This window comes from Nocardia sp. NPDC058705, from assembly GCF_042749305.1.
Lineage (GTDB): Bacteria > Actinomycetota > Actinomycetes > Mycobacteriales > Mycobacteriaceae > Nocardia.
The window spans coordinates 55,815-108,730 of sequence record NZ_JBHYRN010000024.1; the positions used below are offsets into that span (position 1 = coordinate 55,815).

A 52,916-nucleotide genomic window follows, 5' to 3' on the forward strand; every position below is an offset into this window, starting at 1 on the left:
GACGGCAAGCTCGCGCCCGATTTCGAAGATCAGGTGCTCGCTGATTCCTGCGTCACCCGTGAGGTGGAAGCCTGATGTACACCGAACTTCTCGCCAATATCGCGATCCTCGTGCTCTCCGGCTTCGTCGGCTTCGCGGTGATCTCCAAGGTCCCCAACACCCTGCACACCCCGCTCATGTCGGGCACCAACGCCATTCACGGCATCGTCGTGCTCGGCGCGCTGGTGACCCTGGGCAATGTGAAGGACCCCTCGCTGCTGGTGCAGGTGATCCTGTTCGTCGCCGTGGTGTTCGGAACACTGAACGTCATCGGTGGCTTCGTGGTCACCGACCGCATGCTCGGCATGTTCAAGGGTAAGAAGAAGGCGGCCGAGTGATGCACGCAGTCGACAATATGACCTACCTGGTCAACGGCCTCTACATCGTGGCCTTCTCCATGTTCATCTACGGCCTGATGGGTCTCACCGGCCCGAAGACCGCGGTGCGCGGTAACCAGATCGCCGCTGTCGGTATGGCTTTGGCCGTTGCCGCCACCTTGATCTCAGTGCGCCACGCCGCCCTGCTCAACTGGATTCTCATCGCCGCTGGCCTCATTGTCGGTGTGGCACTGGGTGTTCCGCCCGCCATCCGCACCAAGATGACCGAGATGCCGCAGCTGGTCGCGGCCTTCAACGGTGTCGGCGGTGGCACCGTCGCGTTGATCGCGTGGGCCGAATTCGTCGACAGCGCAGGGTTTTCCGACCTGCACGAAGAGCCGACCATCCACATCATCATCGGTTCGCTGTTCGCCGCGGTGATCGGCTCGATCTCCTTCTGGGGCTCGATCATCGCCTTCGCCAAGCTGCAGGAGATCCTGTCCGGCAAGCCGATCAGTGTCGGTCGGCTACAGCAGCCGCTGAACCTGCTGCTGCTCGTCGGCGCGATCGTGTGCGCCGTGGTGATCGGCCTCGGCGCCGACAACGGTGGCGTCTCGCAGCTGTGGATGATCGCGCTGCTCGTGCTCGCCGGTGTGCTCGGCCTGATGGTCGTGCTGCCCATCGGTGGCGCGGACATGCCGGTCGTCATCTCGCTGCTCAACGCGCTCACCGGTCTGTCGGCCGCGGCCGCGGGTCTGGCGCTGAACAACACCGCGATGATCGTCGCTGGCATGATCGTCGGCGCGTCCGGCACGATCCTGACCAACCTGATGGCCAAGGCCATGAACCGCTCCATTCCCGCGATCGTGGCCGGTGGCTTCGGTGGCGGCGGCGCGGCGGCTGCCTCGGGTGACGGTGAAGCCAAGACCGCGAAGGCCACGTCGGCCGCCGACGCCGCGATCCAGATGGCCTACGCCAACCAGGTGATCGTGGTCCCCGGCTACGGCATGGCCGTGGCCCAGGCCCAGCACGCGGTCAAGGAGATGGCGCTGCTGCTCGAGGCCAAGGGCGTCGAGGTCAAGTACGCGATCCACCCGGTCGCCGGTCGCATGCCCGGTCACATGAACGTGCTGCTCGCCGAGGCCGAGGTCTCCTACGACGCGATGAAGGAAATGGACGACATCAACGGTGAATTCAACCGCACCGATGTGGTCCTGGTCATCGGCGCCAACGACGTCACCAACCCGGCCGCCCGCGACGACAAGTCCAGCCCGATCTACGGCATGCCGGTGCTCAACGTCGACCAGGCCAAGAGCGTCATCGTGCTCAAGCGCTCGATGAACTCCGGCTTCGCCGGCATCGACAACCCGCTGTTCTACGCCGACCACACCTCGATGCTGTTCGGTGATGCGAAGAAGTCCGTCGGTGCTGTCACCGAGGAACTGAAAGCGCTGTAAGACAAGCGAATACCACCGCGAAAGCCCCGCCGTTCTCCGCGAACGGCGGGGCTTTTTCGCCATCAGACGGTCATGTCTGGGTGAGGAGTGGGTGGGTATGCCTGAACCTGGAGAGCCGACAACGAGAGGAGTTCGATCTCGTGGAGGAGATATTGCGGCCGGTCATCGTGGTGCTCGTGACGGTGGCGATCACGGTCTCGGTGGGGCTGCTGGTCGAGCGAGGGTTGCGCTACGGTGCGCGGCACAAGCCCGGCGTTCATCTGCCATCGTTGCGCAGACTGCAACTGCCGCTACAGGTCCTGCTCGGCACGGTTACTTTGCACGCGGTCTATCCGCTCGCGGAGCTCGAGCTTCGCCAGGACGCGGTGATCCGGAACTTCCTGGCGACCGCGGCCGTCATCGCGGCGGTGTGGTTGGTCATCCGAGCCACCGATGTGGTCGCCGAAAGCCTGCTGCGGCGTTACGCCCAACGCGCCAGCGAGATTTCGCGAGTACGGCAGTTGCGCACGCAGCTGGGCCTGGTGCGTCGCATCATCACCTCGGTCCTGGTGGTCACCACCACCGCCGTGGCCATCCTGTTGCTGTTCCCGAGCCTGCGGACCCTCGGCACCTCGATGCTGGCCTCGGCGGGCGTGATCGGCATCATCGTCGGTGTCGCCGCCCAGTCGACGCTGAGCAACCTCATCGCGGGCTTGCAGATCGCCTTCGGTGATTCGGTCAAGATCGGCGATACCGTTGTGGTGGAAGGGGAATGGGGCGTCGTCGAGGAGATCACCCTGTCGTTTCTGACCGTACGGATCTGGGACGACCGCAGGCTCACCATGCCGGTGTCCTACTTCAACAACAAGCCCTACGAGAACTGGTCGCGGGGCGGCTCGCAGGTCACCGGCACGGTCTTGCTGCACCTCGACCACAGCACCCCGGTGCCGCAGCTGCGCGAGCATCTGCACACCTACCTGCGTGACTGCCCGGAATGGGACGGGCGTAACTGGAATCTGCTGGTCACCGACAGCACGCCGACCGACATCGTCGTTCGTGCGACGATGTCGGCCGCCGATGCCGACGACGCGTGGACCTTGCGCTGCGCGGTCCGCGAGGAGTTGCTGGCCTGGATCGGCCGCCACCACGCGTACGCGCTGCCGAAGATCCCGACCGCGATCACCCACTCCGTCGAGGAGTCTCGTTCGAGTGATCGCGTCGGTGACGAGAGCGCGCGGGCCGCTGCGTCCTAGTCCTACTTGAAGCGCTGCGCCAGCAGGTCGAGGAGCGCCATGGCACCCCGGTAGTCGGGGCGCTTGCTCGCCACCGGCAGGTCGTACACCTGGTTCTTCTGGAAGGCGGGCAGCATGGCGTGTGCCGGATCCTGCTTCAGCCCGGCGATGTCGCGGCCGCCGGGGAGGGTGATCATGAACAGCACTGGGGCGTCGACGACGGTGCTCAGCAGTTCGGGGCTGAAGGTCACCCAGTCGCCTGCTTCGGCGCGGGGCGGGTTGCCTGCCTTCGCCTCGATCTTGTCGTCGACGGTGAAGCCGACATCGGACAGCAGCGTGGCCAACGGGGTGTTGGGGGCGAGCAGGATGGCCTTGCCGTCGGGCTGGGACTGCATCACGGCCGTCGCGCCCTGCGGCAGCTTCAGACCGGACTTCACCTGCGCGACCTTGTCCTTGTAGGCGGTGATCATCCCGCCCACCTTGTCGGGACGGTTCACGAAATCGGCCACCGACTTCAGCTGGTCCTGCCAGTTGGCGAGGTTCGATGGCACCAGTGCGGTGGGCGCGACGGCGGCGAGCTTGTCGTAGTTCTTGATCGTCTGCTGTCCGGGCCAGCCGGGTCCGCCGCCGATGATCAGGTCCGGCTGCTGGGAGGCGATGAACTCCAGGTTCAGATCGTCACCGGAGGGCACCGCCACGGTGCCCTGCTCCTTGGCGTCCGCGGCCAAGGCCGGGGGGAACTCGCCGGGGTTCAGGCTGACGCCGAGGATGCGCGGATCTGCGGCTTTCACCTTCGCGCCCAGGTCGAAGAGGTATCCGGCGAGCGCGCCGTTGAGGACCACCACGCGCTGCGGGTTCGCGGGCACGGTGACGGGTCCCTTGGCGGTGTCCACCTGGCGCGTGCCGGTGTCGGCCGGCTGGTCGGCGGTGGAGTTGCCGCAGCCCGCTGCCGTCGCGGCGACCGCGACGATCAGGAGTGCGGCGGCGGCGCGCATGCGTGCCGTCATTCGATGAGCTGACATGGAGGGTGTTCCTTCTTTCTTCCAGATGGAGGTTCAGGTGCGGATCGCGGGATCCACGTCCAGTAGCGCGGCGACCTCGTTCCAGCCGGTCGGCATCGCGATGTCGTTGTGCGAGTAGGGAAGTCGGCGGACAACCAGCTGCGCGCCTGCGGCCTGCCAGCCGGTGAGCTGGGCGTGCACGCGTTCGGGTTCGAGGCCGTTGTCGGCGCAGTACATGGACATCGGGCCGGTGTAGCGCGGGGACTCCGAGCGGGTCACCATGCGCAGCAGTTCGGTGGCGGCATTGCGCACGACCACCGCCAATTCCGGTGCGTATTCGGCGATTTCGGGGAGTAGCGCGTCCATCCCGGCCGGGTCGGCCAGCGTCGCGGCGGCGCGGTCGGTCAGGTTCGACAGTGGGTGCGAGTCGAGCAGGCCCACATAGCCGACCTGTTCGCCCTCGGCTTCCAGGATCGCCGCGACCGAGTGGGCGAGATTGCCGCCGAGCGAGTAGCCGAGCAGGTGGTAGGGGCCCTGCGGCTGGATGCGGCGGATCGCGGTCAGGTAGTAGCGCGCGAGATCGTCGAGCGTGCGGCCGTCGAACTCCCGGCCGGTCAGCTGGGGCATCTGCAGTCCGATGATCGGCCGCTCGGCGCGCAGTAGCCGGGCCAGCGGCGCGTATTTCCATGCGGTGCCGCCGATTTGGTGGATGCAGAACAGCGGCGGGGCCGAGCCTTCGGTGCGTAGGTCCAGCACCGGATCGAGGCGGCGGCCCAGGCTGGCGAGACCGTCGGACGGTCGCGGTGCGGTGGGGTCGACCGCGCCGATCCGTGCGGCGAGGTTACGCGGGGTCGGTGCGGCGAAGACGTCGTCGAGCACCACCGGGAGGCCCGCGCGGGTCAGGCGTCCGATCAGGCGTACGGCGAGCAGTGAGTGCCCGCCCTTGGCGAAGAAGTCGTCATCCACGCTGATTTCGTCGACCGACAAGACAGCTGCCATGGCCTCGCGGATGGTGTCGAACAGACCGCTGACCTGCGTGGTGTCGAGGGTGCCGGCCCCGACCGACACGATGACGTCGGCGGTTGTGGCGGGTACGGCCCCGATGCCCGGTGCGTCAGCCCCGTTCGACCCGGCACGCGGGGCAACAGCGGCGAGCAGCGCGGAACCTGTTGTCGCCGACTCGGAGCACGTGCTCAGGTGGTGCCCGGCGGTCGTGACAGCGGCGGATTCCGGCGCGGGCAGTTCGCGGCGGGCGATCTTCTCGGTCGCGGTGCGTGGAACGTGGTCCAGAACCAGGAAGGCGGCGGGAATCATATAGGCGGGCAACATCATCCGGAGTTCGTCGCGCACCGCTGCGGTGTCGAGCACGGCCCCGGACTCGGCGATGAGGTAGGCGACCAGGCGCTGGTCACCGGGGGTGTCTTCGCGCAGCAGCACCACTGCCTGGGCCACTCCGGCAACCTGGAGCAGCGCCGATTCGACCTCGCCCAGTTCGATGCGCTGGCCGCGCAACTTCACCTGGCTGTCGGTGCGGCCGACGTAGTCGAGTTCGCCGTGCGGGTTGCGTTTCACCAGATCGCCTGTGCGGTACATCCTTTCGCCGTTCCCACTCGGGTCGGCGACGAAGGCGGCCGCGCTCAGGTCGGGTCGGGCCAGGTAGCCGCGCGCCAGCCGGATGCCGGTCATGTAGAGCTCGCCGATGGTTCCCTCGGGGACCGGCTGCAACCGGTCGTCGAGGATGCGGACGGCATCGGCGGGTGCGCCGACCGGGACCGACGTGGTGTCGGCGTCGACGGTCTCGTGGAAGGTGAAGCCGATCGCGGCCTCGGTGGGACCGTAGAAGTTGTACACAGCGGTCCCGGTGAGCGCGCGCATGCGCTGTGCCGTCGCGGGCGGCAGCACCTCGCCGCCGGTGAGAACGCAGCGCAGATCCGTGCATCCCGACAGGTCGGCTTCTTCGGCGAGCACGGCCAGCATCGAGGTGGTCATCCACATCGCGGTCACCCGCTCCGAACTCATGAGCTGCGCCTGGTAGTAGGGATCGCGGTGCCCGCCAGGCTTTGTCAGCACGATCCGGGCGCCGAGGTGCAGGGGTAGGAACATCTCCATGAGCGAGGCGTCGAAGATCGGCGGGGTGCGATAGAGCATTGTGTCGCCGCGGCCGAATCGGCATTCGCGTTGCAGCCATTCGAAAGTGGAGACGATGGCGGCATGTGAGAGGCTCACGCCCTTGGGGGCGCCGGTGGAGCCGGAGGTGAACAGCAGGCAGGCGGTGTTAGCGGGGCGCAGTGGTGCGAGCCGGTCCGCGTCGGTGAGTTCCGCGTCGCTGAATTCGCCGGCATCCGCTCCGGCGAGAGAACGCAGAATCATTGCGGGAGAGGCGGTATCGAGGATCTGCTCGATTCGTTGGGTGGGCTGTTCCGGGTCCACCGGTAGGTACACGCCACCGGCCCGACAGATGGCGTGTGCGGTGACGACTGCATCGATGGTGCGTGGCATGGCAACGGCCACTACGGATTCCGGGCCGACACCGCGCGAGATGAGCCAGCGGGCAAGCTGATTCGTCCTGGAGTCGAATTCCTCGAAATCGATCGTGACACCCTCGGCGGTGATGGCGGGTGCCGCCGGTTCGACGGGGGTTCCCCAGTCGGCCAGGGTCGTCCCGTGCGGGTCCGGTCGTGCCGCGAGCGGTGCGGGTTCGCTGGTCGGCGCAACGGCAGCAGACGGCGCGCCACCGTTGGTCGACGCGGAAGCAGTCGGCGCGACGCCACCAGTCGAGGCGGCGGCCGATTCGGTCGCGGCACTCGCCGCCGCCGTGACTGCCGGCATGAGTGAGTCGAGGAACATCACGGGGCGCAGGTCCGCAGTGGTCGTGACCGCGGTCAGGATCGTGGCGATCCGATCGGAGATCTGGGCGAGGGTGGTGTCGGGCACGGCAGCGCGGTCGTACCAGATCACCAGGTGCAGGTGGTCGCCCGGCGGCGCGATCAGGGTGAGCGGGTAGTGGGTGGTGCCGTGGTTGTGGAAGTCGCCACGGCGCAATTCGTGCGACTGTGGTTGTTCGGCAACGGAATTGGGGAAGTTCTCGAAAGCGACCAGGGTGTCGAAGAGGGTGCCGATGCCCGCGATTCGTTCGATCTCCGCCAGGCTCGCGTGGTCGAATTCCTGCATGGCGAACTGGTCTTCCTGGAGTTCGGTCAACTGCTCGAGGAACGCGCGATCCGGGTCGAAGGTGCAGCGAACCGGCACGGTGTTCGCGAACAGGCCGACCGTGCCCGCGACGCCCGGCAGGTCAGCGGGTCGACCGGAGACGGTCGCGCCGAACACGACGTCGGTGCGGCCGGTGAGTGCGGCGAGTACCAGTGCCCAGGTGCCTTGGACCAGGGTGTTCATCGTGAGGCCGCGACGGCGGCCGAGCTCGGCCAGCGCCGTGGCGAGCGGCTCGGGCAGCGGCACCTGCCACTGACGGAACTCGCGTTCGCGGAAAGTGTTGGTGCGCAACAGTGTCGGCTCGGTGAGTCCGGCCAGGCGCTGAGCCCACGCCGCGCGGACGGCGTCGCGATCACGGGTGCTGATCCAGGACAGGTAGTCGCTGTATCGGGCGGGCGAGGGGAGTTCGTCGCCGTGGTAGACGGCCAGCACCTCGCGCAGGACGATCGGGGTGGACCAGCCGTCGATCACCAGGTGATGGGTGTTGAGTACCAGCCGGTGCGCGTCGCCGGGCATGCGAATCAGGGTGGCGCGCAACATCGGTGACCGGTTCACCGCGAAACGATGCCGGGTCGCTTCGGCTTCCAGCCGGTCGGCGGCGGCCTGCGCGGCGCGCAGCGGCAAGGCGGACAGGTCGACCTCACGCCACGGCATGGCGACCGAGCGGGGGACCGCTTGAACCGGTTGATCCAGGCCCTCGTAATGGAAGGCCGCGGTCATGGTGGGATGCCTGCCGACGACGGTGTCGAATGCCGCCGATAATCGGGGACTGTCCAGCGGACCGTGCAGGTCGACGCGGGCGCTCAGGGTGTAGACGTCGTCCGCGCCGTCGCGAATCGCGTGGAACAGCAACCCTTCCTGCAACGGCGACAGCGGCAGCAGTTCGGCCAGCGGGCCGTGCGTCGCCTCCAGCACGTCGATGGTCGCTTGGTCGACGGGCAGGTCGCAGTCCGACGGCGTCAGACCTCCGGGGAACAGTTGCGCGTGCGCGGCGAATGCCTCCAGCGCGCGTTCGAAGTGCCGCTGGAGTTCGGCGACCTGGTGGGCGTCGAGAACCCGGCCTGCTGCGGTCCACTCCACCGCGAGCCCGGGGGCGAGGGTCTTGCGGGCCTGGCCTTCGCGGGCCTCCTCCAGTGCACCGGGTTCTCCGGCTGTGGACTCGTGCACGAAGACATTCAGCGAAAGCACGTCCGTGAGTGCTTTTTCCGGCGGCTCGGTCACCGCGAACGCATCGTGTTCGGGCAGGCTCCAGCCGAGCGCCGCACCGCCGCCGAATCGTCCGAGATAGTTGAGCAGCAGCTCGGGCGCGCGCCGTCCGGCGAACCGCGGGGCAGTTTCCGGGTCGAGCGCGCGCAGCACGCCGTAGCCGACGCCGTTGCCGGGAACAGCCCGCTTGGCCTCCTTGACCGCGCGTAACAGCCACCCGGCCGCCGCGCCACCGGCCATTGCGTCGGCGAGACCGTCCGGGTCGTCGATGCCGGTCGCCGGCGTCCACACGGGGAACTCGCTGGTGAACCAGCCGATGGTGCCCGCGAAGTCGGTATCGGCGCGCAACGGTTCGCGACCGTGTCCCTCCACGGTGACGGGCCGCCCCGATTCGAGCGCCTCACCCCGCTCGTAGCGCCAGGCATTGACCGCCAGCATGAGCGCCGCGAGCAGCACCTCGTCGGTCTTGGCCCGATAGGCCGTCGGCAACTTGGTCAACAGGGCGTCGGAGATCCCCGGCGCGGCGAAAGTCCTCGTCCGATTCGCGCTCTCGACAATGTCGAGGGCGTGATCGAGCGCGCGTTCACCCAGCGGAACCACCGACCCGTCGCCGAGCGCGTGCTCCCAATGCGCCAGCTCCGCGCGATGATCGCCAGCAGCGCCGGATTCGGCGAGCAAGCCGGCATAACGCCGCCACGAACTCCCCTTCGCGGGCAGTCGCGCCGACCGCCCCTCTCGTGCCGCCGCACATGCCTCGTACAGCTCGGGCACCAGGATTCGCCACGAAACCCCGTCTACCACGAGGTGATTGGCGACCAAAACCAAGCGGTCAGCAGTTCCCGGTGCCGTCCTGACCAGTGCGGCACGGATCTCGATCCCCGCGGCGGGATCCAGGTCGGCCGCGAGCTCGGCCGCCACCGTCGCTACCAGTCCGTCTACTGACGACATCGTATGCAGGACAGTGGAATTAGGATCTGCGGATCCTCCAGCGGGATCAGGGCTCGCGGAAAGCGCGTGGTCTGCCGCGTCATTCGAATGCGGGTCGTGGAACACCTTTTCGCAGGACAGGTCCGAGGCGCGCACCGAGCCAGTACCCGCGACCTCCGAGTGGGGGCCGGTCGCTGTTTCGACGAGAACCAGCCGCAGGGCGTCGTGGCGGTCGAGGAGGGTTTGCAGGCCGGTGGTCAGGTGGTCGAGGGAGAGGTCCTCGTGCAGGGTCAGCGCGGTCCATTGGGCGTACCCCGCGATGGCCGTGTGGCTCGGATTCGCTTCCAGTAATGCGGCCACCATGGGTGGGATCGGGACGGGGCCGGTCGCCTCGTCCGGGGTCGGGGTGTTCGTCTGTTCCACCACCTGGGCCGCAGCCGCGATGAAGGCCAGGTCACGTTGGGCGAGCAGAGTTTTCGGCTGAACTACCCAGCCGAGCGCGCGCAGGCGGCTGCTCACGCCGATGGCGGTGATGCTGTCGCCGCCGAGCCCGAAGAAGTCGTCCGTGGCGTTGACCTGGGTCACGCCGAGTACCTCGGCGATGACACCGCAGAGGGCGCGCTCGTTCTCGGTGCGGGGTGGGCGTCCGGTCGAGGTCAGTCGGGGCGCGGGCAGGGCAGTGCGGTCGAGTTTGCCGTTGACCGTGGTCGGGAGGGCGTCGAGTACGACGAGGGCCGAGGGGACCAGGTGGTCGGGGACCAGGGTGGTCAGGCGGTGGCGGAGCTGGTCGGCGTCGAGGGTGTGGCCCGCCTCGGGAACCAGGTAGCCCACCAATCGGGTGCTGTCGCCGGACTTGCGGATGGTGGCGGCCGCCGCGGCTACGCCGGGCAGTGCGCCGAGCGAGGCCTCGACTTCGCCCAGTTCCACGCGGTAGCCGCGCACCTTGATCTGCTGGTCGGCGCGTCCGAGGTAGTCGTAGCCGTGGCCGGGTAGCCAGCGTGCCCGGTCGCCGGTGCGGTACATGCGCTCGCCCGCCGTGAACGGATCGGCGACGAATCGCTCCGCTGTCACCACCGCACGGCCGAGGTAGCCGCGCGCCAATTGTGGTCCGGCCAAATACAATTCGCCGATCTCGCGGTCCGGGACCGGTTGTAACGCGCTGTCGAGTAGGTAAGCGCGGGTGCCGTCGAGGGGTCCGCCTACATGCGGGCGCTCTCCGGCAACCGGCGCGCTGAGCGCATCCACGGTCGCTTCCGTCGGGCCGTACATATTGCGGGCGGCCACCTGCGACGCGACGATGGTCGACCACAGGGCAGGCGGGGTTGCCTCGCCGCCGAGCAGCAGCAATTCCGGGCGATGCGTGTCGAGCAACCCGCTATCGATCAGAGCCGTCGCCATCGACGGTGTGGTGTCCACGACGTCGATGCGATCGGCGGAGAACGCGGCAACCTGTGCGGCCGCGTCTTTCTGAATTTCGCTGTTGTACAGGTGGATCCGATGTCCGCACCACAGCCACAGCAGTTGGTCCAGCGCTGCGTCGAAAGCGAAGGAGTAGGTGTGCGCGATGTGCAGCTGCCGACCACCTACCCGCCCCGCGGTCTCGGCGTAGACGGTCGATCGGTGGTGGTGCAGCAGTTGAGCCATTGCGCCACAGGAGATCTGCACGCCTTTGGGCTTGCCGGTGGAGCCCGAGGTGTACACGACATAGGCCAGATGCGCGGGCGAGCGCGGCGTGCCGAGTTCGGCTGTGGTCAGTGGACCGCTGGCGAGATCGGCAATTTCATGGTGAACCTCGCTGTCCGACAGACGAATCAGCGCACCTGAACTACGCCGGCGTCCTGCGTCACCCTTCGAGATCAGTGCTTTTCCTTGATCATCGGACAACGCATCGGTCGGGGCAGGCGACTCGGTTCGTTCGGCGGACGAAGGGTCCGCGGATACGGCGCTGGTCGGTGCTGTGAAACGGCCTGCGAACACCGTGTTCGCGACAGCGTCGTCGGTGAGGATGACCGCCGGGGTGGCGTCGTCGATGATGTCGGTGAGGCGCTGCGCGGGGTGGTTGATGTCGAGCATCAGGAAGGCCGCGCCCGCGTGCTGGACCGCGAGTAGCGCGATCACCAGGTCTGCGGTGCGCGGGAGTGCGATGCCGACAATGTCCTCCGGGCCGACGTCGAGGCCGCGTAGGTAGCGAGCGAGTCGGTGCACACGCGCGGACAGTTCGGCGGCAGTGAGTCGGTCGGTGCCGTCTACGAGCACGATCTCGTCCGGGCGCGCGGCGACCATGGCGTCGAAAATCTCGACCACATCTTCGGGACGACCAGGCAGTGGGTCGCTCGCTCGTTCGGCGGCGATGCGCGCGCCGAGTTCGCCGGGGTACAGGGTGATCGCGCCGAGCGGACGGTCCGCCGCGTCGACCAGCTCGGTGATCAGCGTGACCAGCGCGTCCATTCGCCGCCTCGCGGTGGCGGCGTCCAGCGACCGGGCGTCGACCTCGAAGCCGAGCTGGATCCGGTCCTGCGAGAGCGGGGTGACGGTCAGGCCCAGATCCTCCGGCGGACCGCCCGCGACATTGCGCAAAGTGCCGGTGGCACCGTCGAAATCGAGGGCGAAGTCGAAGGCCTTGAGGTTGATGCCGATGCCGTGCAGCAGCGCTCCGGTCTGTGCGCCGCCGAATTCGCGGGCCAGGTCCTCGCCGCGGAATCGCTGGTGGGCGCGCACCTCTCGCAGGGCATCGGCCACGCGCTTGCCGAGCTCGCCCAGGCGATCGGCGCTGGACACCGAAACCCGCAGTGGCAGCACGTTGACTGCCATCGACGGCGTGGTGAGGGCGGTCTTGCCGACGCGCGCCATCACCGGCAGCGCGATGACCACATCGGTCTCACCGAGCAGTCGGTGCACGAAACCCGCGTATCCGGCGACGAGCACATCGGCCCAGGTGATGTCCGCCGTCGTGGCCGCTGTCTTGATCCTGGCCACCAGGTCGGCGTCGAGGATCGCTCGGGCATCGTGTGTCTGCTCGACCACGCCCTCGGGTGCCTGACTCCGGCCGTCCAGCGGCGGCAGCGGCGTGAGCCGGTCGCGCCAGTAGTCGCGGTCGTGCTGATGTGCCTGGCTCGCACGGTATTCCAGGTCCTCGGCGACCAGCGTTTCGATCGAACCCCAGCGCAGGCGCGGCACGTCGGCGCCGCGACGCAGCGCGGTGTAGTGGGCGGCAACCCGGCGCGACACCATGGCCGCGCTGTAGCCGTCGATGATCAGGTGGTGGTAGAGCTGGATGCACCACACGTCGTTGTCGGTCAGGCGCAACAGCGTGTAGGTGTAGAGCTGCCGGTCGACCATGGTCCGGCAATAGGTGGCGGAACGGTCGCGCTCGGCCGCGACCAGCCGGTGCGCGGCGGCGATCGGATCGGTTTCGCCGCGCAGGTCGACCAGTGGGCGTAGTTCGGGTTCCAGCTGGGTGATCCGCTGACGCGGGCCGTCCGGTGTGTCGGCGAATCGCAGTCGCATGGTGTCGGTTTCGGCGATGGTGTGCCGAATCGCGGTGTCCAGCAATGCCACATCGATGGGCTCGGTGCCGGAGATCTCCAGCACCTCGCCGACCAGGTAGCTGAGTGAGTCGGGGTCGAGGCGCTGAGCGTTCCAGATGCCCAATTGCGCGCCGGTGAGCGGTAATCCGGGATCTTCGGCGCACACGTCGTCCCGATCCACCGAGCCCACAGCAACTCCTTCATCAACATTCCCCGACGGGGAAAGATAGGTTAGCCTACGTTTACTTCGAATGGCAGATTGTGGCCTGCCTCACCGAGACGAGCGCTTCCTGCCGCCGCAACGATGCGCGAACTGCCGCCTCGGCAGCGCCTGTTCCAGCGGCCTTCACGGGTCAGGCCGGTGCTTCGACCCGAGTGACCAGCTGCCCCAGCAGATCCTCGGTGCCCGTGACCGCGCCGCAGCGCCGGGCCACGTAGTTCAGCGCCATCACGTGCTCGTCGCGGCTGAAGTCCGCGGTCGCATCGTGCACCAGGAAGGGCCGCACATCACCCATGAACGCCTCAGCGGCACTGAGCATGCAGCCCATATGCGTATATACGCCGGTGACCAGCAGCTGATCGCGCTGGTAGTAGCCGAGCAGTTCGCGCAGGTCGGTGCGCTGGAACGCCGAGTAACGCCACTTGGTCACCTGGATGTCCTGCGGTTCGGGCGCGAGGGCATTGATGACCTCGGTGTCGGCGCCCTCGGACATGCCGCTGCCCCAGAAGTCGGCCAGAATGCCGCGCCGGGACGGGTGCTGGTCGCCGGGTTGCATCGTGTAGATCACCGGGATGTCGAGTTCGTGGCAGCGGTCGCGCAACCGGGCGATGTTCGCGATCAGGGTGCGGGCCGGGTCGCGGTGCAGGTCGTAGGCGTTGAGGAAGTACTGCTGCATGTCGTGGATCAGCAGCGCGCAGCGCCCGGGTTCGGCGGTCCAGTCGACCTGGTCGGCGGTGAACTCGTCGGCGCCGGGCATGGGATACGGCGCGATCGGGGGGATAGGCATAGCGATCTCTCATTAGGGTGTGCGGAGTCGGTGTCAGACGGTGGTTTCTGGCATAGCGGTCTCTCGTTCGGGTGTGGGAAGTCGGCGTCAGACGGTCACGGGCAGGTCGGCGATGCCGAGCGGACCGAGGATGCGCTGGAATTTGCCGGTGGTCTCGGCCAGTTCGTCGGCCGGATCGGACGCGGCGACGATCCCGCCGCCCGCGTGCGCGAGCAGGCTCCGGCCGTCGGCCGACAGCTCGGCGCAGCGGATGCTCACCATCCACTCGCCGTTGCCGTCGGCATCGCACCAGCCGACCGCGCCCGCATAGAAACCGCGCTCGCCTTCGAGTTCGGCGATGACACGCGCGGCCGCACCGGTGGGCGTGCCACAGATCGCGGGGGTGGGGTGCAGCGCCGCGGCGAGTTCGAGCGCCGACGGTCCGGCGAGTGGGACGGTGGCGGTGATCGGGGTGCCCAGGTGCCACATCGCCGGTGTCGCCATGAGTTCCGGTGGGGGAGTGCGCACTTCGGTGCACCGATCACGCAGTACGGCGGAAACCTGCTCGGTGACGAAGCGGTGTTCGGCCAGATCTTTGGCAGAAGCGAGGAGGGTGTCGGCGGCGGACCGGTCGGCGCCGCCGTCATCGAGTACCCGGCGGGCCGAGCCCGCCAGCGGATGGCTGAGTATCCGAGTCCCGTTGCGTCGCACCAGGACCTCCGGACTGGATCCGACGAGGTGACGGCCGGGATAGCGGCCACCCGCCGCCGAGAGATCGACCAGGAAGCCGTTCGACATCGGATCCGAAGCGACCATCAGGTCGAAGATGTCCAGTGCGCGAACGGGAGTCGCGCTGCTGGCACGAATAGCCCGTGCCAGCACCACCTTTCGCAGCGGATGGCCTGGGTCGGCGAGTAGTTCGACAGCCGTGGCGACGCGCTCCCGGTGCTCCTCCGGCGCGGGCAACGCCGCCTCGAACTCGAACCGTGGAACCACACGCGAGCTGGATTGACACACGGTCTCCGCCGACGCCTGACGCGAGAGCGGCGCAGGGGCGTCGAGCCCGGTGGGTACCGGCGAGCCAGGTAGTCGCGGAACCGTCCCAACTCGCGTTCCGGGTCGGTGTGGCGCGTCGGTGATCGCCACCGAGTCGGGCGCCCAGAGCGCGGTCGGTGCGCCGGGAGTGAAAGGCAGGGCGCCGACGATGTGGCTGATCCGGCCGCTACGCAGGGCGGTTATCGCCTCGTGCGCTGACCGGAAGATCGTCCCGCCCGCAGACGCGGACACGGTCCGCCGCGGACGGGACAGGACAAAAGCGGGGTCGGTACTGATGGTGGTCACCCTTTCGATCACATGTCTAGCGTTGCGCCACCGTCGACCCGCAGGTCGTGCATGGTGATGTGGCGAGCGCCGTCGGACGCCAGGAAGTGGACGGCCGAGGCGATGTCGGCGGGAGCGGCGATGCGGCGCAACGGGATACCGAGTCGGTAGACCGCGGGATCGCCGTCGAGCAGCGCGGTTTCGGCGGCGTCGTCGAGCGGTGTGCCGCCGAACATGTCGCGCAGCATGGTCGTGTCGGTCGATCCGGGGGAGACCAGATTGACCCGCACCCCGAGCGGAGCGACCTGCAGGGCAAGCGATTTGGTGAACGCGGCGGCCGCGGCCTTGGCAGCACCGTAGGCGGCCATGCCGACGCGCGGGGTGGCCGCGGCGTTGGACGAGACCACGACGATGGATCCGCGTCCGGCGGCGACCATGTCGGCTGCGGCGCGCTGGGTGACCAGCATGGTGCCGGTGGCATTGACGTTCAGGCAACGGGCCCAGTCGTCTACGGTGAGTTCGAGTGCCGAGCCGCCGGCCAAGATGCCCGCGGCGTGGACGAGCACTTCGACGGTGCCGTATTCGGCGGTGAGCTGGTCGAAGGCGGCGTGGACGGCTTCCGCGTCGGTGATGTCGATGACAACGCCGTGCGCGGCGTCCCGATCGAATACCGCTGCGGCAGCCGGGATCTCGTCCTCGCGAACGTCGGCATCGGTGCCGTTTCGCGTAGCGGCGATGGTGCTGAAATCCATTCGCGTTGCGCTATCGGCGTGTGCGGAATTCGCGTTCGTCGCGGCGATGGTGGCGGCGGTCTCGTGCACCGCTGGATCGAGGTCCCACATCGAGACCACTCGGTCCTCGGCGGCGAACCGAGCGGCGATCGCGGCTCCGATACCCCCGGCCGCGCCGGTGACGACGACGATCCGCCGACGGGAAACATCATTAGACATGAGGTTAGCCTAACCTGAATTCGTCGTCGGTTGGTTAGCTTCCCTCACGGCCGCCGACCGGAACACCGGAAGACCTGTTGGAAAGAGGTGCTCGACTTGACCGAACCCGTACTCCCCGGATGTGCTCCGTGGCCCGCTGACCTGGCGCGACGCTACCGAGACGAGAAGCTCTGGACCGGTGAGACATTCGGTGACGTGCTCACCGCGCGCGCCGCCGCCACACCGGACCGGACCGCGGTCCTCGACACCGCCCACCGCTGGACCTACGCCGAACTCGACCACCGATCGAGGTCCCTTGCCACCGGACTCGCGCGCCTCGGCATCACGCCGGGCGACCGGGTGCTGGTGCAGCTGCCCAACCGCGCCGAATTCGTCGAGGTCGTCTTCGCGCTGTTCCGCTTGGGCGCCCTGCCGGTGTTCTGTCTGCCCGCACACCGCGCCGCCGAGCTGGTACCGATCGCTGAGGCCGCTGCGGCGACCGCGATGATCACCTCCGGAGTCCATCAGCGCTTCGACTACGCGGCGCTGGCGGAAACGGTGCGGGCGCAGGTGCCGAGCTTGCGGCACGTGCTGCTCGTTCTGGACGAGGGTCGACAACTGCCCGAAAAGGCGTACGACATCGCCGAATTCCGTGACGAGCCGGTCGAATTGGTGGGCCCGTCGGCCAGTGATGTCGCGTTCCTGCAGCTCTCCGGTGGCAGCACGGGCATCCCGAAACTCATCGCCCGCACCCACGACGACTACCTCTACAGCGTGCGCCGCAGCGCCGAGATCTGCGAACTCGACAGCGACACGGTCTATCTCGCGACTTTGCCAGTCGCCCACAACTTCCCGATGAGCTCGCCCGGCATCCTCGGGGCGCTGTGGGCCGGTGGTGCGATAGCGATGACCCCCGATCCCACTCCGGCAACGGCTTTCCCGCTCATCGAGCGGTTCGGTGTCACCATCACCGGTCTGGTGCCACCGTTGGCGCGGCTGTGGGCCGAGCGCGCCGAAGCCGGTGCGACGCCGGACCTTTCGAGTCTGCGGGTGCTGCAAGTGGGCGGTGCCCGCTGTCAGGACGAGCTGGCTCGCCGGATCGGGCCCGCGCTCGGCGTCACCCTGCAGCAGGTGTTCGGCATGGCAGAGGGGCTGGTCTGCTACACCCGGCTCGACGATCCGATCGACGTGGTGGTGAGTACGCAGGGGCGGCCGATGTCGGAGTTCGACCAGATCGCCGTCGTCGACGACAACGGCAACGAGGTGGAGCCGGGCGCGCAGGGGAACCTGATCACCCAGGGCCCGTACACAATTCGCGGCTACTACGACAACCCCGAGGCCGATGCCCGCAGCTTCACCGCCGACGGCTGGTACCGCACGGGCGACGTCGTATCGGTCCGCTCCGACGGCAATCTCGTGGTCGCCGGTCGCGCGGGCGACTGGGTGAACCGTGGCGGTGAGAAGGTCTCGGCCGAGGAGCTCGAGGCGCACCTGCTCGAACACCCCGACATTCGCGACGCCGTGATCATCGGAACACCCGACCCTGTTCTCGGGCAGCGTATTTGCGCCTTCGTGCAGCCCGCGAGTCCGGAGCAGCGGCCGACGCTGACCACCGTGCGCAAGTTCGTGCGCGAGCGCGGCGTGGCGGCGTGGAAAATGCCCGACGCGGTGGTCGTTGTCGACCAGTTCCCCGAAACCGGCGTCGGCAAGACCAGCCGCAAGGAGCTGCGGCAGGCGCTGGCCGACGGCGCGCACGGCAGTCGTCCCACCCCGGCCTAGCGGGTGACCAGGGGGTGGCACAGAAATCTGGCCACCCCCGGTCGGCTCAAGCCAGCAGTTCGATCCAGGATCCGAGCACGGGATCGCCTGCGAGCGTGGGGAAGTCGATATCCGCATGTCCAGCCGACCGCCATTTCTCCACCAGCGACATGATGCGCACCGAATCGAGTCCGGCATCGAGCAGATCGGTCTGCGCGGTCAGCTCCGCCGGGTCGACACCCAGCACACCTGCCACGTCGCCGATCACCTGTTCGTCGGTCATGGATCATTCCTCTCGATCGAAGTCGGCGACGCCGCGCTTCCAGTACCCGGCGATATGCGAGTCCTTGGCGCCGATACCCAAGTCGTTGCGGACGAACTTGCGGATCCCACGCAGGCACCCTGCCTCGCCGCCCACCCAGGCGAAAACCCGTTGCCCGGCAGTCACTTTCACCTCGCGCACCGCCTGCTCGAGAATGTCGCTGGTGCCGGGTTCGAGTTCGCTGCGATGCAGCCAGCGCACGCTGACTCCCGCGGGCGGATCGAGGGGGATCTCCTCGCTCGGTCCGGCCACCTCGATGAACGCCCACCCGGTGGTCTCGCGCGGCATGCGCTCGAGCAGTCGGGAGATGGCGGGCAGCGCGGTGATGTCACCGGCGAGCAGGTAGTCGTCGTAGGTCTGGGGGATCACCACACCACCGGGCGGTCCGGCGATGTGCACCTTGGTGCCGGGAGTGACCGACCCGGCCCAGTCGGAGGCGAGGCCGCCGGGATGGAGGACGAAATCGATGTCGAGTTCGCCGTCTTCGATGCTGTGGCGGCGCACGGTGTACTCGCGCGACACCGGTCGCGGGTTGCCCCAGTCGAGCATGCTGCCATTGAGCTGGGGCAGCCGGAGCACGCCGTTCTCGTCCGGAAAGATAAGCCGCACATGCTCATCCGGCACATAGCTGTGGAACTTCGCGATATCCGGACCGCCGAAGGTGATCCGCAGCAGTGCCGAGCCGACGGGGGCGACCCGCAACACCTCCACTTCCTGCAGGCCGATCGGGTACGGCACCTTGGCGCCGTGTTGCCCGGCGAGCACCTCGGCGATATTGCCTGCGTAGTCACTGCGATCCTTCACGGGAGTTCCTTTCTGCGAAGCGGCCCGGCGACGAGCGCCATCAGGCCGGTGAGTATCAGGACGGCGACGCCGTAGAGCACGAGCGCGCGTCCGGGAGCGAACATCTGGCCGACGACACCGGCCACCATGGAGCCGACCGCGGTACCGGTCACCGACTGCACCATCAGCAGCCCCGACATGCGTCCGCGCAGATGGTCGGGGGAGGCGTGCTGCAGCATGGCGTAGCGCAGCACCATGTTCACCGCTCTGGCCAGGCCGAACCCGGCCAGTCCGAGGAACACCAGCGCCGCGTGCGACCACAGCCCCGCCGCGATCACGCCGATCGGCATGAGCGCCAGCGAAATCAGCAGGGCGCGACCGGTATTGGCGCGGCTCATCCACCCGCTGGTGAGCGTGCCGAGCACCGCGCCCGCGCCGGGCGCCGCGTAGAGCAGGCCGAGCGTGCCCGGTCCCGCGTGGAGTTCGACATCGGCGAAGGCGGGCAGCAGCACCAGCGGGCCACTGACGAGCATCCCGATCAACCCGGTCGCCAGGATGAGCCGAATGGATTCGTGACGCACCGCGAACGAGATTCCGGAAGCCAACTCGCGCAACGGATTCTGTAGGTCCCGCTGCGGCGGCGGTGACGGCCCGATCGCGGTGATGAGCCCGACGGTCGCGGTGGTGGCGAGCGCGCAGAGGAAATAAGCCGAGGCCACCCCGGTTTTCGCGACGAGCAGACCGGCGATCGCGGGCGTGATCATCGTGCCGAGGTCGGTGGTCAGCGAGACCAGCGCGCCCGCGGCCGCCACCTTCTCCTTGCCGACCAGCGCCGGAACCATGGCCATCAGCGCCGATCCGCTCACCCCACCCGCGAGACCGTCGATCACGGCGGCGAGATAGATCGCGGACAGAAACGGTTCCGGCAGTACAGCATTCACGCCGAGCAGCAGGAAGCCGATGCCCGCCGCACTGCGCGCCAACTGGATCACCCTGCGGCGGTCGTATCGATCGGCGACGACACCGCCCGCGAGACTGCCGACGAACAGGGCCGCCGCGGTGGTGGTGGCCACCCCGGCGACCTGCAGGCTCGAACCGGTCAGCTGATAGACCTGCAGCGGCAGGGCCACCATCAGCAGCCCGATGCCGAGCACCGACACCAGCCGCGCCGCGAACGCGCACCGGAACGGGCGCGAGGCCCGCAGCGGGCTGAGGTCGATGAGCAGACCGGTCACTGGAAGCGCTCGACGAGCAGGTCGAGGGTGGTCATGACGGTGCGGTAGTCGGGGCGCGAGCTGGTGGCGGGCAGTTCGAAGACCTTGTTCGCCTTGAACGAGGGGAGCGAGGCGTAGAGCGGGTCGTTGCGTAGCTCGTCGACGGAACGACCGCCGCTGAGCGGAACCACGAACAGCACCGGCGCGTCGATCACGGTGTTGATCAGCTCCGGGCTGAAGCCGATGAAGTCGGCGCTCTGCTCCTTGGCCGGGTTACCTGCCTTGGCCTCGATCTGCGTGTCGAGGGTGAAGCCGACCTCCGCGAGCAGGCTCGGCAGTGCGGCCGACGGCACGAACAGGGTCGGCTTCTGGCTCTTGATCGACTGGAAGACGGTGGTCGCGCCCTGCGCGGGCTTGATCTTGGCCTTGGCCTGGTCGAGCTTGGCCTGGTAGTTCGCGATCAAGGTGTCGACACCGGCCGGCTTGTTGACGGTCTCGGCCAGGAACCGCAGCTGGTCCTGCCAGTTGGTGGTCTCGGTCGGCATCAGCACGGTGGGTGCGATGGCGCTGAGCTGGTCATAGGCGTTCACCGACTGCTGGGCCGGGTAACCCTGGCCGCCACCGATGATCAGATCGGGACGCTGGGCGGCGATGAACTCGAGGTTGATGTTCTCGCCGGACGGAACAGCCTGTGTCCCTTGCTTCTTCGCATCCTCGGCCCAGCCGGTGGGGAACTCGCCCGGCTTGTTCGGGACACCGAGCAGGCGCGGGTCGGCCGCGACGACGGTGGCCTCGAGATCGTAGAGGTAGCCGGCCAGGTTGCCGTTGAGCACGACGATGCGCTGTGGGGCGGCGGGCACCTTGATCGGGCCCTTCGCGGACGGTACTTCGCGCGGGCCCGCGTCGGCGGCATCGGAGCTACCGCACGCGGTGAGCACGGCGACCAGCGCGAGAATCAGCATGGCCATGGCGGCGCGTAAACGGCCGGCGGATCGGTTGGTGAACATGAACGGGGTGTTCCTCTTTCTTCTCAGTGCACCTGGGCGGCATTTTCCGCCAGCGGAATCACCAGTGGGGTACCGGTTTCGGGGTCGTCGACGATGCGGCACCGCAGCGAGAACACCTCGTGCACCAGCTCGGCGGTGACGATCTCGCCGGGCTTGCCGGACGCGACGATCCGCCCGTCGCGCATGGCGATCAGGTGGTCGGCGTAGCGGAAGGCGTGGTTGAGATCGTGCAGCACTGCCACGACCGTGCGTCCCGAATCGCGATTGAGCGAGCGGCACAGGTCGAGCAGCTGGATCTGGTAGGCGATGTCGAGATAGGTGGTCGGCTCGTCGAGCAGGATGATGGGCGTCTGCTGGGCAAGCACCATCGAAATCCACACCCGCTGCCGCTGCCCACCCGAAAGTTCCTCGACCGGCCGCGCCGACAGGTCGGCGACACCGGTCGCCGCCATCGCTTCCGCGACCGCCTCCTCATCGGTGCGCGACCACTGTCGAAGCAATGTCTGATGCGGATAGCGCCCGCGCGCAACGAGATCCGCCACCCGGATGCCGTCGGGCGCGGTCGAGGTCTGCGGCAGCAGACCGATCTGGCGGGCCAGTTCCTTTGCCGGATAGTCGGTTACGGGTTTGTCATCGAGCAGCACGGTTCCGGATTGCGGCGTGAGCAGGCGGGCCAGCGCGCGCAGCAGGGTCGACTTGCCGCAGGCGTTCGGACCGATGATCACCGTGAACTTGTTGTCCGGAATGTCGACGGAGAGTTGGTCACTGACCGTCGCGCCCTTGTAACCGAGCCGGACCTGATCGGCGCGCAATCGCGCGGAGTGAGAGTTCATGTCGCTTTCCCTATTTCCGTCGCGCTTCGGCGACGAGCAGATACGCCAGGTACAGGCCACCGATCGAGCCGGTGACGATGCCGACCGGCACGGTGGTCGGGGCGAAGGCGCGCTGGGCGATCCAGTCGCACGTCACCAGCAAGGTCGCGCCCATCACCGCGGAGGGGAGCAGGGCGATCGACGGTGTGCGGGTGAGCTTGCGCGCCAGATGCGGTGCGGCCAGCGACACGAAGGCGATCGGACCCGCGACAGCCGTTGCCAGCGAGGTGAATCCGACGCTGAGCGCGATCAGCCAGCCCGTCGCCTTGCTCGTGTTCAACCCGAGGCCGCGCGCGGTGTCGTCGCCGAGTTCGAGGATCTGCAAGCGCGGCGCGGCCGGGATCAGCGCCACCGCCAGGACGCCGAGGACGATCACCGTCGGCGCGACCTGCGGCCAGGACAGTCCGTTGAGCGAGCCCGCACCCCAGGCCGCCGCCGACATCGCCGCGTCCAGGTCGGCCCGCATGATCAGCCAGGTGTTGACCGAGGCAAGCATGGCACTCACCCCGATACCGACGATGATCAGCCGGAATCCGGTCACGTTGTGCCGGAAGGCGAGTAGGTGGATCACCAGCGCGGCGCCGAGGCCACCGATCATGGCGCCCGCCGCGGTCTGGAAGTTGCCGCCGCCGAACGTGAGGATCACCAGCAGCGCGCCGGTGTAGGCGCCGGTGCTGAACCCGATGATGTCGGGACTGCCCAGCGGATTCCTGGTCACCGATTGCAGGATCGCGCCGCTCACGCCGAGCGCGGCGCCGAGGACCAGCGCCAGCAGGATGCGCGGCAGTCGCCAGTCCCGCACGACCAGTCGGTCGAAGCGCTCGTCGCCGATGAACAGCGCCCGCAGCACGCGCGGTGCGGGGATCGGGAAATCGCCGGTGCCGAGGGCGAGTACGGCGGTGACGGCCGCGATGACCAGCAGGATCGCGCACACCACCACGGTGCGCACTCCGATCCTGGAGGTGAAACCGAGCCGTCGCGATCGGATCAGGACCATCGGTCGCCCGAAGTCGATTTTCGTGTTCATGAGGTGGCCCCCACTCGTGCGCGGCGGGCGAGCCAGATCAGCATGGGCGCGCCGAGGAAGGCCGTGACCAACCCGGCAGGCACTTCGTCGGGACGAATGATGATGCGGCCCAGCACATCTGCCGTGAGAACCAGTATCGGCGCGAGTACCAGCGAATATCCGAAGATCCACCGCTGATCGGGCCCGACCATCCAGCGGGCGATGTGTGGCACCGCGAGGCCGACGAAGGCGATCGGGCCGACGGCCGCGGTCGCGGTGCCGCACAGCAGTACCAGCGCGAGCGCGGTGAGCAACCGGGTGCGGGTGACGCGTACACCCAGCGAGCGGGCCAGATCGTCGCCGAGCGCAACGGCATTGAGCGAGCGCGCGCACACCGCGGCGATCACCAGCCCGACCACGATGAACGGGGCGGCGCCCGCGATGATGTCGAACCCGCGGCCGGTGAGCGCACCGGCATCCCAGCGCCGCATCTCATCGAAGGCCTTGGGATCGACCAGGATCATGCCCCTGGTGAGTCCGGTGAGCACCGCGGTGGCGGCGACGCCCGCCAGGGTGAGGCGGATCGGGTCGGTGCCGGTGTGGCCCGCGGTGCCGAGCCGGTACACGACCACCGAAACCAGTGCCGCCCCGAGGAATCCGAACCACACATACGATGTGATCTCCGTTACCCCGAACAGCGCGACCGCGACCGTGATGGCGAACGCGGCGCCCGCGTTCACACCCAGCAAACCGGGATCGGCCAGCGGATTGCGGGTCAGCCCCTGCATCAGGCAGCCCGCCACGCCGAGCGCGAGCCCGACGAGCAGACCGAGCAGCGTGCGCGGCAACCGGTATTCGAGCACGGTGACCTGGTCGGGGGTCGTGGCTTCGGCGGTCGACAGCGCGTGCCAAACATCGCCGATCGCAATGGCTTTGGTGCCGACCAGCAGGCTCAGCACACAGGCCGCGACCAGCACGATCACGGCCAGCAACCAGCCAGACCAACGCGGACTCTTCATCGAATATCTCTCTCACGGCGAACGCTATCGGAATTGAGGTTAGCCTAAGCAAGGTCTTGATAGGTGAGGCTTACCTAGCTATGGTTCGCATCTCATCGAAGAACACGAAAGGTTCACCCCCGTGAAAATCACCAAGTTCGCTCTGCTGGCCTCCACCGTGAGCGTTGCCCTCGGCATCGCCGCCGGAACCAGCCACGCAGCACCCGCCGCGGATGAACCGATCAACTACACCGCTACGACCACCGAGACCTCCACGATCATCGGCACCGACGCGGGCTCGATGGCGGTCGAGGACGGGGTGTTCAAGATCAAGGCGGCCAACGGCGCCACCGTCGCTGGTAGTGAATTGTCCTTCCGGGTCGACGATTTCGTCTTCCCGATCGCCGCTGACATCTCGGGCCGCAACGCCACCCTCACCCCGCAGTTCGATCTGGCGCACGCCACCTACAAGCCGGTCGCGCTGCCCTACGAGGACAAGGCGCCGTGGAAGAACGAATACGACCGTGAGCAGGCGGCTTGGAGCCGTCTCGGCAGCACGATCTCCCTGGGTGCGGCCATCGGCGCCCTCGTCGGCGGGCTCGGCGGCGGGGCCGTCGGTTGCGTGCTGGGCGGCCTCGCAGGCGCAACCATCGCCGCGGCCACCATTGTCGGCATGTTCGGTCCGTTCATCCCGGCCGCCGCGGTCGGTTGCATCGGCGGAATCCTGGCCATGGGCTCGCTCGGTGCTCTCGCCGGTCAGCTGTTCATCGCCGCACCGGTCGCTATCATGGCGGCAGCGCAGTACTTCACCACCATCAACTCTCCGATGCCTGCTCCGGCTGCCAAGTAGGCGTAAAGACCTCGGTCGAATCGGCCGAACCTGAACCTCGCGGAGGGGACAACTCGGCGAGCGGCCAATCCCGCCCGATCGGCATCGGGCGGGATTCGGCGTTGGTCAGTCGGTCTCGGTTGCCTTCTCGTTCGGGGCGGGAATGTGACGCAGCAGGGTCATGACCAGTCCGGCCGCGACCGCGGTCAGACCGATACCGACAAGCGAATTCACTTGTAGCGCATGGGTGTAAGCCTCGCGGGCAACCGTGGTCAGCTCCGCGCCCAGCGATTCGGGCAGCACGGCGGCGACGTGCAGGGCGCCGGCCAGGGTGTCCTCGGCGACCTCCGCGATCTCCGGTGGTAGTCCGGCGGGCAACTGCTCCGCCATCTGCCCGCGATACACGGCGGTGCCGATACTGCCGATCACCGCGACGCCCAGTGCCGCCGAGAGTTCCTGACCCGTTTCGGAGATGGCCGAGGCGGCACCGGCGCGCGCCGGGTCGACCGCACCGACGATCAGGTCGAGGCCGAGCACGAACATCGGGCTCAGACCGAGCGAGAACACCACCATGCCGGTGACGATCAACGCGAGGTCGTCGCTGCCCGAGAGCTGAGTGAAGATCGCGTACCCGGCCATCGCGATCACCAGGCCACCGGTCATCAGGTACGCGGGCCGGATCCTGGGTGCGAGCGCGCTCACCACACCCGCCGCCACGACCATCGCCGCCGCCTGCGGCACCGTCCACAGTCCGGCTTGGAACGCCGAAAGGCCGAGCACCAGCTGTAGATACTGCGCGAGCAGCAGGAACAGTCCGCCCATCGCCAGCATGGCGACCATCAACGCGACCAGCGAACCACTGAACCGAACATTGCCGAACAACCGCAGGTCGATCAGCGGATTGGTCAGGCGCTGCTGGCGCAGGACGAACACCGTGCCGAGCGCCAGACCGGCGACCAGCACGCCGACGGCTTCGATCGACCAACCGTCCTTCGCCAGCTCTTTGATGCCGTAGATGACGCCCATCACCGACAGCAGCGACAGCAACGCGCTGAGAATATCGAGCTTGCCCGGGTTCGGGTCCTTGTATTCGGGCAGCAGGAACGGGCCGGTCGCCAGCAGCAACACCATCGCGGGCACCGCGACCAGGAACACCGAACCCCACCAGAAGTTCTCCAGCATCGCCCCGCCGACCAGCGGTCCGATCACCATGCCGACCATGAAACTTGTCATCCACACGCTGATCGCGGCGGTGCGCTGGCGGTCGTCGTGGAACATATTGCGGATCAGCGCCAGGGTGGACGGCATCAGGGTCGCGCCCGCGATGCCGAGCAGTGCGCGGGTGCCGATCAGCATGTTCGCACTCGTCGAGTACGCGGCGATCACGGAGGCGACGCCGAAGGCGAGTGCGCCGATCATCAGCAGTTTGCGGCGGCCGATGCGGTCGCCGAGGGTGCCCATGGTGATGAGGAAACCGGCGACCAGGAAGCCGTAGATGTCGAGGATCCACAGCAGTTGGGAGCTGCTGGGTTCGAGTGCCTCGCTGATCCGGGGGATCGCGAGGTAGAGCACGCTCAGGTCCATCGAGATGAGCAGGGTCGGCAGGGCGAGGACCGCCAAGCCGATCCACTCCTTGAGCCCGGCCTGTTCGGTGGACTCGGGGGTGGACTGGTCGTGCTGTGTGGACGTCACACTACGACGTTACCGACGGATCGGGTCGGTGTGCCAGCGAGTTTTCCGGCGGCCCTCGCCGTAAGTCATTGGACATTCCGGGCGGGCGACCACGATCATGGGCTCGGTGTCCACACGTAATGAACAGCTCAGGCTCGTCGATTCGCCGCGTCAGCCGCAGGATCAGGGCGAGCCGTTTCCGTGGTCGGCGGCCATCGACTCCACCTATTCCACCCGCGATGCGATCGATGCGTTGGCATTGGCGCCGTTCCTGCGAGGCGACCAGCCCTTCGCCCGCCAGGCGCACCTCGACCGAGTTCGGCCCGAAGCCTCGCTGCGACCCGCCGAGTCACGGATCGTTCGGTCGGTCGCCGATGACGACAGCAGTGCGCTGCTCGCGGCCGGTGAAGGGTGGGCGCTACGGGCCGTGCGGTGGGCGAGTGGGTCCGCCACGATCGAGGTGACCGCGGTGAGTGACGAGCTTGCTGTCGCGGTGCTGGCTCAGGCTACCGAGGGGGCTTCGCTGTCACGTGACAGTGAGGCGACGGTGGAGATGGGGTTCTGGCACATGGATGTTCGGCGGCCCGCGCGTCGTCGTCGGCAGATCGCGGCGCCTGCTTGGACGGAGATTCGTGGCAATTACACAAGTTCGGTTGCCGCGAGTATGGAGCGCCTGATGGGGCTCGGGGTCGCGGATATCAAGGGGCGGCTGGTGCTGTTGCACGGTGAGCCGGGGACCGGGAAGACCACTGCGCTTCGGGCCTTGGCGCGGTCGTGGGCGCCTTGGTGCCAGGTCGACTGTGTGGTGGACCCGGAGGAGCTGTTCAGTAATCCCGGGTATCTGATGGAAGTCGCGGCCGGTGCCGACGGTGACGACGAGGACGGTCGGTGGCGGTTGCTCGTGCTGGAGGACTGTGACGAACTGATTCGCGGTGAAGCGAAAGAAGCTGCAGGCCAGAAGCTTTCAAGGTTGCTCAACCTCACCGACGGGATGCTCGGTCAGGGGCGCAATGTGCTGATCGCGATCACCACCAACGAAGACCTCTCCCGTCTGCACCCCGCTGTTGTTCGGCCGGGGCGTTGTCTGGCACAGCTCGAGGTCGGCCGCTTGTCGGCGACGGAATCCCACGAGTGGCTGGCCCGCCAGGGCGGTGCCTCCGCCGCATTCCCCGATGGCGCGACACTCGCCGAACTGGTGGCCCACCGTGACGGCGGGATCCAGATCCGGTCGACCATCGAGCACTCGACCGATGTCGGGATGTACCTCTAGGTTGCTGTTCAGCGGCGGACAACGGGTGCGGCGAAAGCACAGGCGATGGTGAGGACGAAGGGGATGAGCAATGCGGCGGTGAGTGGGATCAGTGCGGTGAGCCAGCCGATCAGGGCGGGGCCTGCCAGTAGGCCCAGGTAGCCGATGGTGAAGACGCGGGACATGTCGGTGGCGGCTGTGGTGCCGCCGAGATTGCCTGCGGTGGAGAAGATTTGGGGGACGCCGCCTGCCAGTCCGAGGCCGCACATGGCCCAGCCGACGAGGGTTAGTGGCAGCCAGGGGGAGGCGATAACTATCGCGAATCCGGTTGCGGCTAGGAGGCTTCCGTAGCGGACGATGGCTACGGGGCCGAAGGCGGCGCTTACTCGGTCGGCGAGGAATCGGCCGAGGGTCATGGTGGCGGAGAAGGCGCCGAAAGCGAGGGCGGCGGCGGCCTCGGTGGTGTTCAGGTGTTCGCGAACTTGCAGTGCGCTCCAATCGGCCGCGACGCCTTCCGCGAGGAGGAGCACGAACGCAATGCAGCCCAGCGAGAACACTTTTCGTGCTCTCTCGTGTTGTGCGGTCCGCTGATCCGTATCCTTCGCGGTGCGGAGCTGAGTGGAGTCGTCGAGACCGGTGCCGCCGACTCGAAGGTCCGGCGAGTCGTAATGCTCTGTGTGCGAGGTCGATTCATTCCGTTGGCGACTGACCAGGCCCGGTACGAGCATCGCGGTCACCAGCAATCCGCCGACTGACGCACAGGCCAGCGTCAGTTGCGGTGCCCATCCTGCGTGCTGGGCAGCCGCGCCCAACAGCGAACCGACGAACCCGCCCGCGGAGAACATCGCATGGAACGCCGACATGATCGGCCGGCCATACGCCCGCTCGACCTCTACCGCTTGGGCATTCATCGACACGTCGAGCGCACCGTTGCCGATCCCGAAGCAGGCCAGCGCGATCCCCAAGGTGACCGGATCGGTCGCCAGTCCGGGGCCGAGCACCGTCACCGAAATGGCAGTCGCGGCCATCGCGACCAGCGTGCGACTGCCGAACCGGTCGGCGGCGGGCCCCGCGAGCCGCATACCGATCAGCGCGGCGCCCGCCATCAGCAACACCAACACGCTGAGCGTCGACGCCGACACCCCCGTCCGGCCGGTGATCGCCGGAATGTGGACCACCCACATGGCCAGCAGCACCCCGTTCAGCGTGAACGCCGCGAACACCGCGGCCCTGGACAGTCGAAGTCGGCGGTCGATCGTCGCTGAACTCACCACCTCGACGGTACCGGCCGCGCCACGATCCCTGTGCGCGCCTGCTCATTCCACCATCGCCGACGCGACCGGCACTGGACGACGTGCATCTCCACCACCGATCGCCCGTCGCATTTCAAGATCACCAGGCACTGGTGGTTTTCCTTCTCGGGCGATGTTTGCGTGGTTGCCTGGTGATCAACTGTCCGACTTTGTTACTGGGGTGTCCACGCGCCGGTGGCGGCGGTTTCCTTGGCGTACTCGGTGAAATCGCGGGCTTCCCGGCCGAGGGCGCGCCGGACACCGTCGGCGGTGGCGGTGTTGCGGCCGTCGAGGATGGTACCGAAGAGGTAGTCGAGCAGGCTGATCACGTCGTCGGGGACCTGGTATTCGGTCAGGGCCGCAACGAATTCCGGCCGCGACACCGGGATGAAGGCGATCTCGCGACCGGTGGCGGCGGCGATCTCGCCGACCGCGTCGGCGAAGGTCAGGGCGCGGGGGCCGGTGAGCTCGTAGAGCTGGCCCGCGTGACGCTCGTCGGTGAGCGCGGCCGCCGCCACCTCGGCGATGTCGTCGACATGCACGAACGGTTCCGGCACATCGCCGTTGGGCAACGCCACCGCGCCGGCGAGCACATCGTCGACGAAGGCGCCCTCGCTGAAGTTGTGGGCGAAGAAGGAGCAGCGCACGATGGTCCAGCTCAGACCCGAATCCCGCACGATCTCTTCACATTCCACTGCCTCGGGTTCGCCGCGCCCCGACAACAGCACCACCGAGCGCACACCGGCGGATCGGGCGGCGGCGGTGAACGCGCGGATGACGTCCGGAGCGCCGGGCACTGCGAGGTCGGGCTGGAAGGCGAGATAGACGGAGTCGATACCGGCCAGCGCGGGTGCCCAGGTCTCGCGGTCGGTCCAATCGAAGGGGATCGGCGCGGTGCGCGAGCCGCGTCGGACCGGCTGGTCCGCGGCCTCGAGAAGCGCCGCGACCCGGCTGCCGGTCTTGCCCGTAGCGCCGGTGATGAGGGAAAGCTGCTGGTGAGAAGCGGTGTTTGTCATGAGATAAGTACACCGCCGCGCGGGCGTCGGCAACATCGTCACGGCACTCACGAACATGCGCAATCGTCTACTGTGGAATCAGGGTGTGACGGTGAGCTCGCCCCGGTATTTCGTAGGAACATGGGTAACTCGCCGACCACAGCTGACTGTGCGGCCGACATCCCGGCGGCCGCCGACGAAACAGTAGTGGCGCGTGGTCTGGCTAAAAGACGCGGAGAGGCGGAACAGTGGATGCGTTAGCCGGTCTGCTCGAGGGGCCACGCGCCCGCGGTGCGTTTCTCATGTGTTCGTTGCTCGACCCGCCGTGGTCGTTGCGCGTGCAGGACGAGGCGCCGCTCACGGTGCTCGCGATGATTCGCGGAAAGGCTTGGGTCAGTACCGATTCGATGCCACCGCGTCAGCTCGTCGCGGGCGATGTGGCGGTTTTCCGTGGGCCGCAACCGTATACGGTGGCCGACGATCCGACGACCGAACCGCAGGTTGTCATCCAGCCGGGGCAGGTAACCACCACTCCCGATGGTGAAATCCTGTGCGAGACACTGAGTCTCGGTGTCCGGCAGTGGGGTACCGATCCCGATGGTGAGACGCTGATGGTCACCGGAACCTACGAATCGGCGGGCGCGGTGAGTAGACGGTTGCTGCGCGCGCTGCCGCAGGTGGCGGTGCTGCCGCGCGGCGAGCTCGATACCCGCCTGCTCGATCTGCTCGTGGACGAGGCGACCAAGGACCTGCCCGCGCAGACCGCCGTCCTCGATCGGCTCCTCGACCTGCTGCTCATCGCCGCACTGCGCGCCTGGTTCGCCCGCGACGACGCCCCCGCCTGGTACCACGCCTACAGCGACCCGCTGATCGGCAAGGCGCTGCGCCTGCTGCAACACAATCCGGCGCATCCGTGGACGGTGGTGGCGCTGGCCGACGCGGTCGGCATGTCGCGTGCGGCGCTGGCCCGGCGGTTCACCGAGCTGGTCGGCGAACCGCCGATGAGTTTCCTGACCGAATGGCGGCTCTCGCTGGCCGCCGATCTGCTCGCCGAATCCGATGCGACGGTGGAATCCATCGCCCACCAGGTGGGCTACGGCAGCGCTTTCGCGCTCAGCACCGCCTTCAAACGACACTTCGGGGTGAGCCCGCGCGACCATCGGCAGGGCAGCGCGGCATGATGGCCCGATGAGCTATCCCGTCCTGTGGCCGATGCCGACCCGGTGGGCCGACAACGACCAGTACGGCCACGTGAACAACGTGACCTACTACTCCTACTTCGACACCGCCGTGAACGCCTGGCTGATGCGCGCCACCGGCACCGACATCACCGCGCTGCCCGCCCTCGGCGTCGTCGCGACGACTTCGTGCAAGTTCCACGGCTCGGTCAGCTTCCCCGACCAGCTGCAGGTGGGGCTGCGGATCGCCCGCCTGGGCAACTCGAGCATCACCTACGACCTGGCGATCTTTCGCGAGGGCGAGGCCGGTCTCGAGCTCGCGGCGACCGGCGAGTTCGTGCACGTCTATGTCGACGCGGACACCCGCAAACCGGTGGCGATCCCCGAGGTCGTGCGCACGGCAGCCGCAGAACTCGTCACCGAATAGCGCTTATGAAGCTATTACCCCTACCTCGGGGAATCGGTTGGTCTGGATCCCGTCGCGGTTCAGCGGTTATGAAGCTATTACCCCTACCTCGGGCCACTCGCTGCCGCGGCGGGCGCGCAGGATGATCTGGCCCGCCGGTGAGTAACCCGGTGGTCCGGGGAGGGCGGCGAAGGTGGTTTTGTCGATCACCAGGGACGAGTCGAGTTGTTCCCGGCTCGGTCCCCAGAGGTACTCCACCTCGGTGAGCTCGTCGCGAATCTTCTTGAAGTACATCAGTTGCGCCATCGCCGGATCTCCGCGTAGACCTCCGCCGGTCAGCGGATCGTGACCGGCGGCTAGAGACCATCGTGGCAGGAATCGAGCGATCTCGCCGCTACCTCGCCGAAAATTTCGGGCGCGGGCGGCCGAAGTTCACGCCTGCAACATGGTCTGGAATCGGCGCATGCCGGAAATCCACCGGTCGTAGTCCGATCCCTTGTTGCGGTACATCTGCAGTACCTCGGGGTGCGGCAGGATCAGGAAATGTTCGGCGGCCATCGCCTCGACCACGGTGTCGGCGACTTCCTCGGGGGACAGCACCGCACCCGCCGTCTTCACAGCCTTGATCGCCAGTTCGCCTGCTTCGGGGCTGTCGGGGATGAGCCCGCCGGTGAGCAGTTGCGTGTCCACGCCCATCGGACACAGGCAACTCACGCGAATGCCCTTGTCGCCGTAGGTGACCGAGAGCCATTCCGCGAAGCCGACGGCCGCGTGTTTGGTGACCGAGTAAGGGGCGGAACCGATTTGGGTGAGCAGACCCGCCGCCGACGCGGTCGAGACGAAATAACCACTGCCGCGCTCGAGCCAGCCCGGGACGAGCAGTTTCGCGGCCCGCACGTGGGCCATCACATTCACGTCGATGGTGGCCGCCCACTGCGCCTCGGTGCTGTCGAGGCCGGGTCCGCCGCCGATGCCTGCATTCGCGAAATACAGGTCCACCGGCCCGAATTCGCGCTCGGCGGTGGCGATCAGTTCCGCGACAACCTGCTCGTCGGCCACATCGCCACCGACCGCGACCGCGTTGTCACCGAGTTCGGCCGCCACCTTCGCCGCGCTGTCCGCATCGAGATCGGCGACAACCACCCGCGCGTCACCGGCGACGAGCCGATAGGCGAGTGCGGCACCGATACCTGCTCCCGCACCGGTGACGATCGCGACTTTGCCTGCTATCTCCATCCCCGCAGATTAGCGGCGACCCCAGCGGTCTCGCACTGAATCCGCGCGAGCGTGGGTGAGGACTCCTGCGGATCGGTATCGGCTGGGCCTCGACCCGATTCGGTTGGGTCAGGCGGTGACCGCTGGGGTTGTCGGTTGTGGGGCGGGCGCGGTGGGTTTGTCGGCGGGGCGCGAGGTCGCGGCGCGGGCCATGACGCCCAGCGGGGTGTGGTTGAAGACCAGGTTCAGCACGAATGCGGTTGCCGCGCCGAGGGTTACGCCGCTGTCGAGGAGGATCTGGGCGGAGGTGGGGAACTTGTCGAACATGTCCTTGGTGAATACCGGCAGTAGCCCGATGCCGATGGCGGTGGCGGCGATGGTGGCGTTGACCTTGTCCGTCAGGTCGGCTTTGAGCAGCGTGGTGACACCGACGACCGCGACGGTCGCGAACAGCACCAGCCCCACACCACCGACCACCGGCTTCGGAATCACCGCGACCACCTCGCCGATGCGCGGCACCAGGCCGAGCACCACCAGGATCGCCCCGCTCACCGCGGTCACATATCGGCTGTAGACCCTGGTCGTGGAGACCGCGCCCACATTCTGATTGAAGATGGTGTCGACGAAGGCGGTGAAAATGCCGCCGAGCACGCCGGACAGGCCGTCGCCGACCAGGCCGCGCGCGAGATCGCCCTTGCTGAGCGGTTTGCCGGTGATCTCGCTGATCGCCAGCATGCTCGCGGTCGACTCGGCGAACACCACCGCCATCACGATGCTCATCGCCACCACCGCGGTCACCGGGAACTGCGGCGACCCGAAATGGAACGGCTGCGGGATCCCGATCCAGTCGGCGCTACCGACGCCCGCGGTGGTGATCAAACCCATCGGCAGCGCGACCACGATGCCCGCGACCAGCGCGATCAACACTCCGAGCTGCGAGAAGACGCCGCGGCCGAGGCAGACGAACCCGACCGCGATCAACACGACCACCGCCGCCAGCCCGATATTCGACGGCGAGGCGAAACTCGGCGACTTCGGGTCGGTCCCGATGATCAGGCCCCCGGCCACCCCGATCAGCGACACACCGACCACGGTCAGCACGGTCCCGGTGACCAGCGGCGGGAAGAACCGCACCACCCGCGCGAACGGCCACGCCAGCGCCACACCGACTACACCGCCGATCAGCATCGACCCGTACACGGCGTCGAGGCCGTACTCCTTGGCGATCAGGATCATCGGGTTGAGTCCGACAAACGTGGCACCACATACGATCGGCAGCCGCGCACCGGCCAGCTTGCCAACGCCGAGGCTCTGCACCAGCGTGATGATGCCCGCGACCAGCAGATCAGCACTGATCAACAGCCCGATCGTCGCCCGGTCCAGGCCTGCGGCCGCGCCGAAAACCAGCGGCACGGTGATACAGCCGGTGTACATGATCAGGACGTGCTGGATGCCGAAAGCCAGCTGCCGAGCGAACGGCAGTCGGGTGTCGACGGGATGCGCCTCACTCATACAACAGGTTGTAGTCCCCGTTTTTTACCGCGAGTGAGCGTTGTGTTTCGTCGTCGTTGCGGGTCGGATATATCACCCGGAAGGTTCAATACCGCTGGTAATTGCCCTGTGGGTAGGTCGGTCGCTGCTGTGCTGCCCGGATCCAGCGTCCGGTCGAGGGCGCTGCGGCAAGGCCGAGCATCACCAACGCGACCGCCGCTTGGACCAGGCCGATGGCCACGCCGGCACCGGATGTCAGGGAGGACGCGGCGGTGGCCGCGAGCGAGCCGAGGCTACCGAGTGCGCTGAGCGCCGCCACGATGATGACGATCACCCGGCCGGCGGTCTTGCGGAGGAACAGCAGGATCGAGCCGATGAAGAGCAGCAGCCCGATCGCGGCGCCGATGACGACGAAGGTCATCACCATCGGGCCGATCGACGAATCCGCGCACTCGAAGCTGCCAGTCGCCGTCTGGACGTACTTGCCGGTGCATTCCAACGCGCTCGTGGCGTTGTAGCTGACCGCCGCCCCGGCGAGAGAAATCAGCGAAAGTAGCAGGGCGAGAACGGCAGCGAGGATTCCGGTAGTACCGCTGACCGGGCCTTGCGGAGCACCGTAGCCGGAAGCGCCGTAGCCGGGCGTGCCGTAAGCCGGTGCGCCGTGTCCTGGCGTGCCATAACCGGGAGCGCTGTGACCGGGAGCACCGTAGCCGGGTGCGCTGGGGACTGGTGTTCCGTACGCAGCTGGTGTCCCGTATCCGGGCGCGCCCTGGCCGCCATAGGGGGCATAACCCTGCTGGCCCACAGGCGGATAGCCCGGACCTTGCTGCTGCCCATACGGATACCCCATGACGCCCCCTTGTTCGCGGATACACCTGCCGACATCGTTCGCGCAGTACGCAGTCCGGTCGAACGCGCACCGGCACGAACTATACGGCCGACCCCCGACACCCGCTCAAATGCGACTGAGCAACGTCAATGGGTCCTCGAGGAAACCGGCGGTGGTGGCGAGGAAGCGAGCGCCGAGTTCGCCGTCGACCATGCGGTGATCGAAGCTCAGCCCGAGGGTGGTGACCCAGCGGACGGCCAGCTCGTCACGAAACACCCAGGGCCGCTTGCGAATAGAGCCGATGCACAAAATCGCGGCTTCGCCAGGATTCACCAGGGGGACACCGGAATCCACACCGAAGACCCCGACATTGGTGAGGGTGAATGTTCCACCACGCAGGTCGTTGGGCGTGGCATTGCCGGAGCGGGCGGTGTCGGCCGCCCAGCTGATCTCCCGGCACAATTCGCGCAGACTCAGCGACTGCGCATCCTTGAGATTGGGCACCATCAGCCCGCGATCCGAGGCGACCGCGATCCCCAGATTCACATAGTGCTTGGTGACGATCTCCTGATTCTGTTCGTCCCAGGCGGTATTGATTCCCGGATATTCCGCGATCGCCGCCAACGTCGCTTTGGCGACCAGAGCCAGGGGGGTGAGAGTGAGACCCTCGAAGGACTTGGTGGTGCGCAAGTGGTCGAGCAGTTCCATCGAGGCGGTGCAGTCGACGGTGACGAACGTGCTGGCCTGCGGAATCGTGCGCGAACTGGCAGCCATCGCGGCGGCGGTGCGTTTGCGGATGCCCGAGATGGGAGTGCGTTCCTCGCGGGCGGTCGGCTCGATCAGACCGTCGGCGTCGGTGACATGACCGTTCGACGGCGTCGGCGTGACATCGCCGAGGCGGGCGAGGGTGCGCGGCTGGGTCACCGGCACGGCCGAACGCACGTCTTCGACGGTGACCGCGCCCTCCGGCCCCGAACCGGCGACGAACCACAGGTCGATGCCGAGTTCCTTGGCCAGCTTGCGCGCCGCTGGGGTCGCGGCCGCGCGATGCGTACTCGGCGTGCTCGATGCCATCGACGGCACCGCTTTCTTTCTCCGCGAAGTGGATTCGGCCTCGGGACCGTAGCCGACCAGCACATTCGTGCGGGGCTCGGCGACCTGCGGCGGGGCGATCTCGAGGTCGTTGCGCACCCGGATCAGCGGTGCCCCGACCGGCACGGTATCGCCGGGTTGCGCCAGCAGTTCGACCACCACCCCGGAGAACGGCGAGGGCAGCGCGACCACCGCCTTCGCGGTCTCCACCTCGGCGATGGTCTGGTTCAGCTCCACCGTGTCGCCGACCGCGACGGCCCAGGACACCAGGTCACCGTCGGCCAGGCCCTCGCCCAGATCGGGGAGGCGGAACTCGAGAACATGACCGTCGTCGGTGGCGGCTGGTTCCGGCACAAGGGCACCTTTCATGCGGCAAGGCAGCGGTCGACCGCCGCCAGAATGCGGTCGGGGTCGGGCAGGTGGTGCTTTTCGAGCTTAGCCGGGGGGTAGGGGATGTCGAAGCCGCCGACGCGCAGCACCGGCGCCTCGAGGTGATAGAAGCAGCGTTCGGTGACGCGGGCAGCGATCTCGGCGCCGAGCCCGGCGAACACGGGCGCCTCGTGCACGACGACCAGCCTGCCGGTCTTGTTCACCGATTCGGCGATCGTGTCGACATCGAGGGGGGAGAGACTGCGCAGGTCGATCACTTCGAGCGAATGTCCTTCCTCGGCAGCGATTTTCGCGGCGGTGAGCGCGGTGGCCACGGTGCCGCCGTAGGCGACGACGGTGACATCGGCGCCGCGGGTGCAGACCCTGGCCTTGTGCAGTGGCAGATCCGGTTCGCCTTCGAAATCTACGTCGGCTTTGTCCCAATAGCGACGTTTGGGTTCGAAGAAAATAACCGGGTCGTCCAGCGAGATGGCCTGGCGAATCATCGAATACGCGTCGGCGGGCGTGCTCGGTGATACAACGCGCAGCCCCGCAGTGTGCGCGAAATACACCTCCGGTGATTCGGAATGGTGTTCGACCGCGCCGATGCCGCCGCCGAACGGAATGCGGATCGTCAACGGGGCCTTCGCCTTTCCGCCGGTGCGATTGTGGATCTTGGCGACCTGGGAAACGATCTGGTCGAAGGCCGGATAGACGAAACCGTCGAACTGGATCTCCACCACCGGTCGATACCCACGCAGCGCCATGCCGAAAGCTGTTCCGACGATGCCGGATTCGGCCAGGGGTGTGTCGATGACGCGGTTGTCGCCGAAATCTTTCTGCAGGGTGTCGGTCACCCGGAACACGCCACCGAGGCGACCGATGTCCTCGCCGAGCAGCACGACCTTGGTGTCGTCCTCCATCGCGTGGCGCAGGCCGGTGTTGAGGGCGGCGGCGAAGGTGGTGATCATGACGGCGCTCCTTCGGCGAGGTAGGCCGAGAGCTGTTGGCGCTGCTCGGTCATCAGTGGGTGCTCGGTCGCGTAGACGTTGTCGAACATCCGCTCCGGGTCGGGGTCGGGCATCTCGATGGTCGCGGTGCGCAGGCGGCGGGCGACCTCGTCGGCCTCGGCGGTGACCTGCTCGACGAACTCGGGGGCGAGCTCGCCCTCGCGATCGAGGAGTAAACGCACACGTTCGATGGGATCGCGCTGGCCCCAGTACTCGGTATCGGCGGCGGTGCGGTAGCGGGTGGGGTCGTCGGCGGTGGTGTGCGGGCCCATCCGGTAGGTCAAGGCCGCGATGAAAGTGGGGCCGCCGCCGGTGCGCGCGCGTTCGACGGCCTGGCGGGTGACGGCCAGGACGGCGAGGACATCGTTGCCGTCGACCTGCACGCCCGGAATTCCGTAACCGTCGGCCCGGCGCACCAGAGGGATATGGCTCTGCACGGAGACCGGTTCGCTGATCGCCCACTGATTGTTCTGGCAGAAGAACACCACCGGCGCACTCCACGCCGCGGCGAAGCCGAATGCTTCGGCGATGTCGCCCTGGCTCGTCGCGCCGTCACCGAAATAGGCGATGGTGGCGATGTCGGCGCCGTCGAGATGGGCCGCGTAGGCGTAGCCGGTGGCGTGCAGGCCCTGGGAGCCGACGACGATATTGGCGTTGGTCATATTGACCTCGTCGGGATCCCAGCAGTGGTGGGCGACGCCGCGCCACAGGGCGGTGAGCTGCTCTGGTGGGACGCCGCGGCAGTAGGCGACGGCGGTTTCGCGGTAGGAGCAGAAGGCGTAGTCGTCGGGGTGCAGCGCGTGCGCCGAGCCGACCTGCGCGGCTTCCTGGCCCAGCAGCGGCGGCCACAATCCGAGCTGGCCCTGGCGTTGCAGGGCGGTGGCCTCGACGTCGATCCGGCGGGTGACCACCAGGTCCCGGTACAGCTGCCGTAACCGTTCGGCATCGATGTCGGCGACCAACGCGCCGTGTTCTTTGTCGAACACCCGACGGCCGTCGGGTTGAATCAGCTGGACCGGGTAGGTCTGCTTCTGCGACATCGTGATCGCCTCCTCGCTACCGCGCCTTGTGGGCCGATGCAGGTACGCCACTTTCGCTGAGTGCGATGTGTATCACTCAGCATCCACGATAACGCGGAGTGCGCAAGCGGTACACGCGTATATGAGCAGAATGCCTGGTCTACGGGGGTCGTACGCTGTCATACTGCGTTGTATGACCAGTCGCGAACCCGACGTGACACTCGACGCCACCGACGCCCGACTGCTGCGCGAGTTGATCGCGAATCCCCGTGCGACCGGGGTGGAACTCGCGGCACGCCTCGGCCTGTCGCGCAACACGGTGCAGGCGCGGCTGGCCCGCTGGGACAGCGGCGGCGTACTCGGCAGTTTCGAACGCCGGGTCGAACCCCGCGCCCTCGGCTACCCCCTGGCGGCCTTCGTCGCGGTGGTTGTCGACCAGCACCGCCTGGACGCCGTCGTCGATGACCTGGCCGACGTCACCGAGGTCACCGAGGTCTGCGGCATGACCGGCGCCACCGACCTTACCGTCCGAATAGTCGCCCGCGACGCCGACGACCTCTACCGCATCGCAGGCCGAATCCTGAAGATCCCCGGCGTGGAACGCACCAACATGGCCCTGGTCATGCGCGAACTCGTCGGCCCACGCACCGGCCCGCTCCTGGATCGTCTGGCCGGTCCCAGCTAGGCGCAACTACGCATTCGATCCGGCCATCCGCGGCTGAGGAACGCTGCCTCGCCCGCGCCCATCGCGCGTACCTCCCGTATTCGCGCCGCCGGCGAACGCGTCCGCGCAAATCAGGTGCCGGTGGGGAGGATGCGGCGGACGAGCAGGCCCGCGACCAGTGCCCAGAAGGCGCCGCCGATGCCGAAGAGAGTGGTGCCGGAGGCGGCTACGAGGAAGGTGACCAGGGCTGCCATGCGGTGGGTCGGGTCGCTGAGGGCGCCGGTGAGGGCAGCGGCGAGGGTGGCGAGGAGGGCCAGGCCCGCGACGGTTTCGATGGTGCCTGCCGGTGCCGCGGCGATCAGGGTTACCAAAGCGGCCGACGCCAGGCCGAGGATGAGGTAGGTGCCGCCTGCGGTGGCCGCGGCGATCCAGCGGCGTTTGGGGTCGGGGCTGGCGGCGGGGGCTGCGGCGAGGGCGGCGCTGATGGCGGCGAGGTTGATCGCGTGGCCGCCCGCAGGCGCGCCGAGGATGGTGCCGATGCCGGTGACGAGCATGGCGGGGCGCCACGGAACCTGGTAGTCGAACGAGCGCATCACCGCGACGCCCGGGATGTTCTGGGAGGCCATGGTGACGATGTAGAGCGGGATCGCGATACCGATGATCGCCTGCCAATGCCACTGGGGGACAGTCAGTTCCACGGCCGGAACCATCTCGGACAGCGCCAGGTGTCGGTCGTTGACCACGATGTCGATGCCGGTACCGACGGCCGCCGTGGCGAAGGCGACGAGCACGGCCCACTTGGGTGCGAACCGTTGCAGCACCAGCCACACCACGATGACCGGGACCACCACGGTGGGCGAGGTGCGCAGCGCCTGCACCGGGGCCAGACACAGCGGGAGGAGGACCCCGGCCAGCATCGCCTGCGCGATCGGGACGGGAATGGCGGCGACCAGCGAACCGAGCCGTTGCCACAGTCCGGTGATCACGATCAGCACCCCGGTCACCGCGAACGCCGCGACCGCGCCGGGCCAGCCACCGACGACCAGTCCGGTGCTCGCGAGCAGGGCGGCGCCGGGCGTCGACCAGGCCAGGGTGATCGGGATCCGGTACCGGAAACTCAGCAGCAGAATGCCGATGCCCTGCGTGAAGCACAGCACCAGCAGGCCCGAAGCCGCCTGCGCCGGACTCGCTCCCACCGCGCGCAACCCGCTCAGCACCACCGCGAACGAACTCGTGAAGCCGACCAGTGCGGTGATCGCACCGGCGCCGAGCGGCTGCGCGATGCCTGCCGGTTTGTCGGCGACATCAGGGGAGGGGGTGGAGACCTGCGACATTGTGCCGATATTGCCCGACGAACCCCTGATCGTCGCCTGCCAGTCCCGTGAAAGTGGACTGATTCACGCACGCAGATCTACGGTCCAGTCTTCGTGACCGGCCTGCGCATGCCCGTGCGCGTGCGCGGCGCCCGTGTCCGGTGGCTGGTGCCGGTGCGCGGGGCTGCGTGGATCGAGGCGTGGCACGCGGAGGGCGTCGCGGTTGTAGCGATCGGGCGACCGCGGTGAAGGCCGAGGGTCCGGTGCCGATCGAGTTGTTTCGCGTGCCATCGGGTGCCCGGCTTCGGGGCGGGTGCGTAGGGTGTCGGGAACGGTTCGGCAGGTCGGAGCGGCTGGGAGGAATAGTTGTGGGTGCGGTGTTGATCTCTGCGGCGGAGCTTCGGAAAGAACTGGCGGACAACAAGATTCACCTACTCGACGTGCGGTGGGCGCTGGGTGATCCGAACGGTCCGCAGCACTATCTCGACGGCCATATTCCGGGCGCGGTCTTCGTCGACCTGGAAACCGAGCTTGCCGCCGCACCGTCACCCGCCCGCGGCAGGCACCCGCTACCCGACCCCGGCACGTTCGAGAAGTGCGCGCGCAGTTGGGGATTGGGGGATGGCGAATCGGTCGTGGTGTACGACGCCACCGGCGCAATGGCAGCCGCACGAGCATGGTGGCTGCTGCGCTGGGCAGGCGTAGACGACGTACGCATCCTCGACGGCGGCTTGCCCGCCTGGGTCGCGGCCGGTGGCGACCTCGCGACCGGCGAAGAACCGGACCCGACCGGCGGTGACCTGGTTGTGCGTCCCGGTGGCCTGCCGGTGATCGACGCCGACGCCGCCGCGAAATGGCCGGGCGTGCTGCTCGACGCGCGGGCGGGCGAGCGCTATCGCGGTGAAGTCGAGCCGATCGATCCGCGCCCCGGGCACATTCCCGGCGCGGTCAGTGCCCCGACCGCCGAAAACCTCGATGACACAGCACATTTCCGCAGCCCCGAAGAACTCCGCGCTCGATTCGCGGAATTCGGTGACGGCCCGGTCGCGGTGTACTGCGGATCCGGCGTCACCGCCGCCCACCAGATCGCGGCCCTCGCCGTCGTCGGCATCGACGCCGCCCTCTACCCGGGCTCGTATTCGCAGTGGTCGAACGACCCGAAGCGGACCGTGGTGACGGGAGAGTAGGCGCTGGCGCGAGTTCGTCAATGCTGGGCTGTCCGGCGCATCTGCTGGGTGACTGCCTCACCGATCGTGGGTGGCGACCGCGTCGGTGGTGTGGCAGCACCGGCTCGGACCCACTGCGGGCACACCCGGATTCAAGGGCACCCGCGGGCGATGTCGTGGAGGGTCGCGTTGTCGGCGGCGGTGATGGGTAAGTCGTAGGCGAGGGCCACCGTGAGGTACTTGGCGGCGTAGAAGCAGCGGTTGGCGCGGGCAGGGGGTAGCCACGCGGCGGGGGTGTCGTCGCCCTTGGATTGGTTGGTGGACCCGCCGGTGGCGAGCAGGTTCACCGACAGGTCGTTGGCGAAGCGGCGGCGTTTGTCGGGGGTCCAGGTGGCGGCGCCCATGTCCCAGGCGGCGGCCAGTGGGTAGACGTGGTCGATCTGGATGCGGCCTGCGTCGGATTTGGTGAAGGGGATGTCGGTGGCGGTGTAGGGGTCGGTGAGGACTCCTTCGACGACCACGCAGCGGCCGCGATGGACGACCTCGCGTAGCTGCAGGGCTAGTACGTTGTTGCGGGTGTCGCAGCCGTCGTGGCTGCCGGGGGCGTCGGAATCGTCGGTCCAGGCCGGGCCGAAGACACAGGCCTGGCCCGTTTTGCAGCCGCGTTCGTAGCCGCCGGGGCGCGGGCGCGCGTCGATGACGCGCACCTGGTCGAGCAGGGCAGTGACCTCGGCGCGCGTCGGACTGCCCGGTGCGGGGACGATCGGCTCATCGAGCCCGATCACCCCGCACCCGGCAAGAGCGAGCACCAGCACGAGCAACCACGCAGGTTTCCCCATACCCGCATGTTGTAGCCGATGCCACCGACAGCAACCGACGCCCGACGCAGCGGCCCGGCCCGCGTCGACGCGGTGGACCTGGACGGGCCTATAACCAAGCTCGAGCCAGCAGGTCCTCGGCCTCCAGGTCCGCGGCGCGGGGTGGGAAGCGCGTCGCGGCGATCGAGGAGACGTGGGTGCCGTCGTGGCCGATCAGCCAGGAGCCGCCGCGGTCCTCGCATTCGGCGATCTTGGCGAAGACGGTGAGCAGGAAGGTGATGGATTCCCGCGGGTCGATGGTGTGGGCCAGCCGTTGGGATTCACCCGGCCGCGACAGATCGAGCCAGACGCCTGCTTGACCGTCCAGACGCATGCCGAGGATTTTCGTGGTGTCGATGAAGGTGAATTTGCGCCGTTCCCAAGGGGTGTTGGGGGTGTAGCTCTGCTCGAGTACCTGGAGCAGAATCGTCATCGCTGCCCTCCGCACGAATTTCAGGGGTGGGTGAGATATGGAGTTGTCGCCGGTGGGTGTTCCGGCCCGTGACCTGGGATTATCTCAGTATGTTCTCGTTGCGGCGAGAAATCCAGACCTATGGCGGCCGTGATCGGTGTCGGTGCCGCCTGCTTGGATGGAACCCATGCTGCACGGTCTGTGGTCCCCCGAATCGGGCCTACTGCTGTGGCACGACGCGGAGCCGGTGGCCGTGGGGTCGGTGCTCGGCGACATCTTGGACCGCGCCCGGTTCCGCCACCGCGCCGAGGTGCTCCTCGTCGATGCCGCGCGGCAGTCGGCGACCGCCGAGGTTCGCGCGCACGCGCTCGCGCCACCCACGGCGGCCGTTGTGCTGCGCAGCCGCCTGCCGCGCGAGCACATCGCCGGCGACCTGCGGTTCCTCGCGCACGTCGCGCGCGGTATCGAACGATGGGTGCGGGCCGGCCGGGTGGTGCCGCAGATCGAGCGGGCCGACGGTCAGTGGTGGGTGCGCTGGCGGCTGGTCGGCGGTCAACGTCAGCGGGCATGGCTTGCCGAACTGGCCACCGCGATGCCGCCCGCGCTGCGGGTCGCCGGTTCGCCCGCCGCGGTGCTGGAAGACCTGTGCACCCATCTCACCGACCCGATCGCCCGCGAATACCTCACGCAACAACCACAGACCCACCCGCTACTGGCCGCATTGGTCGACGACACCCCCTTGGACGTCGGCTCCTACCGCCTGTCCGAAACGCTGAGCCAGTGGCGGGAGGGCTACGCCGCCGACGAGCCCGAACTGGTGCTGCGCCTGTGCGAACCCGATGGTGAGTTCGGTTCCGTCGACGAATCGGTCGCGCTGTGGCGCCTGCAGGTGTGTCTGCGTCCCGTCGACGACGCACCGAAACCCGTGGTGTTCGAGGATGATCCGGTGCTCGTGCGCACCGCGGCCGAAAAGCTCGGCCAGGCACGCAAGGCCTACCCGCGGCTGCGCGACCTGCCCACCGACCCACGCGGCCTCGACCTGCTGCTGCCGACCGAAGTCGTCGCCGACCTGGTCGCCCACGGCGCGCACGCCTTGCAAGAAGCCGGGATTCGTCTGCTGCTCCCGCGTGCCTGGAACATCGCCGAACCGAGCATGCGGTTGCGGGTGAGCAGCCCGGCTGCTGCCGAATCCACCGTAGGGCTCAGTGGATTGCTGTCCTACCGTTGGGAATTGGCGCTCGGTGACCTGGTGCTCACCCAGGCCGAGATGGAACGGCTGATCAACAGCAAGTCGGATCTGGTCCAGTTGCGCGGCGAATGGGTGCAGGCCGACCACCGCGCACTGGCCGCGGCCGCGCGCTACGTGGCCAAGCACGCCGACGACAGCCCGATCACCCTGGCCGACATGATCGGCGAACTCGCCGCCGAACGGGTGGACAATGTCCCGGTCACCGAGGTCACCGCCGATGGTTGGGCGGCCGAATTGTTCGCCAGGGAAAGCGAACCCGAGCCGGTGCCGGTTCCGGTCGGCCTGAAAGCCCAGCTCCGCCCGTATCAGGAACGGGGTCTGAGCTGGCTGGCCACGATGAGCAGGCTGAACTGCGGCGCGATCCTCGCCGACGATATGGGTCTGGGCAAGACCGTGCAGGTGCTGGCACTGCTGGTCCACGAGCGTGAAGCCGATCTGGTCGGCGCACGCGGACCTACCTTGCTGGTTTGCCCGATGTCGGTGGTCGGCAACTGGCAGCGGGAGACGCAACGGTTCGCGCCTGATCTTCGCGTGCTCGTGCACCACGGACCGGGCCGCCTTACCGGTGCGGAATTCGCTGCGGCAGTCGCTGATTCGGACCTGGTGATCACCACCTACGCCCTGCTCGCCCGCGATATCACCCTGCTGAACGAACAGCGGTGGGAACGAATCGTCCTCGACGAAGCGCAACACATCAAGAACGCGGTGACCAGACAGGCTCGGGCGGCGCGAGCGCTGAAAGCACGACATCGCTTGGCGCTCACCGGAACTCCGGTGGAGAACCGCCTGGAAGAACTGCGCGCCCTGTTCGACTTCGCCATGCCCAAACTGCTCGGCAGCCCGCAATCGTTCCGCGCCAAATTCGCGGTGCCGATCGAACGCGAACGCGACCAGCAGGCCATCGACAGGCTGCGCCTGATCACCGACCCGTTCGTGCTGCGCAGGCTCAAAACCGATCCGACAGTGATCAGCGACCTGCCGGAGAAACTGGAAATGACGGTCAGGGCCAACCTCACCGTCGAACAGGCCGCCCTCTACCAGGCCGTCGTCGACGACATGCTGGAGAAACTCAAAGACGCGAAAGGCATGGCGCGCAAGGGCGCTGTGCTCGGCGCGCTGACCCGGCTCAAGCAGGTCTGCAACCACCCCGCGCACTACCTGGGCGACGGTTCACCGATCCTGCGGCGCGGCGGCCACCGCTCCGGCAAGCTGGCGCTGGTCGAGGACGTCCTCGACTCGGTCATCGCCGACGGCGAGAAGGCCCTGCTCTTCACCCAGTTCCGCGAATTCGGTGACCTGATCCTGCCCTATCTCACCGAACGGTTCGGCACCCCGATCCCCTTCCTGCACGGCGGCGTCACCAAGCAGAAACGCGACGACATGGTGACCGGTTTCCAGGGCGAGAACGGCCCACCCCTGATGTTGCTCTCGCTCAAGGCGGGCGGCACCGGCCTCAACCTCACTGCCGCCAATCATGTGATCCACCTGGACCGTTGGTGGAATCCGGCGGTGGAGAACCAGGCCACCGACCGCGCGTTCCGGATCGGCCAGCAGCGCGCGGTGCAGGTCCGCAAGCTGGTGTGTGTCGACACCATCGAGGAGCGGATCGACGAAATGATCAACGGGAAAAAGGCTTTGGCGGATCTGGCCGTCGGTGCGGGGGAGAACTGGATCACCGAGATGAGCACCGACGAACTGCGCGAGCTGTTCACTCTCGGCGCCGAAGCGGTGGGTGACTGATGACCGACTTCAGCCAGTTCGGCCCGCGTAAGCCGGTGCGCGGTGGCGCCAAGGCGCGCGGCGGTTTCGGCCGGACTTGGTGGGGCAAATCGCTGCTCGACGCGGTGGAGAAGGTGGCCGACGCGGGCAGGCTCTCGCGCGGACGCACCTATGCCAGGGTCGGGCAGGTGGTGAACTACCGGATCGAACGTGGCGCGGTAACCGCAGAGGTGCAGGGCAGTCAGCCCAGCCCGTTCACCTCGGTGCTGTCGATCCGACCGTTACGCGACGAGGAAATCGAGCTGTTGCTCGCCGAGATCCGCGAAGCGCCCGGCATGCTCGCCGAGATCGCCTCGGGCGCACTGCCGCCCGCGCTCGGCCCGCACCTGTTGCCGACCACGGCCTCGGAACTCGACTTCACCTGCAGCTGCCCGGACATGGGTTGGCCCTGCAAGCACGTCGCCGCGGTCTGCTACCTGCTCGCCGAGCGCCTCGACGAACAGCCGAGCGAGATCCTCACCCTGCGCGGCCTCGACCTCGACACCCTCATCGGCGGCGTCGAGAAGTCCGCGCGCACCGCCGATTCCGACGACCTCTACGGCGACCAACTGGTCCTGCCCGAGCTGCCCCGCATCGAATTCCACGCCGTCATCGACGATCTCGACGCGATTCCACTGCGTCGCGCTCTACGGATGTCGGCAGAGGACGAACCGACCGCGGCGACTGGCCTCCGCGAATTACGCTCGCTCTATGCCGAATTCGACGACTGAATCAGCCCAGCTCGTATTCGAACCAGATGTGGTGTCCCCCTTCGGCATCCACATACAGCGCACCGGTCCCGGTGATGCCGGTCAGTTCGCTGGTGCCGCTGCCGGGGACGATGTGGAAGAACTCGTCGGTGCGGTCGGTGCCACTGGTGGTGGCGGAGTGCACGAAATTGAACGCGCCGGCCTTGCCGTTGAGCGCACCCTCGAACGACTCCATCGCGAGATAGGTGCCCGCGCCGGTGCTCATGTCGAAGGCGGCGGTGAACAGCGTGGCCGAGAGTCCCTCGATCTCACCCGCGTAGGCCTTCGTCATGGTCGAGATGCCGACCGGCATCCCGGTGACGATGGGCGGCTGCGGAGTCAGGTCGGTGGGATCGAATGCGGTGACCTCGAAGGTGCCGATGGCTTTCATGCGCCGATGCTAAACCCGCGCACCGACATAAACGAGGATGCGCGGCGAATCAGTAGGTCGGTTCGATCCGGTAGAACCGGACAGCATTGCCGCCGAACACCTTCCGCAGGTCGTCGGTGCTCGCACCCGCGTCGCTGAGCCCGGTCGCCACCGTCTCGACCGCCCCACTGAGACTGGTGATCGGCTTGTCGACCGGGAAGTTCGACCCCCAGATCAGCCGGTCGACACCGAACACATCCAGCGCGTGCGCCAGCAGCGGACCCACCCGCCCGAGCAGCGTCGGCACGGGCGTCACCGTGCCACGTGGCGGGACCGGATGCCCGAGCACCGGCATCATCAGCCCGCTCACCTTGGCCACCACGTTCGGCTGCGCGGCCAGGTCGGTGAGATCGTCGCGCCACCGATGCAGCAGCACCTCCCGCTGTCTGGCGGTGTGCCCGGTGTCCTTGCCGACCGGCCCGAAGATGCCCGCCGGGGTGCCAAGGTGGTCGAGCACGATCGGCACCTCGGGGAAACGTTCGGCCAGCGCTGTCACCTCGGGGAGCTGGCCCGAGTACACCCACGCGTCCAGGGAGAGCCCCCGATCGGCGAGTTGCCCGATGCCGTCGAGGAACGCAGGCGCGGTGAGGGTGCCGTCGTGGGTCGCGAAGGATTTCACGCCCCGGTCGGGGTGGTAGGCGACGGTCGTCCGGATGCCGTGGAACAGCGGTGACGCGGATTGATGCGCGTCGAGCACCGCGCCGAAATCGCTCGCCGCGGGGTCGGCCGCGCTGACGATCCCGGCCAGCGCGGGCGTGTCGACGCCGAACGGCAGGCTGGCCACCCATCGCGTCTCGTCGGGTTTCCACCCCGCCCATTGCACCTCGACGTCGACCACCGATTTCACCCGCGTGGATCCGAGGTCGTCGCGGTAGTCGGCGGGCAGATAAGGCTGCAGGTAGGCGTCGGGGGCGCCGACGAATTCGCGATCACTACGCGGAGCCAGTTTTGCCGCGATATCGACCGGCACCGGCAGATAGCGCATCAGTTTCGCGAGCTTGCTGAACTCGCGCGGTGTGGCACGCGGCTCCCACTGGTGAATGTGGGCATCGATGATGTCGAAATCGGTCAGATCCATGCTGTGCGTCCTGTCGCCGCCGCTGGCAGAGCTCACCGCGATTGTCACATGCCTGCGGCGGGCAGCGACGGATTACGTTGGTCAAACAGTGCGCCGATACTGCCCGCCCACCGCGAAGAAGGCATCGGTGACCTGCTGCAATGTGCAGATCCGCGCCGCGTCCATGAGCACATCGAAAATATTGCCGTCGGTATGGGCGACCTCGGTCAATCGGGCCAGCGCGCGATGGGATTGTTCGGCGTGCTCGGTCTGGAAACTGTGTAGCCGGTCCAGTTGGGAGCGCCGTTCGGTTTCGGTGCCGCGGGCCAATTCCAGCGGGGCAGCTTCGGTGTTGTCGTCGCGGCCGCGGAAGGTGTTCACCCCGACGATCGGCAGTGATCCGTCGTGTTTGCGCTGCTCATAGCGCATGGACTCGTCCTGGATGCGACCGCGCTGATAGCCGGTCTCCATGGCGCCGAGCACGCCGCCGCGTTCGCTGATCCGCTCGAATTCCAGCAGCACCGCTTCCTCGACGAGGTCGGTGAGTTCGTCGACGATAAAACTGCCCTGCAGCGGATTCTCGTTGACGGCCAGCCCCCATTCTTTGGCGATGATGAGCTGAATAGCCAGTGCGCGACGCACCGAATCCTCGGTCGGTGTGGTCACCGCCTCGTCGAAAGCGTTGGTGTGCAGGCTGTTGCAATTGTCGTAGACCGCGATCAGCGCCTGCAGGGTGGTGCGAATGTCGTTGAACTGCATTTCCTGTGCGTGCAGTGAACGGCCCGAGGTCTGCACGTGGTACTTGAGTTTCTGTGCGCGTTCGCCGGCGCCGTAACGGTCGCGCATGGCGATCGCCCAGATCCGCCGGGCCACCCGGCCGATCACCGTGTATTCGGGGTCCATGCCGTTGGAGAAGAAGAAGGAAAGATTCGGGGCGAAGTCGTCGATCGCCAGCCCGCGCGCGAGATAGGTCTCCACATAGGTGAATCCGTTGGCGAGGGTGAAGGCGAGCTGGCTGATGGGGTTCGCGCCCGCCTCCGCGATGTGATATCCCGAAATCGAGACCGAATAGAAATTGCGGACGTCGTTGCGCACGAACCATTCCTGCACGTCGGCCATCATGCGCAGGCTGAATTCGGTGGAGAACAGGCAGGTGTTCTGGCCCTGATCCTCCTTGAGGATGTCGGCTTGGACGGTGCCGCGCACGGTCGAGAGGGTGTGCGCCCGGATGTCGGCGGCTTCCTCGGGGGACGGCTCGCGGCCCTCGGCTTCGCAGAAGCGTTGCAGCGCTTGGTCGATGGCGGTGTTGAGGAAGAACGCGAGGATGGTCGGGGCGGGGCCGTTGATGGTCATCGAGACCGAGGTGGTCGGGGCGCCGAGGTCGAAACCGTCGAACAGGGTGCGCATGTCCTCGACGGTGGCCACCGAGACACCCGAGGTGCCGACCTTGCCGTAGATGTCGGGGCGCTCGGCGGGGTCGTGGCCGTAGAGGGTGACCGAATCGAACGCGGTGGACAGGCGGGTGGCTTCGGCGTGGGCGCTGAGGACCTTGAAGCGGCGATTGGTGCGGGCCGGGTCGCCCTCGCCCGCGAACATCCGTGCGGGGTCCTCGTTTTCGCGTTTGAAGGGGAAAACGCCTGCGGTGAACGGGAATCGGCCGGGGAGGTTCTCGGCGCGCAGGAAACGCAGGAGTTCGCCGTCGTCGGTGAAGCGGGGGAGAGCGACGCGGGGAATGCTTGTGCCGGAGAGGGATTCGCGGCGCAGTGGTGTGCGTAGTTCGCGGTCGCGGATGCGGACCACTTGCTCCTCGCCTCGGTAGCTCTCGGCGACCGTCGGCCATTCGGCGAGCGCGGTGGTCGAGGCTGTGGAGAGTGTCGGGCGAGCCTGATCGAGCAGGTCGGTGACCGCGGTGTCGTCGGGCAGCTCTTCATGAACCAGGGTCAGACGTTGAATTCGTTGGGCGGCAGCGACTTCGCGCTGGGTGTCGGCGTGATAGCCGCGGACGGTGTCGGCGATGTCGGCCAGGTAGCGGACCCGTGACGGCGGGACGAGCTGGGCGAAGCGGGTCGAGACCTTGGTGTCCACGCGGGGGAGGGCACCTGGTTCGAGAGTGAGGCCGTGCTCGGTGAGCAAGCCGGTGAGGTGCTGGTACAGCGCGGTGACGCCGTCGTCGTCGAAAGTTGCGGCGCTGGTGCCGAAGACCGGCATATCCGCGGGGCTCGCACCGAATTCCGCACGGTTGCGGATCAATTGGCGCGCCACATCGCGAACAGCATCGGCCGCACCACGGCGCTCGTACTTGTTGATCGCGACGACATCGGCGTAGTCGAGCATGTCGATCTTCTCGAGCTGGGAGGCGGCGCCGAACTCCGGTGTCATCACATACAGCGCCACATCCACGTGGTCGACGATGCCCGCGTCACCCTGGCCGATGCCGGGAGTTTCGAGGATGACCAGGTCGTGACCGGCGGCGCGGCAGGCGGCGATCATGGTGTCGATATCGTCGGGCAGTTCGTGATTGCCGCGCGTCGCCAGGGAACGGAAGTAGACGTGCTCGCCGTCGAGGGCGTTCATCCGGATGCGGTCACCGAGCAGGGCGCCGCCCGCGCGCCTGCGGGTCGGGTCCACCGCGAGGACGGCGATCCGCAGTTTGTCCTGCTGGTCGGTACGCAGTCGACGCACCAATTCATCGGTGAGAGAGGACTTTCCGGAGCCGCCCGTGCCGGTGATACCGAGAACGGGGACCTGCCGCTTGTTCGCCGCGGCCAGGATCGCGGCTCGGTCGGTTTCTGGGAGTGCGCCCTGCTGCAGGCAGGTGATGGTGCGCGCCAAGGCATTTCGATCACCGGTGTAGAGGGCGTCGAGGTCGGGAGTGTTTCGGGCGGGGTCGACATCGCACAGCTGGATCAGTTCGTTGATCATGCCGGGCAAACCGAGGCGCTGGCCGTCTTCGGGCGAGAAGATTCGCACGCCACTGGCCGCGAGTCGTTCGATCTCCTCGGCGACGATCACCCCGCCACCCCCGCCGAAGATCCGCACCTCACCCGCGCCCGCCTCGCGCAAGGCCTCGGCCAGGTACTCGAAGAACTCGATGTGCCCGCCCTGATACGAGCTGACCGCGACCCCCTGCACGTCCTCCTCGACCACCGCGTCGACGATTTCGCGCACCGACCGGTTGTGTCCGAGGTGGATCACCTCGGCGCCCTGGGCCTGCAGGATCCGCCGCATGATGTTGATCGCCGCGTCGTGCCCGTCGAACAGGGCCGCCGAGGTCACGAACCGCACAGGATTCGCAGGAACATGCAGGCTCATGACTGCCTCCGCCAATTAGTAGATCGCCCGATACTAGGACATCAAACTAATTCTAGTGTGGTCGGCGTCACTTAGCCGCGAAACGCCCCGCTCGGATTTCGGCGGAATCGGTGCCGCACCTCGACATACTCGACGCATGGTTGGCGAGCATCGGGTGGCGGTGGCGCTGGAACGGCTGGTGGCGTCCGGGGTGATCAGCGGGGAGCAACGCGGCGCGGTGCTGCGGGCGGTCGACGAGCAGGCGCGGGTCGGGCGCGCTAGCGGGGCGCGGGTGGCCGCCGAGATCGTGGCGTATGTGGGGGCAGGGCTCGTGGCGGCGGGGCTGGGGCTGTTCGTCGACAAGGCGTGGGCGCAGGTGGCGCAGTCGGGGCGGGTGGTGTTGCTGGTGGTGGTTGCCGGGTGTGCGATGTGGGGTGCGGTGGTGTTGGGCGGTGGGTGTTCGGGGGTGTTTCGGCGGGTGCCGATCGCGGCGGCGGGGCGGGTGAGGTTGGCGGGGGTGCTGGTGGTGTTGTCGGCGGTCGCGGAGACCGGGGCGGTGGCGACGGCCTTCGGCACGCGTGGATACGACGCGGCGATCGTGGGACTGGTCGTGGCGGTGCTCGGATATCTGCTGGTACCGAGCGTGTTGGGGATGGTCGCCGTCGCGGGGTTCGGGGTGGTGAGCATTCTGAGCGCGACCTCGGAGCAGCCTGGCTCGCCGTCGCAGGGGATCGCGCTGATGGTGTTCGGTGTGTTGTGGTTCGGGCTCGCTCGCCTGCTGGTGGCCGAATGGGCCGGATATGCGCTCGGCGGGGTGATCGCGGTGTTCGGGGCGCAGTCGGTGACGTACGGGGATTCGCTGTGGCGGCCTGGCCTCACCTCGCTGATCGGTGTGTTGTGCTTCGTGCTGTATGTGGTTCGGCGGGAGGCGGTGTTGGTGCTGGGTGGGGCGGCGGGGGTTGCGGTTGCGGTGGTGCAGGTGGTGGCTGATCACACTGGTGGTGGGCCGGTTGTTGCGAGTGTGGTGTTGGGGGTTGGTGCGGTGGTGCTTGCGGTTGGGTTGGTGGTTTTGGTTGCTCGGTCGCGGGCAACAGGGGTTTGGTAGTCCGAAGCGTTTTGTATCGCAGAACTTCGGGGTTTGAGTTGTCCCTGAGGTTTGAGGCTGTGTTTGTTGGAGCGCTGGCGCGCTCGAGTCGCGGCCCCAAGGGGCCGCCGGTTAGACGCCGTTGCTGGCG

General features: G+C 67.6%; 42 protein-coding genes (1 of these 42 only partly in view). 14 read left to right on the plus strand and 28 right to left on the minus strand.

The annotated features are described in order from the left end of the window. The 4 genes from ACFW6D_RS24175 to ACFW6D_RS24190 form a co-directional block, all read left to right on the plus strand. Positions 1-75, plus strand: partial view of a Re/Si-specific NAD(P)(+) transhydrogenase subunit alpha gene (locus ACFW6D_RS24175; protein WP_379331649.1) — the end only. Its footprint begins 1,044 nt before the window's first position; the window shows 75 of its 1,119 coding nt (coding positions 1,045-1,119); its start codon lies beyond the left edge, outside the window; the stop codon is at positions 73-75. Further along, positions 75-377 carry an NAD(P) transhydrogenase subunit alpha gene (locus tag ACFW6D_RS24180; protein WP_056818017.1) on the plus strand — a complete coding sequence of 101 codons (303 nt, stop codon included), beginning with the start codon at positions 75-77 and terminating at the stop codon, positions 375-377. Before ACFW6D_RS24175 ends, ACFW6D_RS24180 begins: the two co-directional genes overlap by 1 nt. 17 nt (positions 378-394) lie before the next feature. After that, complete coding sequence (locus ACFW6D_RS24185) at positions 395-1,813, plus strand: NAD(P)(+) transhydrogenase (Re/Si-specific) subunit beta (RefSeq protein ID WP_379331721.1); 1,419 nt, start codon at positions 395-397, stop codon at positions 1,811-1,813. 140 nt (positions 1,814-1,953) lie between these two features. Beyond that, positions 1,954-3,045, plus strand: coding sequence for a mechanosensitive ion channel family protein (locus ACFW6D_RS24190; protein WP_379331651.1), 1,092 nt, complete (start codon positions 1,954-1,956; stop codon positions 3,043-3,045). Between the two features lie 2 nt (positions 3,046-3,047). Here the strand turns inward: ACFW6D_RS24190 and ACFW6D_RS24195 are convergent, their stop codons facing one another. The 5 genes from ACFW6D_RS24195 to ACFW6D_RS24215 all read right to left on the minus strand — a co-directional run bounded on the left by ACFW6D_RS24195 (position 3,048) and on the right by ACFW6D_RS24215 (position 16,151). Further along, positions 3,048-4,046: an ABC transporter substrate-binding protein gene (locus tag ACFW6D_RS24195; RefSeq protein WP_379331653.1), complete on the minus strand. Its 999-nt coding sequence runs from the start codon at positions 4,044-4,046 to the stop codon at positions 3,048-3,050. Positions 4,047-4,079: 33 nt separating this feature from the next. Further along, positions 4,080-13,085 carry an amino acid adenylation domain-containing protein gene (locus ACFW6D_RS24200; RefSeq protein WP_379331655.1) on the minus strand — a complete coding sequence of 3,002 codons (9,006 nt, stop codon included), beginning with the start codon at positions 13,083-13,085 and terminating at the stop codon, positions 4,080-4,082. Between the two features lie 163 nt (positions 13,086-13,248). After that, complete coding sequence (locus tag ACFW6D_RS24205) at positions 13,249-13,902, minus strand: isochorismatase family protein (protein WP_379331657.1); 654 nt, start codon at positions 13,900-13,902, stop codon at positions 13,249-13,251. Positions 13,903-13,989: 87 nt separating this feature from the next. Continuing rightward, positions 13,990-15,222: an isochorismate synthase MenF gene (locus ACFW6D_RS24210; RefSeq protein WP_379331659.1), complete on the minus strand. Its 1,233-nt coding sequence runs from the start codon at positions 15,220-15,222 to the stop codon at positions 13,990-13,992. A gap of 8 nt (positions 15,223-15,230) precedes the next feature. Beyond that, complete coding sequence (locus ACFW6D_RS24215; RefSeq protein ID WP_379331661.1) at positions 15,231-16,151, minus strand: SDR family oxidoreductase; 921 nt, start codon at positions 16,149-16,151, stop codon at positions 15,231-15,233. Between the two features lie 87 nt (positions 16,152-16,238). On the opposite strand from ACFW6D_RS24215, the gene ACFW6D_RS24220 reads away from it, so the two are divergent. Next, a complete protein-coding gene (locus ACFW6D_RS24220; RefSeq protein ID WP_379331662.1) occupies positions 16,239-17,909 on the plus strand; it encodes a (2,3-dihydroxybenzoyl)adenylate synthase in 1,671 nt (556 codons plus the stop codon). Between the two features lie 46 nt (positions 17,910-17,955). On the opposite strand, the gene ACFW6D_RS24225 is transcribed toward ACFW6D_RS24220, so the two are convergent. The 7 genes from ACFW6D_RS24225 to ACFW6D_RS24255 are packed head-to-tail and all read right to left on the minus strand — an operon-like array spanning position 17,956 to position 24,111. After that, positions 17,956-18,171 (minus strand): phosphopantetheine-binding protein, encoded by a 216-nt coding sequence (locus ACFW6D_RS24225; RefSeq protein ID WP_378548187.1) that lies wholly within the window; start codon positions 18,169-18,171, stop codon positions 17,956-17,958. 3 nt (positions 18,172-18,174) lie between these two features. Continuing rightward, complete coding sequence (locus tag ACFW6D_RS24230) at positions 18,175-19,014, minus strand: siderophore-interacting protein (RefSeq protein WP_379331664.1); 840 nt, start codon at positions 19,012-19,014, stop codon at positions 18,175-18,177. After that, on the minus strand, positions 19,011-20,228 hold the full coding sequence (entS, locus tag ACFW6D_RS24235) for an enterobactin transporter EntS (protein WP_379331667.1): 1,218 nt from the start codon (positions 20,226-20,228) through the stop codon (positions 19,011-19,013). Before entS ends, ACFW6D_RS24230 begins: the two co-directional genes overlap by 4 nt. Next, the gene (locus ACFW6D_RS24240; protein ID WP_379331669.1) at positions 20,225-21,214 is read right to left on the minus strand and encodes an ABC transporter substrate-binding protein; all 990 of its coding nucleotides are present in this window, start codon (positions 21,212-21,214) and stop codon (positions 20,225-20,227) included. The genes entS and ACFW6D_RS24240 overlap by 4 nt, the downstream gene beginning before the upstream one ends. A gap of 23 nt (positions 21,215-21,237) precedes the next feature. Beyond that, positions 21,238-22,047, minus strand: a complete 810-nt coding sequence (locus ACFW6D_RS24245; RefSeq protein WP_379331670.1) for an ABC transporter ATP-binding protein — start codon at positions 22,045-22,047, stop codon at positions 21,238-21,240. Positions 22,048-22,057: 10 nt separating this feature from the next. Further along, complete coding sequence (locus ACFW6D_RS24250; protein ID WP_379331672.1) at positions 22,058-23,113, minus strand: FecCD family ABC transporter permease; 1,056 nt, start codon at positions 23,111-23,113, stop codon at positions 22,058-22,060. Next, positions 23,110-24,111, minus strand: coding sequence for a FecCD family ABC transporter permease (locus ACFW6D_RS24255; RefSeq protein ID WP_379331674.1), 1,002 nt, complete (start codon positions 24,109-24,111; stop codon positions 23,110-23,112). Before ACFW6D_RS24255 ends, ACFW6D_RS24250 begins: the two co-directional genes overlap by 4 nt. Positions 24,112-24,232: 121 nt before the next feature. Between ACFW6D_RS24255 and ACFW6D_RS24260 the strand changes: the two genes are divergently transcribed. Then, positions 24,233-24,940: a hypothetical protein gene (locus ACFW6D_RS24260; RefSeq protein WP_379331676.1), complete on the plus strand. Its 708-nt coding sequence runs from the start codon at positions 24,233-24,235 to the stop codon at positions 24,938-24,940. 105 nt (positions 24,941-25,045) lie between these two features. Here ACFW6D_RS24260 and ACFW6D_RS24265 read toward each other — a convergent pair whose 3' ends face one another. After that, the gene (locus ACFW6D_RS24265; protein WP_379331678.1) at positions 25,046-26,611 is read right to left on the minus strand and encodes an MFS transporter; all 1,566 of its coding nucleotides are present in this window, start codon (positions 26,609-26,611) and stop codon (positions 25,046-25,048) included. 97 nt (positions 26,612-26,708) lie between these two features. On the opposite strand from ACFW6D_RS24265, the gene ACFW6D_RS24270 reads away from it, so the two are divergent. Continuing rightward, positions 26,709-27,860, plus strand: coding sequence for a DUF5925 domain-containing protein (locus tag ACFW6D_RS24270; RefSeq protein ID WP_379331680.1), 1,152 nt, complete (start codon positions 26,709-26,711; stop codon positions 27,858-27,860). Positions 27,861-27,868: 8 nt separating this feature from the next. Here the strand turns inward: ACFW6D_RS24270 and ACFW6D_RS24275 are convergent, their stop codons facing one another. Both ACFW6D_RS24275 and ACFW6D_RS24280 read right to left on the minus strand, forming a co-directional pair. After that, complete coding sequence (locus ACFW6D_RS24275; RefSeq protein WP_379331682.1) at positions 27,869-29,110, minus strand: MFS transporter; 1,242 nt, start codon at positions 29,108-29,110, stop codon at positions 27,869-27,871. Between the two features lie 194 nt (positions 29,111-29,304). After that, on the minus strand, positions 29,305-30,147 hold the full coding sequence (locus ACFW6D_RS24280) for an NAD(P)H-binding protein (protein WP_379331684.1): 843 nt from the start codon (positions 30,145-30,147) through the stop codon (positions 29,305-29,307). A 227-nt stretch (positions 30,148-30,374) separates the two neighbouring features. Between ACFW6D_RS24280 and ACFW6D_RS24285 the strand changes: the two genes are divergently transcribed. Together ACFW6D_RS24285 and ACFW6D_RS24290 are read left to right on the plus strand one after the other, a co-directional pair. Further along, positions 30,375-31,307: an AraC family transcriptional regulator gene (locus ACFW6D_RS24285; protein WP_379331686.1), complete on the plus strand. Its 933-nt coding sequence runs from the start codon at positions 30,375-30,377 to the stop codon at positions 31,305-31,307. 7 nt (positions 31,308-31,314) lie between these two features. Next, a complete protein-coding gene (locus ACFW6D_RS24290) occupies positions 31,315-31,731 on the plus strand; it encodes a thioesterase family protein (RefSeq protein WP_266296248.1) in 417 nt (138 codons plus the stop codon). Between the two features lie 66 nt (positions 31,732-31,797). Here ACFW6D_RS24290 and ACFW6D_RS24295 read toward each other — a convergent pair whose 3' ends face one another. The 7 genes from ACFW6D_RS24295 to pdhA all read right to left on the minus strand — a co-directional run bounded on the left by ACFW6D_RS24295 (position 31,798) and on the right by pdhA (position 38,756). After that, on the minus strand, positions 31,798-32,016 hold the full coding sequence (locus ACFW6D_RS24295) for a hypothetical protein (RefSeq protein ID WP_379236583.1): 219 nt from the start codon (positions 32,014-32,016) through the stop codon (positions 31,798-31,800). Between the two features lie 126 nt (positions 32,017-32,142). Beyond that, positions 32,143-32,946, minus strand: a complete 804-nt coding sequence (locus ACFW6D_RS24300; protein WP_379331688.1) for an SDR family oxidoreductase — start codon at positions 32,944-32,946, stop codon at positions 32,143-32,145. A 108-nt stretch (positions 32,947-33,054) separates the two neighbouring features. After that, positions 33,055-34,437 carry a uracil-xanthine permease family protein gene (locus ACFW6D_RS24305; RefSeq protein WP_379331690.1) on the minus strand — a complete coding sequence of 461 codons (1,383 nt, stop codon included), beginning with the start codon at positions 34,435-34,437 and terminating at the stop codon, positions 33,055-33,057. A gap of 85 nt (positions 34,438-34,522) precedes the next feature. Then, positions 34,523-35,266, minus strand: coding sequence for a hypothetical protein (locus tag ACFW6D_RS24310; RefSeq protein ID WP_379331692.1), 744 nt, complete (start codon positions 35,264-35,266; stop codon positions 34,523-34,525). A gap of 105 nt (positions 35,267-35,371) precedes the next feature. After that, a complete protein-coding gene (locus ACFW6D_RS24315) occupies positions 35,372-36,706 on the minus strand; it encodes a dihydrolipoamide acetyltransferase family protein (protein ID WP_379331694.1) in 1,335 nt (444 codons plus the stop codon). After that, a complete protein-coding gene (locus ACFW6D_RS24320) occupies positions 36,703-37,677 on the minus strand; it encodes an alpha-ketoacid dehydrogenase subunit beta (RefSeq protein WP_379331696.1) in 975 nt (324 codons plus the stop codon). Before ACFW6D_RS24320 ends, ACFW6D_RS24315 begins: the two co-directional genes overlap by 4 nt. Then, positions 37,674-38,756, minus strand: a complete 1,083-nt coding sequence (gene pdhA, locus ACFW6D_RS24325) for a pyruvate dehydrogenase (acetyl-transferring) E1 component subunit alpha (RefSeq protein WP_379331698.1) — start codon at positions 38,754-38,756, stop codon at positions 37,674-37,676. Before pdhA ends, ACFW6D_RS24320 begins: the two co-directional genes overlap by 4 nt. A gap of 172 nt (positions 38,757-38,928) precedes the next feature. On the opposite strand from pdhA, the gene ACFW6D_RS24330 reads away from it, so the two are divergent. After that, complete coding sequence (locus ACFW6D_RS24330; protein WP_379331700.1) at positions 38,929-39,420, plus strand: Lrp/AsnC family transcriptional regulator; 492 nt, start codon at positions 38,929-38,931, stop codon at positions 39,418-39,420. Between the two features lie 110 nt (positions 39,421-39,530). Here the strand turns inward: ACFW6D_RS24330 and ACFW6D_RS24335 are convergent, their stop codons facing one another. Further along, positions 39,531-40,733 (minus strand): benzoate/H(+) symporter BenE family transporter, encoded by a 1,203-nt coding sequence (locus ACFW6D_RS24335; protein WP_379331702.1) that lies wholly within the window; start codon positions 40,731-40,733, stop codon positions 39,531-39,533. Positions 40,734-41,080: 347 nt separating this feature from the next. Between ACFW6D_RS24335 and ACFW6D_RS24340 the strand changes: the two genes are divergently transcribed. After that, positions 41,081-41,899, plus strand: coding sequence for a sulfurtransferase (locus ACFW6D_RS24340; RefSeq protein WP_379331704.1), 819 nt, complete (start codon positions 41,081-41,083; stop codon positions 41,897-41,899). 131 nt (positions 41,900-42,030) lie between these two features. Here the strand turns inward: ACFW6D_RS24340 and ACFW6D_RS24345 are convergent, their stop codons facing one another. Both ACFW6D_RS24345 and ACFW6D_RS24350 read right to left on the minus strand, forming a co-directional pair. Next, positions 42,031-42,717: an HNH endonuclease family protein gene (locus ACFW6D_RS24345; RefSeq protein ID WP_379331706.1), complete on the minus strand. Its 687-nt coding sequence runs from the start codon at positions 42,715-42,717 to the stop codon at positions 42,031-42,033. An 88-nt stretch (positions 42,718-42,805) separates the two neighbouring features. Continuing rightward, on the minus strand, positions 42,806-43,168 hold the full coding sequence (locus tag ACFW6D_RS24350; protein WP_379236563.1) for a hypothetical protein: 363 nt from the start codon (positions 43,166-43,168) through the stop codon (positions 42,806-42,808). A 166-nt stretch (positions 43,169-43,334) separates the two neighbouring features. On the opposite strand from ACFW6D_RS24350, the gene ACFW6D_RS24355 reads away from it, so the two are divergent. Both ACFW6D_RS24355 and ACFW6D_RS24360 read left to right on the plus strand, forming a co-directional pair. Further along, complete coding sequence (locus ACFW6D_RS24355; RefSeq protein WP_379331708.1) at positions 43,335-46,136, plus strand: DEAD/DEAH box helicase; 2,802 nt, start codon at positions 43,335-43,337, stop codon at positions 46,134-46,136. After that, positions 46,136-46,885 carry an SWIM zinc finger family protein gene (locus tag ACFW6D_RS24360; RefSeq protein ID WP_379331710.1) on the plus strand — a complete coding sequence of 250 codons (750 nt, stop codon included), beginning with the start codon at positions 46,136-46,138 and terminating at the stop codon, positions 46,883-46,885. Before ACFW6D_RS24355 ends, ACFW6D_RS24360 begins: the two co-directional genes overlap by 1 nt. A 1-nt stretch (position 46,886) precedes the next feature. Here ACFW6D_RS24360 and ACFW6D_RS24365 read toward each other — a convergent pair whose 3' ends face one another. From ACFW6D_RS24365 to icmF, 3 genes are all read right to left on the minus strand, one after another. Further along, positions 46,887-47,294 carry a DUF3224 domain-containing protein gene (locus ACFW6D_RS24365; RefSeq protein ID WP_379331712.1) on the minus strand — a complete coding sequence of 136 codons (408 nt, stop codon included), beginning with the start codon at positions 47,292-47,294 and terminating at the stop codon, positions 46,887-46,889. A gap of 49 nt (positions 47,295-47,343) precedes the next feature. Beyond that, positions 47,344-48,411 carry an amidohydrolase family protein gene (locus ACFW6D_RS24370; RefSeq protein WP_379331714.1) on the minus strand — a complete coding sequence of 356 codons (1,068 nt, stop codon included), beginning with the start codon at positions 48,409-48,411 and terminating at the stop codon, positions 47,344-47,346. Between the two features lie 81 nt (positions 48,412-48,492). Beyond that, complete coding sequence (gene icmF / locus ACFW6D_RS24375; RefSeq protein WP_379331715.1) at positions 48,493-51,702, minus strand: fused isobutyryl-CoA mutase/GTPase IcmF; 3,210 nt, start codon at positions 51,700-51,702, stop codon at positions 48,493-48,495. A gap of 136 nt (positions 51,703-51,838) precedes the next feature. On the opposite strand from icmF, the gene ACFW6D_RS24380 reads away from it, so the two are divergent. After that, entirely contained in the window at positions 51,839-52,786 is a 948-nt protein-coding gene (locus tag ACFW6D_RS24380; RefSeq protein WP_379331717.1) for a hypothetical protein, read from the plus strand. Positions 52,787-52,916 lie beyond the last annotated feature (130 nt).

Excerpts from the sequence above, each read along its gene's own strand:
- ACFW6D_RS24225 (WP_378548187.1), bottom strand. The coding sequence starts at position 18,171 with ATGACCGACGAACAGGTGATCGGCGACGTGGCAGGTGTGCTGGGTGTC.
- ACFW6D_RS24185 (WP_379331721.1), top strand. The coding sequence starts at position 395 with ATGACCTACCTGGTCAACGGCCTCTACATCGTGGCCTTCTCCATGTTC.
- ACFW6D_RS24345 (WP_379331706.1), bottom strand. The coding sequence starts at position 42,717 with ATGGGGAAACCTGCGTGGTTGCTCGTGCTGGTGCTCGCTCTTGCCGGG.
- ACFW6D_RS24370 (WP_379331714.1), bottom strand. The coding sequence starts at position 48,411 with ATGGATCTGACCGATTTCGACATCATCGATGCCCACATTCACCAGTGG.
- ACFW6D_RS24205 (WP_379331657.1), bottom strand. The coding sequence starts at position 13,902 with ATGCCTATCCCCCCGATCGCGCCGTATCCCATGCCCGGCGCCGACGAG.
- ACFW6D_RS24335 (WP_379331702.1), bottom strand. The coding sequence starts at position 40,733 with ATGTCGCAGGTCTCCACCCCCTCCCCTGATGTCGCCGACAAACCGGCA.
- ACFW6D_RS24245 (WP_379331670.1), bottom strand. The coding sequence starts at position 22,047 with ATGAACTCTCACTCCGCGCGATTGCGCGCCGATCAGGTCCGGCTCGGT.
- ACFW6D_RS24315 (WP_379331694.1), bottom strand. The coding sequence starts at position 36,706 with ATGAAAGGTGCCCTTGTGCCGGAACCAGCCGCCACCGACGACGGTCAT.
- ACFW6D_RS24255 (WP_379331674.1), bottom strand. The coding sequence starts at position 24,111 with ATGAAGAGTCCGCGTTGGTCTGGCTGGTTGCTGGCCGTGATCGTGCTG.
- ACFW6D_RS24380 (WP_379331717.1), top strand. The coding sequence starts at position 51,839 with ATGGTTGGCGAGCATCGGGTGGCGGTGGCGCTGGAACGGCTGGTGGCG.
- ACFW6D_RS24350 (WP_379236563.1), bottom strand. The coding sequence starts at position 43,168 with ATGACGATTCTGCTCCAGGTACTCGAGCAGAGCTACACCCCCAACACC.
- ACFW6D_RS24195 (WP_379331653.1), bottom strand. The coding sequence starts at position 4,046 with ATGTCAGCTCATCGAATGACGGCACGCATGCGCGCCGCCGCCGCACTC.
- ACFW6D_RS24290 (WP_266296248.1), top strand. The coding sequence starts at position 31,315 with ATGAGCTATCCCGTCCTGTGGCCGATGCCGACCCGGTGGGCCGACAAC.
- ACFW6D_RS24330 (WP_379331700.1), top strand. The coding sequence starts at position 38,929 with ATGACCAGTCGCGAACCCGACGTGACACTCGACGCCACCGACGCCCGA.
- ACFW6D_RS24310 (WP_379331692.1), bottom strand. The coding sequence starts at position 35,266 with ATGGGGTATCCGTATGGGCAGCAGCAAGGTCCGGGCTATCCGCCTGTG.
- ACFW6D_RS24355 (WP_379331708.1), top strand. The coding sequence starts at position 43,335 with ATGCTGCACGGTCTGTGGTCCCCCGAATCGGGCCTACTGCTGTGGCAC.
- ACFW6D_RS24240 (WP_379331669.1), bottom strand. The coding sequence starts at position 21,214 with ATGTTCACCAACCGATCCGCCGGCCGTTTACGCGCCGCCATGGCCATG.
- ACFW6D_RS24215 (WP_379331661.1), bottom strand. The coding sequence starts at position 16,151 with ATGTCTAATGATGTTTCCCGTCGGCGGATCGTCGTCGTCACCGGCGCG.
- ACFW6D_RS24180 (WP_056818017.1), top strand. The coding sequence starts at position 75 with ATGTACACCGAACTTCTCGCCAATATCGCGATCCTCGTGCTCTCCGGC.
- ACFW6D_RS24305 (WP_379331690.1), bottom strand. The coding sequence starts at position 34,437 with ATGAGTGAGGCGCATCCCGTCGACACCCGACTGCCGTTCGCTCGGCAG.
- ACFW6D_RS24360 (WP_379331710.1), top strand. The coding sequence starts at position 46,136 with ATGACCGACTTCAGCCAGTTCGGCCCGCGTAAGCCGGTGCGCGGTGGC.
- ACFW6D_RS24270 (WP_379331680.1), top strand. The coding sequence starts at position 26,709 with ATGGGCTCGGTGTCCACACGTAATGAACAGCTCAGGCTCGTCGATTCG.
- ACFW6D_RS24300 (WP_379331688.1), bottom strand. The coding sequence starts at position 32,946 with ATGGAGATAGCAGGCAAAGTCGCGATCGTCACCGGTGCGGGAGCAGGT.
- pdhA (WP_379331698.1), bottom strand. The coding sequence starts at position 38,756 with ATGTCGCAGAAGCAGACCTACCCGGTCCAGCTGATTCAACCCGACGGC.
- ACFW6D_RS24250 (WP_379331672.1), bottom strand. The coding sequence starts at position 23,113 with ATGAACACGAAAATCGACTTCGGGCGACCGATGGTCCTGATCCGATCG.
- ACFW6D_RS24320 (WP_379331696.1), bottom strand. The coding sequence starts at position 37,677 with ATGATCACCACCTTCGCCGCCGCCCTCAACACCGGCCTGCGCCACGCG.
- ACFW6D_RS24295 (WP_379236583.1), bottom strand. The coding sequence starts at position 32,016 with ATGGCGCAACTGATGTACTTCAAGAAGATTCGCGACGAGCTCACCGAG.
- icmF (WP_379331715.1), bottom strand. The coding sequence starts at position 51,702 with ATGAGCCTGCATGTTCCTGCGAATCCTGTGCGGTTCGTGACCTCGGCG.
- ACFW6D_RS24365 (WP_379331712.1), bottom strand. The coding sequence starts at position 47,294 with ATGAAAGCCATCGGCACCTTCGAGGTCACCGCATTCGATCCCACCGAC.
- ACFW6D_RS24280 (WP_379331684.1), bottom strand. The coding sequence starts at position 30,147 with ATGACAAACACCGCTTCTCACCAGCAGCTTTCCCTCATCACCGGCGCT.